The organism is Mycobacterium ostraviense (assembly GCF_002705925.1).
Lineage (GTDB): Bacteria > Actinomycetota > Actinomycetes > Mycobacteriales > Mycobacteriaceae > Mycobacterium > Mycobacterium ostraviense.
In genome coordinates, this window is record NZ_NKRE01000001.1 from 880,429 (window position 1) to 938,099 (window position 57,671).

Sequence of the window (57,671 nt, forward strand, 5' to 3'; positions counted from 1 at the left end):
GTCCGGCGCCCCCGAGCACCGGGCCGCCGCGATCGTCAAGGCCACCACCTTCTACGACGACCCCGACGTGCTGGCCAAGGTGTCGCGCGGGCTGGGCGAAGCGATGGTGGGCATCAACGTCGAACAGATCGCCCAGCCGCACCGGCTCGCCGAGCGCGGCTGGTAAAAACCTTCGCCGCGCCCCCTTGCACCGGGCTACTTTGTGAATCGACCGGCAAACCCCCGTAATGGAATGTCGGCGCTGGTGATCAGGCCGGGCGGCGCCGCGACCACCGACGTGATCGCGTTGAGCGCCGGCATTCCGGTGACCGTCATGCCGATGGAGGCGAAGTTGTCCGGGTTGGACAAATCGATGCCGGGCTTCGGGAAGATCATGTGCTTGTTATAGACACACGGATCACCCTGGATCCGAGTGATGTAGCAGCCCTTGATCTTCCATCTCGGATCGGTATGCGGAGTCATCTGCCACTCCAGGTGTGTCTCGACCCGCGCCACCCCGTCGACCATGCCCCGGTATTTGATGTAACTACCGCCCACCGAGCCTTTCGGCAGCGTGTACCAGCCCAGGTCGACGTCTTTGGTGCAAGCTCCCAGTTCGTAGCTGAACGTAACCTCGTCAAGCGGCAGGTCGAAGCAGTCGGCCATCATCAGCACGCTGTCGGCGAAGACCCTGGTGTACTTTTCCAGCTTCACCGGGATTTCCGGGTCGTCGACTGGTTGGCCATAGCCGACTTCGATCCAGGTCTCCTTGGAGTGATGGCAGGACACGTCGACGGACTCGATGGTGGTGATGTTCTCGATCTCGGCGACGTCGGCCGAACACACCACCCCGAGGATCTGGTTCAGGCCAGGGTTCATGCCGGTGCCGTAGAACGTCGCACCACCCTTCTCGCAGGCCTCTACCAACAGCTGGGTAACCGGCTTGCCGGACGGATGCGGATGGTTATGGTCGCGGTGCCACCCGGTGATCCAGTCGGCGGTGGTGACGACATTGATCCCAGCCGCAAGCACTTTCACGTACAGGTCCTCGTCGGGAAACACCCCGTGGAAGGTCAGCACGTCCGGCTTGGCGGCGATGATGTCCTCGACGTTGCCGGTTGCCGTGACGCCGATGGGCCCGATACCGGCGAGTTCTCCGGCGTCGGTGCCGACCTTGCCGGACGAATAACAGTGCACTCCAATCAGTTCCAGGTCCGGCCGCGTCTGCAGTCGCCTGATCATCTCGCGGCCGACGTTGCCGGTGGCGACCTGAAAGACGCGGATGGGGCGAGCCGGGGCATTCATTGGCGTCCCCCTGTCGGCGATGTTGCGCGCCCGTCGGTAGTGCTGCCGCCGCGACCGTCCGGATAGAACTGCTTGGCCCAGCTGCGGATTGCGGTGAAACCCTGGAGTTCGTCGGGGGTCAGCGCGGGCCGGTCGGAGTAGCGCTGGTGAGCCCAGATGCCGATGTCCTGCTCGAACTGCCGGATCACTTCCTGCCCGAACTGCCGCGCCTTGAGCTCGGCGCGGACCGGATCCGTGCCCGCCGTCCGGCCGATGTAGACCATGAACCGGACATCGGAGGTGGATTCGTCCACCGGCGTGATCGCGGAGATGGTGCGGTTGTCGACCATGCCCCAGCTCTTGGTCACCGCAACTCCCAAGCCGCCGTTGACAGCCTGCACGCCGCTGTTGACGTCCTCGATCTGCTGACCGTCGTCACCCTCGAAGGTGATGGTGAAGTCGACGAAGGACACCGGTTCGGCGAAGTCGTGGCGGGTGAAGACCGGCACAATCGGGGTGTGGTGCACGTATTTGAAATGCGCGAAATCCACCCCGTTTTCGAGCACGTACTGCGGATGGAGCTCCAGCCCTGGCCGGTACAGCCGCTGCTGCGGGTAGTAGTCCGCGGCACTACCGCCGTCGAAGCTGGCGAACACATCCGGTGCGTCGAAGAACGGTTCGCGGCCCGCGACGTCGTGCCAGATGTACACCGACTCGTTGCGCTCAACCGCCGGATAGGTGGTAATGCGCCGCCCCCGGTTGGGCCGGTCCTGATACGGGATACACACGTTGCGGCCCTGCTGACTCCACTGCCAGCCGTGGAAGGGACACTGCAGCACCTCGCCAACGACTTTGCCGCCGTAACCCAGGTGGGCGCCGAGGTGTTCGCAGTAGGCGTTCATCACGGTGAGCCGGCCGGACTCGGCGCGCCAGGCGACCATCTCCTGATCGAAGTACTTCATCCGGAGGACTTCACCGACACCGATTTCGTCGCACCAGGCGACCTGAAACCATCCGGTCGGCTTCATCGACAGCGGCGACTTGGCCATCTGTGCGGTCCTCCTTGGGTACGAATGATAGGCGGCCCCCCAGGAAAAGCACAGTCCCCTCTACGAAAACTTGACGCGCCGCGCGCCGGGCGTACCCGTCAGACGTCGATGACCACCCGGCGGCTCTTCGCCCGGGACACGCACACCAGCATCTCGTCGTCGGCTTCACCTGCGCGGCCGCGGTGATCCACTTGTCCGGCAAGGACTTTGACCTTGCACGTGCCGCAGAAACCCTGCTGGCACGAGTACGCGGTGGTCGGATCGCTGTCGCGCATGACGTCCAGCGCCGTCCGGTTCGCCGGAACGCTCAGCACCCTCCCCGACCGCCCGAGTTCCAGCTCGAATGGAATTCCGTCGACAACCGGCGGCGGGCTGAACCGCTCATAGTGCAGCGGTGCGTGGGCGTGCCGGGCGCGGGCCGCTCGCACCGCCTCCAGCATGGGGGTCGGCCCGCACACGTAAACGGCCGTCGTCGGCCCGGCGCCGTCCAGGAGGCCATCGACGGAGGGCAAGCGGCCGCGCTCGTCGTCGGCCCACACCGTCACCCGCTCCGGTGCCACCGACACGACCTCGCCGAGCAGCGGCATGTGATCTCGGCTTCGGCCGGCATAGACGGCCCGCCAATCGGTTCCGCGCTGCTGAGCGGCCTGGATCATCGGCAGAATCGGCGTCACTCCGATGCCGCCGATCACGAAAAGCAGGTCGGGCTCGGCCGTTCCGAGATAGAACGCGTTGTGAGGCCCTTCGAAAACAAGCGGGTCATCGACGGCGTAGGCCTCGTGCATCTCCACCGAACCGCCGCCCCCGTCGGCGATGCGCCGGATGGCGATGCGGTAGTCCGTGCGGCGCCCGGGCCGCCCGCACAGCGAGTACTGCCGGCGCCGGCCCGAGGGCAGGTGCACGTCGATGTGGCCGCCGGGTGTCCAGGACGGCAGCAATCCGCCGTCCGGGTCGGCCAGGGTCAGCGCCACCACGTCGGGTGCCACGAGTTCACGTCCGACGACCGTCGCCAGATGCGTCCGTCGCACCGGGCTGACCCGCGACGGGTCCCATCGCGAGGCCGACGCGAATCCGCCGAACAGCGTGCGGACAGTCCACAACGCAGTGGCAAAGCGATCCCGCCGGCTACTGTCGTACAAATCGGCGGGTCTACTCGCCCAAATACTTTCGAGCACATCGCGATTCGACTGTGCGTGGAGCCGAGTCACCGCCGGGTCCACCATCCGATCAGTGCGACGCCCGGGCAGCAGGTGAGACGGCCAGGTAATCGACCGCCCGCTCCAGCCCGCCCAGCTGCGACGGGTGAAAACCCGACCGATAGTAGTGGCCGACGACCCGCAGCAATCGCCACGGGCCCGGCAGCAAACCCCGGCGCGCCGAATCGAGGTAGTCGCGCCAACGCGGCTTGACGCCCGGCGGTAGATAGGGATCCACCGAGTACATGAACCGCACTCCGCGGATCCACAACAGCAACAGCACCGGGGTGACCGCCAGCTGGGCGCGCACCTGCCGCCAATATCCGGCGCGCAGATGCTTCATGGTGTCGAAGGCCACTGCTTTGTGCTCGACCTCTTCTGCGCCATGCCACCGGAGCATGTCCAGCATCACCGGATCAGCGCCGACGGCATCGAGCTGCGGGGAGTTCAAAATCCATTCGCCCAAGACAGCGGTGTAGTGCTCGATCGCCGAGATGAACGAGACCTGTTCCAGCAACCAGTTGTGCTGTTTGCGTATGCTTTTCCGGGGTTTGTCGGCCAACAGCTTCTCGAACAGCCAGCTGATCTGGTCGGTGAACGCCGTCACGTCCACGCCCCGGGCATCGAAGTGGGCCAGCACGCCGGAATGTGCTTGCGAGTGCATCGCCTCTTGCCCGATGAATCCCTGTACATCCCGTCGCAGTTGATCGTCCTTGATCAGCGGCAGCGTCTTCTTGAACACCTTGACGAAGAATTCCTCGCCGGCCGGCAGCAGCAGGTGCAGGACATTCATGAAGTGCGTGGCCAACGGCTCGTTCGGCACGTAGTGGAATGGCAAACGCGCCCAATAGAACTCGACGTCGCGTGCCTCGAGGACGAGATGCTCGTGGTCGGCGCGACCGGGCTTGCCGGAGTGCAGCCCCGCTGCCCGCTCATCGACGGTGAACATCAGGCCCCCTTGCCTAGGCGTTTACATCAGCACCGAAATGTCATCCCCGTGGACACCATGTGCCGGTAAGTATAGGTGCCGCGTCCGCTACTCGGCCTCAGCGCGTTGCTTCAGGCGCCGCAGGGTGAGCTGGATGTGCTCGGCGTTTGCCGCCGCCCGATCCCCGACCCCGGTTGCCATACCGGCGATCGTGCGGAACCAGCGCGGCCGCTGGTCCCAGGTGCTCTCGGTGACCCGGCAGCCGCCGTCGGAGGCGACGATGTCGTATTGCCACCGCGCCACTGGAATGACAGTGCTGCGTACATCGAACGCGAAGATGCGGCCCGGGTCAGCGTCGGTCACCGTGCACGTCGTGTGCCAGCGTCGGCTGCCATTTTCGTTGTGGCCGACGAACACCGTTCCCTTGCGCACCCCGTCGCCCTTGCGCAACTCCATCGACACCGCCTCCTCAGCCAGCGAGGCCAGTGTCGGCAGGTCGGTGATCAGCCCATACACCCGCTCCGGGCTGGCGTTGATCTGGACAGTGGCCGACACCGAAGGCTCAGTCATGGGCTGATCATAGCCAGCCCGGGGCGCCGGCAGTAGTGCACCTCGCAAACACGTCGAATACCAACGCGCACAACCTGTTACGCAATAGCGCTACAGCATTCGCAAGTCGGGAGCCAAGGACGCGACGATGTCGGCTGCCGGGCCCGGCCGGGCCTGCCGGTAGGCCGTTCCCGCCCAGAGGTTGGTCCCATGCGGGTCGTCCGCCGCGACCGCAGCCGCGCGTATCGGCTTGGTCATCTGGTTGACCTCGGGATAGCCCAGCGGCGCGACGCGATCGAGCAGTCGGGTGAAGTTGTTCGCCAGCCCACGGGCGTACCGGCCGGAGAATGCCCGCGTGACCAGGGTGGAGTCGAACTCCGGGTTCTTCAGCGCAACCCGGTGCGCCGGGTTGGTCCCCGCTTCGTCGGCGAGCAGCAGCGCGGTGCCGACCTGGGCGGCGACCGCTCCCCGGCGCAGGACGGCCGCGACGTCCTCCGCGGTGCCCAGACCGCCCGCGGCGATCAGCGGCACCTCGTGTGCGTTGCCGATCCGGTCGAGCAGCTGGTGCAGCGACTCCTCTCCCGGTTCCATGTCCGGTGCGAAGGTGCCGCGATGCCCGCCGGCGCCCGGGCCCTGCACCACCAGGCTGTCGGCGCCGGCCGCGATGGCCACCCCGGCTTCATAGGACGACGTCACGGTGACCGACACCAGCAATCCCAGCGCGCTCAGCCGACGAATGACATCCGGCGGCGGCGCGCCGAAAGTGAAGGACACCACTTCGGGGCGGACGTCGGCCACCACTTCGAGTTTGCGGTGCCAGTCGTCGTCGTCGCCGTGGATCGGCTGGCCGACCTCACAGCGGTAGTACTCGGCGACCTCTTCGAGCTCTTCTGCGTAGTACTCCAGCTGCAGCCAGTCGGCGACGCTGGGCTGGGGCACAAACAGGTTCGCCCCGATCGGACCCGTGGTGGCGGCGCGCGCTGCGGCGATGTCGTCGGCGAACTTGTCCGCGCTGATATAGCCGCCGGCGACGAAGCCCAGCCCGCCGGCATTCGACACCGCCGCGGCCAGGGCCGGAGTGCCCGGCCCGCCGGCCATCGGCGCACCAACGATGGGTACCGCGATGTCCCAGAAGCCCAGCACCATCGGGTTAATTTACCATCGCTCGAAGTTGTTGCGGCAGCTGTCGTTTCGAGCCGTAGGGACCCAGAACGGCAGCGCCGTAGCGTTTGCCCAGCAGCCGGCGGGCCACCATGTTGACCTCCTCGACGGTGACCCGCTCGATTTGCTGCAGGGTGTGTTCGATGCTGCGGTGCTTGCCGTAGTTCAATTCGCTGCGACCGATGCGGCTCATCCGTGAGCTGGAATCTTCCAGGCCCAGCACCAGTCCGCCGCGCAACGAGCCCTTGGCGATCCGGCATTCCGCCTTGGTGATGCCGTCGCGCGCCACCGATTCCAGCACGTCGGCGGTCACTCGCATCACCTCGGCGAAACGTTCGGGCAGGCAGGCCGCATACACCGACAGGGCGCCGCTGTCGGCGAAAATGTCCAGCGCGGAGTAGACCGAGTAGGCCAACCCGCGGGCCTCGCGGATCTCTTGGAACAGCCGCGAGCTCAGGCCACCGCCCAACGCGGTGTGCAGTACCGACAGCGCCCACCGGTGCTGCCAGCCGCGTCCGGGCGTGCGGATGCCCAGCGAGACGTGCGTCTGCTCGGCGTCGCGCTCGGCCAGCGTCAACCCGGGCATCCCGTTCACCCGGCCGGCACCCTTGCGTGGTGCGACGGGCTGGCGCCCGCGGACCAACCGCGGCCCGAAGTGTTCGCGCACCAATGCGACCACCTCGCCGTGATCGACGTTGCCGGCCACCGCGAGGACCATTCGCTCCGGTGTGTAGCGCCGCACGTGAAACGACTGCAGTTGGGCTCTGGTCATCGCCGATACGGATTGGGCGGTGCCGATCACCGGCCGGCCAACCGGGTGGTCGCCGAACAACGCCGAGAGGAACAGGTCGGCCAGCGCGTCCTCGGGATCGTCGTCGCGCATCGCGATCTCTTCGAGGACGACGTCGCGTTCCAGCTCGACATCGTCGGCGGCGCAGCGCCCGTTGAGCACCACATCCGAGACCAGATCCATGGCCAGCGACAGGTCAGCGTCGAGCACATGGGCGTAGTAGCAGGTGTGCTCCTTGGCGGTGAACGCGTTCAGCTCGCCACCGACGGCATCCATTGCCTGCGCGATGTCCACGGCGGTGCGGGTGGGCGTCGACTTGAACAGCAGGTGTTCGAGGAAGTGCGCGGCGCCGGCAACCGTGGCGCCCTCGTCGCGCGATCCCACGCCGATCCAGAGCCCGACCGAAGCCGAACGCACCGACGGCAAGTATTCGGTAACGACGCGCAGACCGCCCGGCAGTGTCGTGCGGCGCACTGCCTGGGCCGCCGCTGGCTCAGCTGCTGGCCGTCGCGGCATCGGCTGGCGCTGCAGGGGCTCCGGCGGCCGCGTTGGCGGAGTCTTCCTCGGCCACCAAGATGAGCGAGATCTTGCCGCGCTTGTCGATATCGGCGATCTCCACCCGCAGCTTGTCGCCGACGTTGACCACGTCCTCGACCTTCGCGATGCGCTTGCCCTTGCCGAGCTTGGAGATGTGCACCAGACCGTCGCGCCCGGGCAGCAGTGAGACGAAGGCACCGAAATCGGTTGTCTTGACCACTGTTCCGAGGAACCGCTCCCCTACCGTCGGCAACTGTGGATTGGCGATGGCGTTGATCTTGTCGATGGCGGCCTGCGCCGAGGGGCCGTCGGTGGCACCGACGAACACCGTTCCGTCGTCCTCGATGGAGATCTGCGCACCGGTCTCCTCGGTGATGGCGTTGATGACCTTGCCTTTGGGACCGATGACCTCGCCGATCTTGTCCACCGGAACCTTGATGGTGGTGACCCGAGGCGCGTACGGGCTCATCTCGTCGGGCCGGTCGATGGCCTCGGCCATGACCTCCAAGATGGTCAGCCGGGCGTCTTTGGCTTGGGCGAGAGCACCTGCCAGCACCTGGGAGGGAATACCGTCGAGCTTGGTGTCCAACTGCAGCGCAGTAACGAAGTCCTTGGTCCCGGCGACCTTGAAGTCCATGTCGCCGAAGGCGTCTTCGGCGCCCAGGATGTCGGTCAGGGTGACGAAGCGCCGCTCGGTGCCCCCACCGTCTACCTCGATGTCGTCGGAGACCAGGCCCATCGCGATGCCGGCCACCGGTGCCTTGAGCGGCACCCCGGCGTTGAGCAGCGCCAGGGTGGACGCACACACCGACCCCATCGACGTCGAGCCGTTGGACCCCAGCGCCTCCGACACCTGGCGGATGGCGTAGGGAAACTCCTCGACACCGGGCAGCACCGGCACCAGGGCCCGCTCGGCCAGCGCGCCGTGGCCGATCTCGCGCCGCTTGGGCGAGCCGACCCGACCCGTCTCGCCGGTGGAGAACGGCGGGAAGTTGTAGTGATGCATGTAGCGCTTGGTCGTCTCCGGGCCCAGCGAGTCGATCTGCTGGGCCATCTTGACCATGTCGAGCGTCGTCACACCGAGGATCTGGGTCTCACCGCGCTCGAACAGCGCGCTGCCGTGTGCCCGCGGAACCACGGCGACCTCGGCCGACAAGGCGCGGATGTCGGTGATGCCGCGGCCGTCGATGCGGAAGTGGTCGGTGACGATGCGCTGCCGGACCAGCTTCTTGGTCAGCGCGCGGAACGCCGCCCCGATCTCCTTCTCCCGGCCCGCGTAGGTGTCGGCGAGCCGCTCGAGCACCTGGCTCTTGACTTCGTCGGTGCGCTGATTGCGTTCCGCCTTGCCGGCGATGGTCAGCGCGGCGGCCAACTCGTCGGTGGCCACCGAGGACACCGCGTAGTACACGTCGTCGCCGAAGTCCGGGAACACCGGGAATTCACCGGTCGCCCTGACCGAAGCTCCACACGCGTCGGCAAGTTCCTGCTGCGCGGTGCACAGCGCGGCGATGAACGGCTTGGCTGCCTCCAGGCCCTGGGCCACCACGCTTTCCGTCGGCGCCGCGGCGCCGCCGTCGATGAGCTCGATGACGTTTTCGGTGGCCTCGGCTTCGACCATCATGATCGCGACGTCATTTTTTTCGGGGCTGCCGCCCCCGTCACCGACGATGCGGCCGGCGACCACCATGTCGAACACCGCACGCCCGAGCTGTTCGACGGTCGGAAACGCAACCCAGGTGCCGTCGATCAGCGCCACCCGCACCGCGCCGATAGGCCCGGAGAACGGCAGCCCACCCAGCTGGGTGGAGGCCGACGCGGCGTTGATCGCCAGCACGTCGTACAGATCGTTGGGGTCCAGGCTCAGGATCGTCACCACGATCTGGATCTCGTTGCGCAGACCGTCGACGAACGACGGGCGCAGTGGCCGGTCGATGAGCCGGCAGGTCAGGATGGCGTCGGTGGAGGGTCGCCCCTCACGACGGAAAAACGAACCGGGGATGCGGCCGGCCGCATACATCCGCTCCTCGACATCGACGGTCAGCGGGAAGAAGTCGAAATGTTCTTTGGGGTTCTTGCTGGCGCTGGTCGCCGACAGGAGCATGTTCTCCTCGTCGAGGTAGGCGACGACCGCGCCGGCCGCCTGCAAGGCCAGCCGGCCGGTCTCGAACCGGATGGTGCGGGTGCCGAAGCTCCCGTTGTCGATGGTGGCGGTCGCTTCGAACACGCCTTCTTCAATTTCAGCTACAGACATGACGTCCGCGCGCCCTCTCTGGATTGTTCAACTTGTTTCGCGTTGTCACGTACAACCCCGAGGATTCACAGGGCTGACCCGCGGGCCCGGACGGACCTGCGAGCCGCCCTGAGAGAGCGTCCCTTATGAAAGAGAGCCTGAATGCGGCTACGGCCATCGATCGAAGCGGCCGACCTCCCCAGATCCGGGGAGCCCGGCAGCCACTACCGAAGACCGCCCGATCAGGCCAGGTTGCTCCCTCGGACATACATAGTGACTCGCTGGAGCGGACACGCGGATCTACGTGGACCGCACCATGTGCCCGGGCCGAACCGGCCCAGAACGTCATTACTGTACACCGGCTAACTCCGGATACCGGGAAGACCCGGATGCCCGATATGTCCGACCACTATGTCCGCGGTCCGTTGGTGACGTCCTCGACGCACACGGCGAACCGCCGCTGGGTGTAGGTGTAGCCCACGCCGCTGGCACATTGGTCGGCGGTGACGGGTGGGTCCAAGTTTTCCAGGATCTGCGTGGCCCGCTGCCGATGCGGCGCCGACGCATCGTTGCAGTCCACCCGGAACGGGTCGGTTTTGTGGGCCGGGTCGACACTCATGCAGCCGCCGACCACCCAATCGACGTCCAGGCATAACGTGCTGTTCTCACCGCTTAACGAGTTGTGCATGGAATACCAGGAGTCGACGTCGGCTGGGCATTGCGCGCGCTCGGCCCCGGGCCTCACCACGGCGACGACCTTGAAATTGGAGTCCGGGCTGCCGCACGCCGCCTTGGTGGCCTGCGGTCGGTCCGGTGTGCCACCGAGCTTGAGACAATCCCCCACCTTGAAGTCGGCGAGGTTGGTCGCTGATGAACACCCCATCAGCACTGCGCACGCCGCCACCACGACGGCCGGGAAAACGGCCAGGATGAGGGCGCGCATCGCGCGAGAGGTCAGCGACGCAGACCCAGCCGCTCGATCAGCGAGCGGTAACGCTCGACATCGATCTGGGAGATGTACTTGATCAGCCGTCGCCGGCGGCCCACCAGCAGCAACAGCCCCCGGCGCGAGTGGTGGTCATGCTTGTGCACCTTCAGGTGCTCGGTCAGGTCGGCGATCCGCTTGGTCAGCAGCGCGATCTGCGCTTCGGGGGATCCGGTATCGGTCTCATGCAGACCGTAGGTTTTGAGAATTTCCTTTTTCTGCTCGGCAGTCAGCGCCACGAAACTTCTCCATCAATTGGTCCGCGATCAAGGAATTTTGCGGGCACGGCCGCCGCGAACCGCAGCACGCGCCGATTAACGACGGGCAGTCTAGCAGCGGTTCAGCCCGACGGCATAACCGTCAGCCCCCGGCCAGCAACGCGCGGGTGCGATCGGTGTCGGCGGCAATCTCGGCGACGAGGTCACGCACCGATTCGAACTTCTTCTGGCCACGGATCCGAGCGACGAAGTCCAGGGCCACATGTTGGCCGTACAGGTCTGCGGTGGTGTCGAGCACGAACGCCTCGACGGTGCGGGTACGCCCAGAGAATGTCGGATTGGTGCCGATGGACACCGCAGCCTGGTAGCGCTCACCGGGAATCACCGCCCCGGCCGCCGGACCATGGCCCAAAACCGTGAACCACGCGGCGTACACACCGTCGGCCGGGATAGCCGAATACATCGGGGGTGCGATGTTGGCGGTGGGAAAACCGAGCTCGGCCCCCCGCCCGTAGCCTCGGACCACCACACCTTCGACGCGGTGCGGGCGGCCCAGTGCTTCGGTGGCCGCCATCACGTCACCCGCGTCCACGCAGGAGCGGATATAGGTGGAGGAGAACGTCACGGTCTCGTGGCTGTGGTGCTCGGACACCAGCGACATCGCCTCCACCGCGAACCCGAACCGCTCGCCGGCCCGTCGCAGGGTATGCACATTGCCGGCCGCCTTCTTACCGAAGGTGAAGTTCTCACCCACCACGACCTCAACCACGTGCAGGTGCTCGACCAGCAACTCGTGGATGTAGCGGTCCGGGGTGAGCTTCATGAAGTCGGTGGTGAACGGCATCACCAGGAACACGTCGATGCCCAGCTCCTCGACCAGCTCGGCGCGGCGGGTCAGTGTCGTCAGCTGCGCCGGGTGACTGCCGGGATACACCACTTCCATGGGGTGCGGATCGAATGTCATCAGCACGGTCGGAACGCCGCGGGTACGGCCAGCCTTCACCGCGTGCGCGATCAACTCGGCGTGCCCGCGATGCACGCCGTCGAACACCCCGACGGTCAGTACGCATCTACCCCAGTCCGTGGGGATCTCGTCTTGGCCGCGCCACCGCTGCACAAAGGCAAGCCTACGGTGCCGGTCGGGCTGTGGCGGGCAAGATCGGCGCGATATGGCTGGCTTGCGCAGCTCTCGCCGAGACTGCGCTGCTCGCGCCGAGACTGCGTCCACAGCGTCGATCGCGGTCGGCTAGACGCGCTCACCGCAGACTCGACGGCGGGACCGGCCATCCGAGGTGATTGCAGCCCCGGTTTCCGGTCAGATCCGCCTAAACTCTCAGGTTGTGAGGGCTGATGAAGAGCCTGGCGGTCTTACCGCGGTTGCCCAGGACTACCTGAAGGTGATTTGGAAGGCCCAGGAGTGGTCGTTGGAAAGGGTCAGTACCAAGATGCTGGCCGAGAAGATCGGGGTCTCGGCCAGCACGGCCTCGGAGTCGATCCGCAGACTCGCCGAGCAGGGTCTGGTCGACCACGAAAAGTACGGCGCGGTGACGTTGACCGAAGCCGGCCGCCGCGCGGCGCTGGCGATGGTGCGCCGACACCGGCTTCTGGAAACGTTCCTGGTCAATGAACTCGGCTACGGCTGGGACGAAGTGCACGACGAGGCCGAGGTGCTCGAACACGCCGTATCGGATCGGCTGGTGGCCCGGATCGACGCCAAGCTGGGCTTTCCGCAGCGCGATCCGCACGGCGACCCGATTCCGGCCTCCGACGGACAAGTCCCCGCGCCGCCGGCCCGGCAATTGTGGGAGTGTCACGACGGCGACACCGGCACCGTGGCCCGCATTTCCGATGCCGACCCGGAAATGCTGCGGTACTTCGACAGCGTCGGAATCAACCTGGACTCGCGACTGCGGGTCGTGACGCGGCGCGAATTCGCCGGCATGATCTCGGTGGCGATCGAGTCGGGCGACGGCGCATCGACGCCTGTCGAGTTGGGCAGTCCGGCGGCACGAGCGATCTGGGTGGTGGCCTAGCGTCAGGCCAGCAGGCCCTTGGCGATATGAGTCACCTGAACCTCGTTGCTGCCGGCATAGATCATCAGTGACTTTGCGTCGCGGGCAAGCTGTTCCACTCGAAACTCGGCCATATAGCCGTTGCCGCCGAACAACTGCACGGCTTCCATCGCGACGTCGGTGGCGGCCTCAGACGAATAGAGCTTGACCGCCGACGCCTCGGCCAGTGACGGTAGCTTCCCGACCTTAAGCCGTTCCAGAATGTGGAACACCATGTTCTGCACGTTGATTCGAGCAATTTCCATCTTGGCAAGCTTGAGCTGGATCAGCTGGAACTGCCCGATGTTCTTGCCCCAGAGGGTGCGGGTCTTCGCGTACGCCACACACAGCCGGTGACATTCGTTGATGATCCCCAGCGACATCAGCGCAACCCCAATCCGTTCCGCGGCGAAATTGGCCCGGGCGCTGTCGCGTCCGTCGCCGTCGGTGTGCTGTTCCTTCTCCCCCAGCAGACGGTCCGGAGTCAGTCGCACGTTGTCGAAGAAAAGTTCGCCGGTCGGCGACGACATCATGCCCATCTTCTTGAACGGCTTGCCCTGCGTCAGGCCCGGCATTCCGGCATCCAAAACGAAGGTGAGCACCGGCCGATTGCGCCGGTCCGAATCGGAGCCGCCAGCGGTGCCGTCGTCAAGTTTGGCGTAGACCACCAGCACGTCCGCGTCTGGACCGTTGGTGATGAATGTCTTCTGCCCGTTGAGAATGTAGTCCGCACCGTCGCGTTTGACGTGAGTTTTCATGCCGCCGAACGCATCCGAGCCCGAGTCGGGCTCGGTGATTGCCCACGCCGCGATCTTTTCCAGCGTCATCAGCTCGGGCAGCCAGCGCTCCTTCTGGGCCAGCGTGCCGCGGCTCATGATGGTCGCCGCGCCCAGCCCGATGCTGACCGCGACCGTGCTGATCAATCCAATGCTCACCCCGGCGAGTTCGGACACCATGACCGCGGCCATCGATGCCTGAGCGCCGAAACCACCTGAACCGCTGGAGCTTTCGCCCTTCGCGTGTTGCCCAGCCCGTTCCCGGTCCAGCATCGACTTGACCGATTCGGCGGCCAGCACGTCGAGACCGAACTGGCTGAACAGCTTGCGCACGATCGGATATGGCGACAGCGCACCGGTTTCCAGTTCGTCCAGATTCGGACGGATCTCTTTGTCGATGAATTGGCGAACCGCGTCGCGAATCATCAGATCGGTCTCGGACCACTCGATCACGGCGTGCTCAGTTTCAGCGGTCGGCACGCTGGTAGGCGGTGACGACGGCGGCGCCGCCCAGCCCGATGTTGTGTTGCAGCGCCGCGGTCACATTGTCGACCTGCCGCTTGTCTGCGGTGCCGCGCAGCTGCCAGGTCAGTTCGGAGCACTGAGCCAATCCGGTCGCGCCCAGCGGATGGCCCTTGGAGATGAGGCCGCCGGACGGGTTGACCACCCAGCGTCCGCCATAGGTGGTGTCGCCGTTGTCGATCAGCTTGGGCGCCTCGCCGGGGCCGCACAGGCCCAGCGCCTCGTACAGCAAGAGCTCGTTGGCCGAGAAGCAGTCGTGCAGCTCGATCACTTGGAAGTCCTCCGGTCCGAGTCCCGATTGCTGGTAAACACGTTGCGCCGCTTGGACGTTCATGTCATAACCGATGAGGTTCTTGGCGCTGCCGTCGAAGGTCGACGTGAAGTCGGTCGTCATGGCCTGGCCGACGATCTCCACTGCCTGGCCGGCCAGCCCGTGGCTGTCGACGAACGACTCCGACGCCAGGATGGCCGCCGCCGAACCATCGGAGGTCGGCGAACACTGCAGCTTGGTCAGCGGGTCGGAGATCATCCGCGACGCCAGGATGTCATCGAGGGTGTAGGACTCCTGGAACTGCGCATACGGGTTGTTCACCGAATGCTTGTGATTCTTGTAGCCGATCTTGGCGAAATGCTCAGCCGTGGTGCCGTACTGCTTCATGTGCTCGCGGCCGGCCGCCCCGAACATCCACGGTGCGACGGGCATGGCGAACTCATCGATCTCGGCCAGCGCCTTGACGTGTCTGGCCATCGGGGATTCGCGGTCTTGCACGCCACCGCTGAGCGAGCCGGGCTGCATCTTCTCGAAGCCGAGGGCGATCGTGCAGTCGGCGATCCCGCCGCGGATCGCCTGTGCGGCCAGGAACAGCGCGGTCGAGCCGGTTGCGCAGTTGTTGTTGACGTTGACGATCGGGATGCCGGTCATGCCAAGCTCGTAGAGCGCTCGCTGCCCGGACGTCGAATCGCCGGCAACATAGCCGACGTAGCCCTGCTGCACCTCGCTGTAGTCGATGCCGGCGTCGGCCAGCGCGTTGGTTCCCGATTCCCTGGCCATGTCGGGATAGTCCCAGCCTTCGCGGCGGCCCGGCTTTTCGAACTTCGTCATGCCAATACCGACGACAAACACCTTGTTAAGCATCTTGGGAGACATGCACGCCCCTTCCCACCTTGAGCGGCGGCCGATGGACTTTCGCCACGGTCGTGTCTCCCAGTGTGCAACCTCGCTGCCGATGGATAACCGCCCGGGTACCCCTACAACGTTGCGGGGCGGATCACCACCACCGACTTGGTCCGTGAAGCTTCGTCGCGAAGCAGCGCGATCACCCGGCCGTCAACGTCGGCGGCGGCGTATGTGCCGTCGATGCCGGCCGGCGCAAGGGGCCGGCCGTTGGCGGTGGCCTCGGCCTCCTCGGCGGTGAGGTCGCGGCGCGGATACATCAGCAGACACGCTTCGTCGAGGCTTAGGCTCAACCGTGGGCGCTGCGCCAGCTCGTCGAGCGAATACGCCTGGTCGAGCCCGAAGCGACCCACCCGGGTGCGCCGCAACGACGTCAGGTGGCCGCCCACGCCAAGGGCGGCACCGAGATCACGGGCCAATGCGCGGATGTAGGTTCCCGACGAGCAGTCGACCTCCACGTCGAGGTCGACCACGCCGTCAACGGTGCGCCGCGCGGTCACGTCGAACCGGTCAACACGTACCGGGCGTGCCTCGAGCTCAACCGAATGGCCCTGGCGAGCGAGCTGGTAGGCACGACGGCCACCGATCTTGATCGCGCTGATCGTCGACGGCACCTGTGCGATGTCGCCGCACAACGCACAGATCGCGGCGGCGATCGCCTCATCCGTGAGATCTGCGGCCGGAACAGATTGCAGCAGTTCACCTTCGGCGTCATCGGTGGACGTCGACTGACCCAGCCGGATGGTGGCGGCATACGACTTCGAGGCTGCGGTCAGCAGGCCGAGGATCTTGGTGGCGCGGTCGATTCCGATCACCAGCACGCCGGTGGCCATCGGGTCCAACGTCCCCGCATGCCCGACCCTGCGGGTGGCGAAGATGCGGCGGCACCGCCCCACCACATCGTGACTGGTCATTCCGGCTGGCTTGTCGACAATCACCAGACCCGAGCCGGTGGGGCTCTGGCTCATAGCACGATGGCGGTCAGCACCAGACCACGCTCGACCGACCATCGCCCGTGCAGCGTCGTCAGCGGCGGACCCGACAGAACCGACGGGTCGATCAGGATGCGGGACGTGAAGCGGCCGGTCAAGCCGGAGGCGTCGGCGTCGAAGGTGATGTGCGCGTCCTCGAAACCCAACCATCTCTCGGTCAGCGGAAACCACGCCTTGTACGTGGCCTCCTTGGCGCAGAACAGGATTCGATCCCAATGCAGCCCAGCCGGCATGCTGCGCGGTAGCTCGGCGCACTCGGCGGGCAAGCTGATCGCGTCCAGCACGCCATTGGGCAACACGTCGTGCGGCTCGGCGTCGATGCCCACCGAACGCACCGCGCCGCTGCGCCCCACCACCGCGCCCCGATAGCCGGTGCAGTGGGTCAGACTGCCGACGACGCCGTCGGGCCAGCAGGGTTGTCCCTTGTCTCCCTTGAGGATCGGTACCGGTGGCACACCGAGCTCCCGCAGCGCGACGCGGGCGCAGTGGCGGGCGGTGATGAACTCGTTGCGCCGCTTGTCCACCGACTTGGCGATCAACGGCTCCTCGTCCGGCAGCGGCGCCAACCCGGGCGGGTCGGAGTACATCTCGGCGTACGCCAGGTCCTCGATCACCGCGTCGGGCAACACCGACAACACCAGCATGCTTGTCGTCACCGCCGTAATTGCCGCTGTCGCAATCTTTCCCGGAACTGAGCGGCTTGGGCACGCATCTCGGGAGTGATGACAAAGTGGCCGCCGAAGTCGTTGAGATAACCCGGCGCGTACTGCGGATCGGGCAGAACTTGGCGCAGCCAGGTGTATGGCTTGCGACGGCGCCACTCCCGCGGGTAGCCCACCGACACCTCTTCGAAGCGCACCTCGTCATGCCAAGTGGTGCGGGGAATGTGGAGATGGCCGTAGACCGAGCACACGGCGTTGTAGCGAGTGTGCCAGTCGGCGGTCTTGGTGGTTCCGCACCACAACGAGAATTCCGGGTAGAACAGCGCCTCGCAGGGCTCGCGCAGCAGCGGGAAGTGATTCACCAACACGGTCGGTTGCATCCAGTCCAGCTGTTCCAGACGCGCGCGGGTGCTGGCGACCCGTTCGTGGCACCAGGCAGTTCGGGTGGAGTACGGCTCGGGTGAGAGCAGGAATTCGTCGGTGGCCACCACGTTGCGTTGCTTGGCGATGGCCATGCCCTCGGCTTTGCTGGTCGCTCCCGGCGGCAGGAAGGAGTAGTCGTACAGCAGGAACATCGGCACGATGGTGGCGGGGCCGCCGCGTTCGGTCCACACCGGAAAGGGGTGCTCGGGGGTCACGACACCCAGTTCGTCGCACATATTGATCAAGTAGTCGTAGCGCGGTTTGCCGAAAATCTGCATGGGGTCGCGGTTGGTGGTCCACAGCTCGTGGTTGCCGGGCACCCAGATGACCTTGGCGAATCGGCGCCGCAGCAGGTCCAGCGTCCAGCGAATCTCGTCGGTTCGTTCGGCAACATCACCGGCGACGATCAGCCAATCGTCCGGCGACGACGGGTACAGCGACTCGGCGACGGGCTTGTTGCCCAGATGACCGGTGTGCAGGTCAGAAACAGCCCACAGCGTCGGCTGTGCGCCGCCGGTCTGCTCGTGCCGTGTCACGGTTAACCACCCTAACGATTTGGCGACGTGGAGACGAATTGTTCCTCGTCACACGCTTTGCTGGCTATGGGGTGGGCAAGGGTGTCGGGGTGTCGGTTTCGCTGATCCGGCAGTCCGATTGTGCGGTGAGGGATGAAGCGACCTGGGTTCCCAGCTTGAATATGCCGCCAGCACCGGAAATGTATATGTCGTGGTCACCCGGCTTGTCTTTCATGACACCAAAGTTGTTGGCGCCGAACTTATTTGTCCCATCCTTGACAATCTGGACGACCTGCGGCCACTTGTCGTCGGGGATTGGTCCACTGAATCCGACCATGAAATACGCCGCTTTGGCCCTGGTCCACTCGTAGTCGCCACCACACCCCGTCCAGCTGTCCTCATCCATCGACCAAGTCAATCCCGGCACCGCGGCCGTTATCGCGTTGGCCATCTGAGTGACCGCGGCCCGGTACTCTTTCTTGGCGGCCTCCAGCGAAGGCTTGGCGCGCAGCGGGTTCTCCAATTCGGCCACCTTTTCCGGGCTCAACGGGCCGTCCGCTCCACGACCGGTTCCATGACCGATGCGACCGCAGCCTAGGCCCACCACACAAACCACGGCCAGCAGCCAGGTCATCGGCCAGCGCAAGTTCCGAGCCTCCGTCACTAGTCTTCGCCACAGCACCAGGACGGTCCGAACTGCTACTGGCTCGGAGACGGTTTCGGCGTATCGGTTTCGCTGATTCGGCAGTCCGATTGTGCGGTGAGGGATGAAGCGACCTGGGTTCCCAGCTTGAATTCGACACCCCCGACTCCGGAAATGTACACATCGTGGTCGCCCGGCTTATCTTTCATGACACCAAAGTTGTTTGCGCCGAACTGTTTTGCCCCGTCCTTGACGATCTGGACGGCCTGCGCCCACTTGTCGTCGGGTATCGGTCCGCTGAATCCGACCATGAAATACGCCATCTTGGCGTGAGTCCATACATACTCGCCGTCACAGTGGTTCCAGCTCTCCTCATCCATCGACCAAGTCAATCCCGGCACCAGGGCCGTTATCGCGCTGGCCATCTGGATGACCGCGGCCCGGTACTCCTCCTTAGCGGCCTCCAGCGAAGGCTTGGCCCGCAGCGGGTTCTCCAATTCGGCAACTCTTTCCGGGCTCAACGGTCCCTCCTCTCCACTACCGGTCCCATGACCGCTGCGACCGCAGCCGAGCACAACCACGCAAACCATGGCAAACAGCCACGCGATAGGCCAGCGCATCAATGCCCCCCTCCGGGTGCGGGACCCGGTGCCCCAGGCATGCCACCACCCAGAATGGGTGGCAGCAGCGGAGCCTCCACCTTGTTTTCCGGCAGCCCAGCGGCAATTGCCGCCAGGTTATAGCCGGACATCCGCAGCTGCGGCTGGCCGGCGGCATCTTGGAAGACCCGGGGATAGTCGCCATGGGCATAAACTCCGTCACGCCAAATGCCGCCCGGATCAAAACCCGCCTGTGACGACAGCTCCGTCAACCCAGGGGTCAGATAGGGGTCCGGGCCCCAGCCATGCAGCGGCGCGACCGGGGCCACCAGACTGGTAATGAGGTCGTGCGGAGCCTGCATGACATAGGCCTTCCCGTGATCCAGCCCGAGTTGCGTCGGACTGTATAGCTCGAGGCCGGGTGAGCCGTAGAACACCACATCGTTGACGGGATGGGCACCATGAGCATTGAGGTCCTGCAACGCCAGCGACGCCGTTAACGACCCGTACGAGTGTCCCAAGACCGTCAGGTGGCCACCGGGATTATTGGCCCGAACCTGCTGTAAGTACCTTGACAAGTCTGCCGCGCCCGCACGTGCCCGCTCGTCGGTCATGGTCTGCCACAGGTCGCCCGCACTCCCGGTGTCGAGCGGGTTAGGGGGCGGGGTGTATCCCATCCATGCGATCGTGGCAACAGAGTTCGGTTTGCCGGCATTCTTCAATTGCCGAACTTCTTCTCTCTGCAAGTTGCGGGCCTCGGTCACCATCCCAGGCAAAGTTCCCTTGAGAGTGGAGCCTACACCGGGCACGGTCACCGACACGTTGGCGGCGGTGTCCGGGTTGCCGACGGCCACGGCCGCCAGCACCTGCTGGTGTGGATCGTCGGGAAGCTGCAGCTGGGCGAGGTAGGTTTCCGGAGCGTTGCTCAGTGCCTGGTCGACGGCGTCAAGGTCGCCCAGCCGTCCTTTGGCGGCGGTCAACTGATCGTTGAGGGCTGCAAGTTGGCCCAATACATCGCTGTTCAAGATGCCGTTGTTGTAGTCCCTGGCCGCTTGGCCCGCAAGTTCGTCGTACCGTCCCTGCAACTGCCCGATGCGGGCCTGCAGCTTAGCGCGCTCCTCGCGCAGCCGCTCCTCGTTTGCATCGCTGGCGAGCTGCGTCGGTGTCAGCCCTTCGGGGCCGACCGGCGGGCCGGAATCAGCCGGGATGGGCACATCACCGTCGGCCATGTTGACCGCTGAGGCCAATTCCTCATCGAGGACATTGGCCTCAACCACAATCGCATCCAGATCAGCCTGCAGCTCCGCCTGCTTGGCGAGCATCCGTGCCCACTCGGCCTCGGTGTATCGCAGCCCGGGGACCGGCACCACCTTGTTGGTGAGCGCATCGACCGTCAGCTCGGCGGCGGCGGCGGCTTGGCGTAGTGCGGCCAAGTCCGATTGGACCTTCACAATGCCGTTAGCGGCCCTATCGGCCGCCCGGGCAACTGCCAACGCCTCATAACCGTGGGCGTCAAGATCTCGGCGAAGCCCCGCGTTTTGGTGTGCCGCCGCCTCAGCGGTCTTGCCGCCGGAACTCGCGAAAATCGACAGCGTCGCTAACTGCCGCGACGTTTCGAAGGTCACCTCGGCTCGGGCCTTGGCCGCGTGAAACACTTCCCGGACCGCTTGCGCATTCCAGCGATCGATATCGGCCACCGTCAACGACACTGATCACGCCTGACGCACAGTGGCCTTGCCGCAGGCGGAAACACCAATTTGGGCCAGCGCCCGTGCCCGCTCCTCTTCCGCCGCCGCATGATAACCGCGGCCTCGTGCAGACCGCGTGCGTGATCACCGATCCTGGTCAGCAGTGCCCTCGACGCTTCCCACCAGTCGCCCTTCTTGGCATTGAGCGCCGTCGCTGAGGCGCCCTGCCAACCGACCTGCGCAGCCTGGAGCCGGTAGTCGGACGTCAGATGTCCGGCTGCCAGGCCCTCGCCATGCGCGGTCACCTGCGCCGCCGAGCACATCCACTGCTCCGGACTGATCTGAAACACGACTACCTCCTCGCGTTTTCGACGGGCCCCGCCAAACGTCAGCGGCTCTGAGACCACCCGCCCACTGTTGGGCAGACAAGCATGACAAGTAGGCCGCATGACAACAAGTCGACGAACCCCTGTGACGGCGCGGAGGCGACTTGTACACTCCCGGCAAAAGGACCACCAAGGGCAGGGGGTGTCGTGTTCGCCAAGGTGCGTCTGGCTTCAGCGGTCGGTGCGCTGGTCGCAGCGGCCATCGGGGGCACGGTGGGCTGGCAGGGCGCCTCGCCGACGCCGGCCGACGGCAAGGTCGAGTTGCGGTCAACCGCAGAACCGATGTCGACGACGATGAAGAGCCCCATCGTGGCAACCACCGACCCGAGCCCGTTCGACCCGTGCAACGACATTCCCTTCGATGCAGTCCAGCGCCTCGGCTTGGCCTACACACCGCCGGAGGCCGAGGAGGGGTTGCGGTGTCACTACGACGCGGGCAACTACCAGCTGGCCGTCGAGCCCATCACCTGGCGCAGCTACGCCCAGACCCTGCCGGCGGACGCCATCGAGACCACGATCGCCGGCCACCGGGCCGCGCAGTACTGGGTGCTGAAGCCGACCTACCACAACAGCTTCTGGTACTCCTCCTGCATGGTGACCTTCAAGACCAGCTATGGAGTGATTCAGCAGTCGCTGTTCTACTCCACGGTCTACTCCGAGCCCGACGTCGACTGCCCGTCAACCAACCTGCAGCGGGCCAACGATCTGGCCCCGTATTACAAGTTCTAAGCCGCGCAACGTGAGCACAACCTCGCCCCGGTCCGAGCAGCGCAGGCGAGGCGGCCGCGCTGTCCCGGGAGCGGTTGGCGCGCTGCTGCGTCTGCCCCGCGCAACCACGCGCTACACCGTGAGCCGGGTGCACGTCCCCATGCGCGACGGGATTCACCTGATCGCCGACCACTATGCGCCGACCACGTCCGAGCCCGTCGGCACGTTGCTGGTCCGCGGCCCCTACGGGCGGGGATTTCCGTTTTCTTTGGTGTTCGCCGGGCTCTACGCCGCGCGCGGCTATCACGTCGTATTGCAAAGCGTGCGCGGAACTTTCGGCTCGGCCGGTGACTTCGAACCGATGGCCAACGAAGCGGCCGACGGTGCCGACACCGTCGAGTGGTTGCGGCGCCAACCGTGGTTCACCGGCCGGTTCGGCACCGTCGGGCTGTCCTACCTGGGCTTTACCCAGTGGGCGCTGCTGCACGATCCGCCGCCGGAACTGGCAGCGGCCGTCATCACCGTGGGGCCGCACGATTTCCGGGCCTCGGTGTGGAGCACCGGATCGTTTGCCGTCAACGACTTCTTGGGCTGGAGCTATCTGGTTTCGCGTCAAGAGGAATCGGGGCCGCTGCGGGGCGCGATCCGCCAGCTGCGGGCGCCGCGCAAGGTGAAACGCGCCATCTCTGGGTTGCCGATGAACTCGGCGGCCAGGACACTGCTCGGCGAGGGCGCACCCTGGTTCGAAGCCTGGGTGGAAAACCCCGACCACGATCACCCGTTCTGGGAATCACGGCGCTACCCCGCCGCGCTGGACCGTGTTGAGGTTCCGGTCCTGCTGCTGAGCGGCTGGCAGGACATCTTCCTGGACCAGACGCTGCACCAGTATCGGCAGCTGCGTGACCGCGGGGTCGACGTGGCGCTGACAGTCGGTCCGTGGACCCATACCCAGACCATGAGCAAGGGGCTGTCCACTTGCGCTCGGGAGTCGTTGGACTGGTTGGACGCCCACCTGGGCGACGCCCCAGCCCCGCGCCGCCCAGCTGCCGTCCGGGTCTTCGTGAACCAGCACGGCTGGCGCTCCCTGCCGCAATGGCCGCCGGCCACCACCGAACGGGTGCTGTACCTGCATCCGAATGGCCGGCTGGACGAGACGGCGCCGACGGCCGATGCACCGCCGGCGACTTTCCGCTTCGATCCCGCGGACCCGACCCCCATTATTGGCGGTCCGCTGTTGTCGAAAGGCGGCTACCGCAACGACAGCCGACTCGCGCGCCGCGACGACGTGCTCTGCTTCACCGGCGCCGCTCTTGCCCACGATCTGTACGCCTACGGCAGCCCCGTCGTCGAATTCACGCACTCCTCGGACAACCCCAATGTCGACGTGTTCATCCGGGTCAGTGAGGTCGACGCCAAAGGCCGATCCCGCAATGTCAGCGACGGCTACCGTCGGCTGGGGGACGCGCCGGAGACGGTCCGCATCGAACTCGACGCCGTCGCCCACCGATTCAAAGCGGGCTCGCGCATCCGCGTCCTGATCGCCGGCAGCTGGTTTCCCCGCTACGCACCCAACCTCGGCACCGGAGAACCGACGCTGACCGGCCAGCAAACCAAGCCGGTGACGCATTCGGTGCATTTCGGCAATTCCCGGCTGCTGCTACCCGTCGGCCCGTCAGCCGACCGCGTCGCGAACTCTGGCGGCGACCTCGGCTAGCACCGCGTCGTCATGCACCGGCGTCGCCAGGCTTGGCGCGTCAGCGTCGATTGTGTCCGGTCACAATAACCCGGATAACCGGGTTCATCATGGTGATGTACGCATCGGTTCCTCGCGCCTCAATAGTGTCCGGCAGAAATGACCAGAATAACATGTGTAGCACTGCTGGGGTATCGCACACCATGACGGCCTCAATGGTGTCCGGCCAAAATGACCGGAATAACCATCAGCCCCCGACTGAACGAGTGGCGGCTACTCGCGCCTCAATGGTGTCCGGCCAAAATGACCGGAATAACCGCTGCGTAAAACTAAGGGGCAAGCTGACGAATTAGAGCCTCAATGGTGTCCGGCCAAAATGACCGGAATAACGTGGGCTGTCTCAATGACTTTCGCTGTCTTATAGTGCCTCAATGGTGTCCGGCCAAAATGACCGGAATAACCGTTCCGAGCGTGCCGGGAGAAGATCAGGCTTTCCGGCCTCAATGGTGTCCGGCCAAAATGACCGGAATAACACAGTTTGGGCAGATACGGCCGGCGAATGTGATCGAGGCCTCAATGGTGTCCGGCCAAAATGACCGGAATAACGGGCTACCAGCGTGTCGAACTCTTCGCCGAGTGAACGGCCTCAATGGTGTCCGGCCAAAATGACCGGAATAACCCGGTAAGGGCCCATCAATCTGTGATTGATCAGATCGCCTCAATGGTGTCCGGCCAAAATGACCGGAATAACGGGCTGGGTTCGGCCGGCGCCAAAGGTGTTAAGACCCGCCTCAATGGTGTCCGGCCAAAATGACCGGAATAACACGGTCGCGGCGATCTTCTGCTTGCCGCCGAAGTATGCGCCTCAATGGTGTCCGGCCAAAATGACCGGAATAACCCCTCATGCCGGTCTTAGATCGTGCTGCCACAACGGGCCTCAATGGTGTCCGGCCAAAATGACCGGAATAACGTGCCGCGAAGCTTCCCTCCGTTATCCCTTCTGGCAGCCTCAATGGTGTCCGGCCAAAATGACCGGAATAAGTTGCCTGTCAGTCAGGGCTTCGGGGATGTGTTGGCGCCTCAATGGTGTCCGGCCAAAATGACCGGAATAACCGGATTTTGCGGGCGATAAAGTCGCCAGCGGGGCGGTTGCCTCAATGGTGTCCGGCCAAAATGACCGGAATAAGGCGGTACAAGGCGCGAATTGGCAGCGATCCGGCGGGCCTCAATGGTGTCCGGCCAAAATGACCGGAATAACGCCGTACATCACGCTCGAACTCCTCGACAGTGCCCGGCCTCAATGGTGTCCGGCCAAAATGACCGGAATAACTTGACCGACAACAGCGCAACTAGCACAGACAGTGTCAGCCTCAATGGTGTCCGGCCAAAATGACCGGAATAACGCGACGCAAGCAACTTTATTGCCCGCAAAATCCGCCCGCCTCAATGGTGTCCGGCCAAAATGACCGGAATAACTTCATGCGCCTCGGCAGTTTTAGCCACCACATCTTGGCCTCAATGGTGTCCGGCCAAAATGACCGGAATAACGCTGCTCGTACACCTCAATGGCCGCCGAGGAGAACAGGCCTCAATGGTGTCCGGCCAAAATGACCGGAATAACCCCTGAAACGGCCAAAATCCCCCCGGCTGGCTTCGGAGGCCTCAATGGTGTCCGGCCAAAATGACCGGAATAACTATTTCGGCGACGACACTGGTCCAGGACGCCATCCAGCCTCAATGGTGTCCGGCCAAAATGACCGGAATAACCGTGACCGTCAACCCATAGTAATCGACCAGCTCAAAGCCTCAATGGTGTCCGGCCAAAATGACCGGAATAACGTGTGGAAAGACCCGCAGGCGCAGGCGATCCGCACGCCTCAATGGTGTCCGGCCAAAATGACCGGAATAACGTCCTGGCATGAGAACCCGGCCCGCTCCCGCGCTGCCCGCCTCAATGGTGTCCGGCCAAAATGACCGGAATAACAGGTGATGTGCTGACCGCACGTGCAGCCGTTGGTCGTCGCCTCAATGGTGTCCGGCCAAAATGACCGGAATAACCGCGATCCGCGTCTCACCGCCGCCGCGGACGGACTTGCCTCAATGGTGTCCGGCCAAAATGACCGGAATAACGACAGGATTTACGACGCCCCAGTACGGACTACCTAGCCTCAATGGTGTCCGGCCAAAATGACCGGAATAACGTTGATGGGGCGTTCATCCGCGGTTTCGGCAACATCGCCTCAATGGTGTCCGGCCAAAATGACCGGAATAACGCCAAAAACGATGACGAGATCATCCGCAAGTTGCGGTGCCTCAATGGTGTCCGGCCAAAATGACCGGAATAACGTGTCGAGTTGGCAGGGTGTCATGACAGCGGCTAGTCTCGCCTCAATGGTGTCCGGCCAAAATGACCGGAATAACCTTGCGGATTTGGCGGGGTTCCCGCCGGATCCCGAGCCTCAATGGTGTCCGGCCAAAATGACCGGAATAACATGTCGGCGGTGTTGACAGTCGCGGCGCCGCGCCGGCCTCAATGGTGTCCGGCCAAAATGACCGGAATAACGGTGCGTCCTGAGTCATGATGCAGCCGCCGGCGCTCGCCTCAATGGTGTCCGGCCAAAATGACCGGAATAACGTGTTTCGCCATTTCAAGATCATATGAATTTTCTCGAGCCTCAATGGTGTCCGGCCAAAATGACCGGAATAACGCGTGGGTGGTCACAGACCAAATTAACGCAAAAATTGCCTCAATGGTGTCCGGCCAAAATGACCGGAATAACGTGGATATCCCAACGATGGTGTCGCGCTGGGCGGCGCCTCAATGGTGTCCGGCCAAAATGACCGGAATAACACGAGGCAAAAGCCCAAGCACGGCGACGAGGAGTACCGCCTCAATGGTGTCCGGCCAAAATGACCGGAATAACCCTATCAGGCGGCGGCGAACAACACCGCCTCGCTGGCCTCAATGGTGTCCGGCCAAAATGACCGGAATAACCCGGGCTGGAAGTACTCATAGAGCCGCGACCATCCAGCCTCAATGGTGTCCGGCCAAAATGACCGGAATAACGAGTGCTTGGGCGAGATGATGTTTGAGCCAGGCGCGGCCTCAATGGTGTCCGGCCAAAATGACCGGAATAACATATCGCAGTGGCATCGGTGCAAGATGTGGTGACGAGCCTCAATGGTGTCCGGCCAAAATGACCGGAATAACCACCACCGGTTTGCGGCCCTTCACAGGGACGGGGATGGCCTCAATGGTGTCCGGCCAAAATGACCGGAATAACCCGAAAGCGCTCTACGACGGACTGATGTCGGACAAGAGCCTCAATGGTGTCCGGCCAAAATGACCGGAATAACCCGGAAGCCGCCTACTCGACATCGGCGCAGGCTGGGGGCCTCAATGGTGTCCGGCCAAAATGACCGGAATAACTTGAACCGGGACGAATATTCCCGGCCGGGGTTGAAGGCCTCAATGGTGTCCGGCCAAAATGACCGGAATAACCCTGTACCCCGACGTATAGACCTAAACAGCCCACGACTGCCTCAATGGTGTCCGGCCAAAATGACCGGAATAACGTGATTGGAAAGCTCGAAACGCTGCTGCCCAACAGGCGGCCTCAATGGTGTCCGGCCAAAATGACCGGAATAACATCCTCAGTTTTCTCAAACTCGCTGACGCCTTATGCGCCTCAATGGTGTCCGGCCAAAATGACCGGAATAACTTGATCCAGTCCCAGTAGGCTGAGTACTCCGTAGGTTGCCTCAATGGTGTCCGGCCAAAATGACCGGAATAACCTCGCCCCATAGGGCGACGAGAGAATCCGGCTGCCCGGCCTCAATGGTGTCCGGCCAAAATGACCGGAATAACTAGTCCGGCGAACGGCGGTGAGCAGACCGAGAGGTGCCTCAATGGTGTCCGGCCAAAATGACCGGAATAACCTTATATGAGGACGCCGTACTAGCATGGTGGTCTGTAGCCTCAATGGTGTCCGGCCAAAATGACCGGAATAACTTTGGACAGGCGTTTGAGGGTGCGCTAGCCGGATGGGTGCCTCAATGGTGTCCGGCCAAAATGACCGGAATAACGTGTGCGGCTTGGCTGCCAGAACGTTCTCGTTGATGACGCCTCAATGGTGTCCGGCCAAAATGACCGGAATAACGTGGAGATAGCCGGGCTGGCGTCTGACGTGAACGCTTTCGGCCTCAATGGTGTCCGGCCAAAATGACCGGAATAACCTGACGCAATCTTCGACGCCATCGAAGCCCGCTTGACGCCTCAATGGTGTCCGGCCAAAATGACCGGAATAACACTCCGAGCGGCCGACCCGTCGCCCGGCGACCTGGTGCCTCAATGGTGTCCGGCCAAAATGACCGGAATAACATGAACGCCCGGGGAAATTGGAACCACGCCGGCAGGCCTCAATGGTGTCCGGCCAAAATGACCGGAATAACCGGCTCGACGCCAAGGGCCTTAGCCCATGCTGTGAGTGCCTCAATGGTGTCCGGCCAAAATGACCGGAATAACATGTGTTTACCGGAACTGAATGAACGACAGAACCAGGGCCTCAATGGTGTCCGGCCAAAATGACCGGAATAACCCGACCCACGCAAGATCCTCGTCGCAACAGTCGCTTGCCTCAATGGTGTCCGGCCAAAATGACCGGAATAACTCGATATCGGCGTAGATCGCATCGACCAGCACGGACTGCCTCAATGGTGTCCGGCCAAAATGACCGGAATAACAGCAGTGGTACAACGATAGAAGTGAACGCGACGACAGTGCCTCAATGGTGTCCGGCCAAAATGACCGGAATAACTTGGGGGATGGCCGCGGTGATCGCCTGGGTTGCGGGCCTCAATGGTGTCCGGCCAAAATGACCGGAATAACGTATTGATCAGTTCTACCAAATCCCGTTGGACGACCCAGCCTCAATGGTGTCCGGCCAAAATGACCGGAATAACCTAGTGATTGCCGGATGACCCGAACTGCACCGCGGCCGCCTCAATGGTGTCCGGCCAAAATGACCGGAATAACCTCATCCCTGATTGACCCGCAGCCGTGGGTGGACAAGCCTCAATGGTGTCCGGCCAAAATGACCGGAATAACCGATGAGCATCGCGCCCAGATGGCGCCTCATGTACAGCCTCAATGGTGTCCGGCCAAAATGACCGGAATAACGCGCAGGGGTTGGCGCATGGAGGTGGCCGCTTCTATTCGCCTCAATGGTGTCCGGCCAAAATGACCGGAATAACCTGATTGTGGCCCCCCTCCAAACCACGTAATGCCTGCCTCAATGGTGTCCGGCCAAAATGACCGGAATAACCTAGGTCCGATGATTGGGATCTGCGAGATGAACGTGATGCCTCAATGGTGTCCGGCCAAAATGACCGGAATAACCGACTACGAGCATTTGAAATGGCGCACCGTATGGAGGCCTCAATGGTGTCCGGCCAAAATGACCGGAATAACGAGGTGAGTGGTGGCGCGTAGGCGGGCGCGGTCGCCGCCTCAATGGTGTCCGGCCAAAATGACCGGAATAACGTCCGGGGGACTACCGGGATTCTATCCAGATTTTGGCCTCAATGGTGTCCGGCCAAAATGACCGGAATAACGTACGCGTGGCTGTTGTTGATTGTCACCAGCGACGAAGCCTCAATGGTGTCCGGCCAAAATGACCGGAATAACCAGTGCCCGAGGAGCGCACCCGCCAGCCGAGCACCCGCCTCAATGGTGTCCGGCCAAAATGACCGGAATAACCTCGCACACGTCGATTCCTCCGCCGTACGCGCATGGGTGCCTCAATGGTGTCCGGCCAAAATGACCGGAATAACAACGTCGGCGGCGTCGCACCAGCAATCCCCTTCGCAGCCTCAATGGTGTCCGGCCAAAATGACCGGAATAACGCTGTCGTGCGCCTTATCAACCCGGCCCGACCAACGGCCTCAATGGTGTCCGGCCAAAATGACCGGAATAACCTGCAAATCCTTCGTAGGCGCCGACATCGACGCAGCCTCAATGGTGTCCGGCCAAAATGACCGGAATAACCGCTGGCCCCGTCGCTTTTGCCGCCGCGTTGGCGCGCCTCAATGGTGTCCGGCCAAAATGACCGGAATAACACGCGGACGATCCACCGTTCTGAACTCGGGCAAAGGCCTCAATGGTGTCCGGCCAAAATGACCGGAATAACGCATCTCCCAGGGGTCGTAACGCACCCGCACAAGCGGGCCTCAATGGTGTCCGGCCAAAATGACCGGAATAACGACGGATCGCCGTGCAGTTGGCCACCATGCGGCAAGCGCCTCAATGGTGTCCGGCCAAAATGACCGGAATAACCCCGTCGCGGTACCACGCGGCTTGCTGGAAGTAACCGGCCTCAATGGTGTCCGGCCAAAATGACCGGAATAACTTGAGCCTGGTTGGCATTATCACCTGATCGATATCGGCCTCAATGGTGTCCGGCCAAAATGACCGGAATAACATTTGCAAGCGGAGATGTACCCGCTGGTGCGACACATGCCTCAATGGTGTCCGGCCAAAATGACCGGAATAACCTGCGAACGCGAGAAAGGCTGATCCGTGGCCGCTCGCCTCAATGGTGTCCGGCCAAAATGACCGGAATAACCAGTGCAGCACCCACCGGCCGCCGCGGGTGCGGAAGCCTCAATGGTGTCCGGCCAAAATGACCGGAATAACCTTGTAGCGCTCGATCTGCTCGGCCCAGGATTCGACGCCTCAATGGTGTCCGGCCAAAATGACCGGAATAACCGGCGCGGATATCGGTAGGGCCACATGGGTTGAAGGCGCCTCAATGGTGTCCGGCCAAAATGACCGGAATAACGGGTTCCATGTCAAAGAAACCGTTAGCAATAGCTACGCCTCAATGGTGTCCGGCCAAAATGACCGGAATAACTTGCCGTCCGCGTAGATGTAACCGCCGCCGGTACCCGCCTCAATGGTGTCCGGCCAAAATGACCGGAATAACGTGGCTTCTTGCCCGGACCCCTGTCGCAGTGCTTGATCGCCTCAATGGTGTCCGGCCAAAATGACCGGAATAACCTTCGTCGCCACAACCCAACCCGCCATCGCCCCATCCAGCCTCAATGGTGTCCGGCCAAAATGACCGGAATAACGGTCAAACCACGCCCACCAGCGTGCGTACGGGCCTTGCCTCAATGGTGTCCGGCCAAAATGACCGGAATAACCTGCACGGCCGCGTAAACCTCAGAACCGACACCCATGCCTCAATGGTGTCCGGCCAAAATGACCGGAATAACCGTCGGCTTCCAGCTGTGCGGCGAACGCGGCGAACGCCTCAATGGTGTCCGGCCAAAATGACCGGAATAACCAGGTGAATCAACCGCCGGTATCGGGTGTCGGTCCGGCCTCAATGGTGTCCGGCCAAAATGACCGGAATAACGTAAAAGCGGCCAAGGCTTCTTCTTTCGCCTCAACGGCCTCAATGGTGTCCGGCCAAAATGACCGGAATAACGCCAACCGCAAACCCATGAGGTTGTCGTGTGGGTCGCCTCAATGGTGTCCGGCCAAAATGACCGGAATAACGTTCATATTGCCCGACTTCTCCGCCGCTGACGGTAAGCCTCAATGGTGTCCGGCCAAAATGACCGGAATAACGAGCGGGCCATGGCGGCTTTGGCACAAGGCGGGGGGGCCTCAATGGTGTCCGGCCAAAATGACCGGAATAACCCCCACCGGCCCGCAAAAACTCTTCACCGACTACCTGCCTCAATGGTGTCCGGCCAAAATGACCGGAATAACCCACCGGCTGGCGAGTGCTTGGCTGCTGAGTTATCGCCTCAATGGTGTCCGGCCAAAATGACCGGAATAACGGGTGTCCTCGGCGAAGCTCTCGGCCGAGTCGTCGTCGCCTCAATGGTGTCCGGCCAAAATGACCGGAATAACAGGATGTTGCGGGCCAGCCGGATCAGCGTGGTGCCGGCCTCAATGGTGTCCGGCCAAAATGACCGGAATAACCTCATTCCTGTCCTTTCGTTAGTGAAATAACCTCGCGCCTCAATGGTGTCCGGCCAAAATGACCGGAATAACCGGATTGGTCGCCTACGCATCAGGGCACGTCACTAAGCCTCAATGGTGTCCGGCCAAAATGACCGGAATAACTAGAGCTGGCCCTGTGGGGCCTGACACGAGAGATGATGCCTCAATGGTGTCCGGCCAAAATGACCGGAATAACGGGGTGAGCAACTGGTGGTCACGCGCCAAGACAGCGCTGGCCTCAATGGTGTCCGGCCAAAATGACCGGAATAACCTTACTGAACGGTGCGAGGCCGCCGCGGCCGCGCTGGCCTCAATGGTGTCCGGCCAAAATGACCGGAATAACGGCCCGTGCTCCATATCACTGCGGCCGCATTGGACACGCCTCAATGGTGTCCGGCCAAAATGACCGGAATAACCCGAGAGCTTCGCCGAGGACACCCGATGGGATGGCAAGCCTCAATGGTGTCCGGCCAAAATGACCGGAATAACCAGGGTGCCGATCATGTTTTGCATACTCTTTATTCGCCTCAATGGTGTCCGGCCAAAATGACCGGAATAACAGCCGCGGCCGATTCATAGCCGGCCATCGCCGAGGTGCCTCAATGGTGTCCGGCCAAAATGACCGGAATAACCTCCTTCGACAACGCCGCTAACCCCGCACTTGTGTCGCCTCAATGGTGTCCGGCCAAAATGACCGGAATAACCTGCATGATCGCCGCTCTGCCTGCGCGCCTGTCCGTGCCTCAATGGTGTCCGGCCAAAATGACCGGAATAACGTTGACGTCGAACAGGGATTCTTCGTCGCTGGTGACGCCTCAATGGTGTCCGGCCAAAATGACCGGAATAACTCGTCCCACCCGAGGTGACACCCGAAGAGGTGATCTTGCCTCAATGGTGTCCGGCCAAAATGACCGGAATAACGTTAACGTCACGGCACACGCCTTACTCAAGGCATGACAGCCTCAATGGTGTCCGGCCAAAATGACCGGAATAACCCGCAGAAGCGGCAAGCAACCGTCAAAGCGTGCTGCTGCCTCAATGGTGTCCGGCCAAAATGACCGGAATAACACGAGATCGTCAAGGCGACATAAGAAGGGCTACTCAGCCTCAATGGTGTCCGGCCAAAATGACCGGAATAACGAATCCGCCGGCGTTGGCCAACTGGGCTTTGCGTGCGCCTCAATGGTGTCCGGCCAAAATGACCGGAATAACTGTGTCATTGGCGTCTGCGGCCATTGGGGCGGTGCTCGCCTCAATGGTGTCCGGCCAAAATGACCGGAATAACAAGCGCAGGCATGCGCTGATGCACAGAGCAATTCTGGCCTCAATGGTGTCCGGCCAAAATGACCGGAATAACCGCTCGGCTAATCTGAGCCCCCTGACCTGGCGTGATACACGGCACCGCGAGCAGTCAAGTTTCAAGGAGCTGCTATCCGCTTGCCGATGATGTGCGGCGTTCACCGTAACGCCTCCTACCTGCGAACGAGCGCCTCCAAGGATCCCACCTGTCATATGACCGCTCGCAGTTCATACGATCTGCGGCCCGTCTGCGGGGATGCAGCGGCCACGGCCGATCTGGCGTATCGCCGCGGCTGCGTATGTTGGACCGAGATCGATCCGGACGACACTATCTTCAACCAAATGCATCGCAGCAGTAACGGCTGCTTCGAGTTCCGCTAGCTCTGCGACGCTGAGATCGCACAGGAACACCGAATATTGCAGTCGCTCACCATGGTCTTCCATCAGGGTGCACACACGGCGTAGCCGCTTAGGATCGGCGATGTCGTATGCCATCAGGTAGCGACGCCGTGTCATCTCGTCACCATGGGCACATACTCAGGAAGCTCACCAACAAGCACGGCCGCCAAGATCCGCGCTTGAACATCGAGCACTCGTCTATAGCTGACCTGATAACCGAATACCGGATGTCTGATCTTCGTCTCGAGGCGACGCTCATAAGCTTTCAGCACCGTCTTTCTTCCTTGGCTGGTCAACGCAACGGCCCCAGCCCGTCTGATAAAGTCACGCGGTCCTATCTCGCCGTTGTTCAGCACACCAATGACAACCGAGTCAGCGATCAGGGGTCGAAATTCTTCAGCTAGATCGAGCGCAAGCGCAGGCCGTCCATATCTCGACCGATGGAACACGCCCAGATATGGATCCAGACCGACACCCACGATGACCGCGACCAGGTCCTTGGTCAGCATCGAGTAGCAAAATGACAGCAGCGCATTCAGGGGATCTGGTGGCGGCCGGCGGTTTCGCCCGAGCACCGAGAACTGGGCAGCGACCTCGCCACAAGAATTCGATAGCATCTTGGCAAACTCAGAGAAATAGAGCCGGGCGGCGGCTCCCTCAATGCCGAGAAGGGCTGCGAAATCGTCACATTCGCCCGCACTGGCAGAGAGCTGTTTGAGCGCCGCCACCGTCGCCGCGACATCGGCACGGGTGTTGCGACGCAACAGCGTACGGCAATTCGCGATCTTGCCAGCAATCATGCGCTGCGCCAGGCCGTTTCCACCCTGCGCATGGGCGGCGGTTTGTCGCCGCCGGACCTCGACGTATCTGGAAATCTGGCCCACTGCGAACCCCTGCAACCAGCCGCCCGTGCTCATCCACAGCACTGGGATATCGCGGGCGAAGCATTCGTGAAGGGCCTGGGTGCTGACTTGGACCCGACCGAACACCACCAGCTGCTGGACATCGATGAGCCGAAACGAGGCGATCTTTTCCTTGTCTCGTGTGACCTCGAGCCGTGCGCTACGAACGCCGACAAAGGAGCCCGGCTCAGTGATGTACACCGGTCGCTGGTCGGGATCTCGAGGCACCAGCCGACGCGGTGGTTGTTCCTGACGGGCGAGCAGCGCATTCGTCTCGTCAGGCAGGCACAGGCCCACCAGCGAACACCGTACGCACTTTGGACTGTTCACCAGGGGCAACGGTGCTGAAGACTGCTGTGCGACCTTTCGCGCAGCCGCAACGACGTCGGTCACTCGTGCAAGCCGTTCGGAGGTCAATTCGACGCTCACACGGCGTCGCGGCGTCGCATAATAGAGTTCGGCGCGATCGCTACGATACCCGTTGTCGCGCAAGACCATTCCCTGGATGCATGCCTGCACTTCGTCACTCGGCCACGGTGTACCGTCTGCCTGTGGCTCGCCCTTCTTGTAGTCGATCGGGACCACGCTGCCATCGATACCCTCGATCACGTCGATCTTGGCGATAACACCGAGTTCCTGCGAACTGAGCGTCACAGATCGCGCCGCAGTCAACTCGCCCTCCTCAGGCAACGGGGCGGCGCCAGTCTCAGTGTCAACACGCCGGTGCACCTGCTGGCCGACCCGGGTGTCGTCGCTGTCGGCGAATCTCCCCTCGACCCATTCGAGATAGAAGAGCCTGGGGCAGTAGACGAATTCGTTGATCATCCGCGCGGGCAGCAGGTCTTCGTCCATCGTTCAGCCCTCGGGCAGAAAGAGGCCGAGACCGAAGTGGCTCAGCCAGCCTAATGCGAGCGGTCCCTGAGTTGGGTGTGCGAAGCGGAGCCGGAGGAACTCAGCTGGGAGGTGCGCCTGACCCTGCCGTTTGTCCCCTCGCATACGCGCGCTGGGGCGGTGTCTGACGAACGCCGTCCATGGTCCGCCGACGAACTGGACATCGTCAGCTCGCTCATGACCGCGCAGCTCAAGTTCGCGCTGAACCTCGTGCACCACAAATTCGCGCCAATCGTCGCGGTTCTTCTTGGGGTACCGTGCGGGCGTGAAAGGCGTGACCGCACACCATGTTCTGGCCGGCCCGATGAACTCCGGGGCGGTTTGCTCAACCCTTCCCACACCGGAAACGCGAACCTGGACGCGACGTTTGTAGTCGTAGAGCGCCCGAATGTCACACAAGGCGCTCAGTTCCTTTTCCGGAATTATGCCGGGAACCCAAACCACCAGCGCGGTCAAGCGTCGGTCGCGAAAAAGCGGCAGGTAGTGCGCGTGTAACCCGCCTTGCATCGGCGTGTTATCCGAGGTCTTTCCGCCGAGCATGGTGCCTTCTTTGTTCTCACCGAGCTGCTTGATCGCTGCCTGACGCAGCAGGTCGGTATAGATGACAGCGTCGGTGTCCGGCGGGAGAGCGGCATGCAGGACATCAAATCTGACCGCGGTTACCGTCGGAGCCCGCCGACGTCCGGCAACAGTTCGCTCGACCTCAGCAGGTTGCTCAAGACCGTACGCAACAAGCCGCGAGCCCACCGGAAACCTCAAGCCGCGACGACGCACCTCGGCAGGACGTGCAAGAAGAGTGTCTACAACCAGGGGGATCGAGGACGAGAGAACCGACGTGGTGTCTCGATAGTCGTCTACGCGTTCAGTGACGTCCAATGGCTTCCAGACCGCGTGTCTCCTAGGCTCCCAATCCGTTTCGATAGCACCAGTGCAGATGCTATCCGCACGGCCGAAGTATGGGATCGACTTAGCTATGCGGCGCAACGCATTCTGCTGGTCGACCTCAAGTTCGATTGCCCACCGAGCGGCCAGTTGATCCTCCGTGCCAAACACCGCAAACGCGTCGAGCGTACGGTCCGTCCCATCCCTGGCATCCGGATAGTAGTGCCTGCTATGCGAAATGTTATGGGCGGGAACATAAAATGTGGGCGGTACGGCAAGCTGGGAAAGCAGCTGGTGCACCACCGACTCTGGTATCTCGGGGCAGCGAGTCTGCCAGACGGCATATAGCATCCGCAGCAATCGCCACGGCGACGGTGGTAGTTCCACCGCGCCCTCGTTCACATGCCGATCCCAGGGCGTCGCATGGTACCGCCCAAGCGGGAACCTCAGCACCAAGGTGGTCGGCATGGTCAGCCCTTCTTCCCCGACCATAAGACGGTGATCGCGTCACCGTCACCGAATACCCCGTCTGACCTTGTGATGAGATCCTGCAGGGCGCCTGTAAGCTCGTCGGCTGCTGGCAACTCGGGTCCGCGGCGGGCTGTCACCGGCGACACCAACTCAAGGTCACATGCTGTGCGCAGCCTCAGACCGCCTTCGAGTAGATTGCGAATCTCCCAGAGCGCCAAGGTTTCCAAGGCCGCAGTAGCTGACGGGGGCAACCCATAGGATCGGAGCAGCTCGATATCGATGACGAATGAACCAATGATTCGCTTTGCTGTCCATTCCGTCCTGGAGAACGGCACAGACCCGTACCCCTCTGCGGTTCCACCCTCGCCATCTTTGTCAAGCTGATGGCGGACACGGTCGGATTTGCGACCGCCGCTAACGGCGCGTTGTACGTCATGGGCTTCGATCACACCGGAGATCGCGCGCATGAATTTCGGCTGACCAAGCCAATTCTTGTGTGAGAAGAACACGCCGTGCATCAGGCAGAACGGATCTAATTGTGCGACCGCCGCAGCCATTGCGCGATAGTCAAGCGGCGTATCGGCCTTGAGGCCCAGACGATTGCCGATGACGTCGAACATGGGTTGACCGTCCAAGATTGACGTATGCACGAATGGTGATGCCAATCGATGCGCTTCGAGCCGGCTCGAAGTAAGGAATTCGCCGGTCTTCGCTCGAACCACGCGGACCCACGGCATTCCGGCCACCGCATCGACCGGACGGTTCTCCGCGTGGTTCCAGGCGGTCTCCTCAAGCCTGTTCGCCATCGATTGCACCGATTCGACCAGAAGTGCATCGACTTCGTGGCCACCCTCGTATCTGGTGAAGGTAGCCGTGCCAATATCAGGAAACCCGGTGGGCTGAAACGTGCTTCCAGATATGGGCGTGAGTTCGGCATCATAGATGTAGCGCCCGCTCATGTTGTTACCTCCTGTACTAACTCGGTTTGGTGGGATCCGACTACGGCTACGCGGTTCAGGGCCGCACGTCGATCGGATGTCTTGATAGTGAGCAGCAACGCGGCCGCAAACCGCCTGCCGTCGAAGGCGCTGCCGCGCACGCTCACGACGTGCCGCACACCGGCAACGCGCAGCCTGCGTGACGCGTCCTGCAGGACGGCCCCCACCTGTCCGGCGATCAAGCGTGATGGCCAGTCATGGCCTGGCCGGACGACAAGCGATCGCGATTCGCCGTCTGTGTTCACATAGTCGAGGGGTGCCGCGCCAGTGAACAGCAGGACCAAGTCAAGGGCAGGGGCAGACGCTGATGTCGTCCCGGGCAGGTTCTCGCCGCCCGTATACCGCCAGTCAACGCACGATAGGCCAAGAGTCAATGCTGCCGTCCGCTCGTCATCGATAGCGCCCTCAACGAATGCCTGAATATCGCCCGAACGCAGGCTCATGCCGCGCTCGAACGCGATGCGCGCACCGCGCACCGACGGCGTGCGGTCTGTGCGCACCTCGTCAGTCGCGAGCGGAAAGCTTCGGCGCCGCGCGATGTCGGCGAGTCCTGGAACCAAGCCGCCGGCAAGGAGCGGATCTGTCAACCACGTGCCGAATGTGCTTGCACCGTCACGGGACGTTGTGAGCGCCAGTGCGATTCGTAATTCACGATCATGGTGAATCACGTCCCGAAGCTGATCGAGCAGCTTGGCGCCGTGCGGAAAACTCAACACCGGCAACTTGGAGTCGCGAACTTTTCCCGATCGGGATGCCGCGGATCGACATCTACCAAGCGCGGCAAATACTTCCACGAGCGCGGCATCCTGACCGGTGCAAGCATGGTCAAAGATCGCCTGGTCAAGTGCACGCAGCCGCGCAAAGATGTGCGAGGGCGGGTCGGACCGACGAAGCGCCTCGCGCCAACGGTCCAGTGGAGCCAGCAGATCTACCCCACCGCGAACGCCTACGTCGATGCGGCCGGCAGGCACCGCGATCGGGTTCTGCCCGAGCCGGTCGACGAAAACATGCCGATGAAATGCTCCGATACCTCGATCGACAGCGAAAGTGGCTGCTGCACGCGCCATGTCGAGGCCCGACCGCGCAGCATGAGAGTTCCAATCCGCGCGACCTTCGCCGAGCAGGTGCGCCGCTTCTGGGATGCACAAGGGTTCGGGCCATTCCGGTGCCCATAGTTCCGCAAGGGGATGCTCTCCTGATGCCGACGACGCGAAGCCCGCCGTCGAACCCGGCACCTGGAACGGCAACGCCGCTCCAGAGTAGGCGGCACCGTGCCGACGTACAACGGCGGTGGCGAACAGTAACGTGCCCTCTATGACAAACAGAAATGTCCACGGATTACCAACCGAGTTGGGCTCGTCAGACGCGCCGACGCCGCCTGCGTCGAACTGACCGGGCGAGTCCTTTGGCAGCGGGGCACGAGGGCGCCCGTCGAGCGCAGAAGCCAGCCATGCCACGCTGTCACGGTGCTCAAGTACGGTCCGAGCCTGTTGAAGGTATGTCGCCGAAAGGTCTTGACGACCCAGGTTGCCGCCGGTGCCGAGCAGTCGGGAGTACGACGGGTCGTCATCTTGTCCCAGCGCGATCGCGGCGTCCAGCCACGCGACCGCCGCGTCGGGAAGTTCGTTTCGGCAAAGTCGCAACACCTCCGGTTTCCGCTTCTTGTCCCACAGGTCCGCGATACCCAGCCGGAGCCCGTCGCTGACGACTCGGTCAGCCCCGGCCACGGCAAGCCGTAACGGCAAAAGCCGTTCGTCGGTACTTTCGCGTATCCACTGCAGGATTCGCTCGGCCGCAGGACTCTTACCATTGGCGGCAAATCCCGAGCCCGAATTCCACGGCGAGACAATTGATTCCGGCTCGAAGCTGGCGTGCAGCGCAACGGTCAGCTCATCGATGGTGTCGAATCGGCAGCGAAGAACGTATACACCTTGGCTCCAGCGACCTTGCGCTTCAGGGTCCAGGAGGCGATGCACGGCCCGATGCACGCCGAGAGCGGACAAGTACCCCGCCAGCGGTGTCACCCGACAGCCGTCCAGGACAAGTTCAGCCATCACATTCCTCCGTTCGCGCTGGCCTGCCAGTCGGCGGCTCGAACGACCGCCTCACAGAACGCAAGACGGAAGGGGCCAAGGTCAGCTCGATCGCGTAGCGCAAGCGCCCGGCTGGTCAAGGAACCAGAGCCGTGTGTCGTCGGCTGCAACGACAGGTTGACGGCCGGGATCTGGTGACCACTCAGCGTGAAACCGATTGTGCTGCTTCCCTCTTTAACGCCCAGCGTGACCCCTGGTCGCTCGTCGGGTTTGCCGCGAATCGTCACTCGGACTTTTCCGTGATGAGCGGCAACGAGGTACACGATCAAGTCGCGTTCCTGATGGTCGTCCAGCAGCCCGGTCGATGCGTCCAGCAACCAAAGCGCGCTCGCCAGCTCATGGCGAAAGTGGGGCGGATCGTGCCGCAACGGCCGATGACCGGGTGATTTGGCCCACAGCGCGAGTGAAGCCGGAGGTGGCGCCTCGGGGTTCGCTTTCGCCAGCGATGCGGCGAAGGTCGGATGCGCCTTGCCGAGGTCATGAAGCAGTGCGGCGCGGACGATCGCATCGCGCTGGCGATCCGTCAGGTCGACGCCGGGCCCGAAGCGCGGTAACAGCTCTCGCGCGACAGCTTCGGTCTCAACGAGGTGTTCATCCAGAGCTATCCAGTTTGCGAACCCAACGGAAAGCGGGTCGCGGTCAAACGCGTCGGGTGTCGTCGACGGCACAGTGACCGGTTCGACTGCCTGCCTGCTGCCTGGGTCGAAACCGCGTTCGGGTAGGTAACCGCCATGCAGCGCGTCCAGTACGATGACTGCCCCTGGGCGGACATCGTCGCGCCGAGCGAGCCGCCACGTGCCGTCTACCTGATCCCAGATGCGGGCACATTGTGGTTCCGACTTGAGCATGTCCCGGACGTCGGCGATCGGTGCCTGGCAGAGCTCGCTTCGGTGGACGGTGGGCATGTCAGGAGTTTTGAGGTCGCGCCAGGCGACCGATACGGTTCGATCAGCAGCATCGCGGATGAATGGGCTGACGTCGATGTCGTTGCCCGCAAGGTCAGGTGCCGTGTCGAACAGATCCAGAAGGTCGCGCCGGCGCAATACGGGATGGATCGGCCGCGTGGTGGAGACTTGCTGCTCTGCTAGCTCCCGGCCGGTCATTGCACGATCCTCGAGGGCCGCGAGTGCCGTAGCCGCGGATTCGAGATCTTCCGCCGCGTAGGGCAAGTGCGCCTTGGCGCCGACTGGCACCGTCCACACGAGTCGCGCGTCGGCGGCGCGGCCGTCGCGGTTGCAGCGGCCCGCGCGCTGCACGATCGACGGCCACGGTGCAACCTCGGTGATCAGGGTCTCCGAGGTCACATCGACGCCCGCCTCCAGAACTTGGGTTGCGACAACGATCGTGCCCTGTGGGCCAGGTTCAGCCAGGGCCGCGGCCGTCTGGGATGCGCGGTCGGTAGGTCGGAAGCGTGAATGCAGCAACACGACATCAACGCGCTGTTTAAGACGCTCCAACTCAGCCTGGACGCTCATCGCGCGCTCGACCGTGTTGAGAACGACCAGAGTTCGAGTACCGGGCCGGTGCAGGGCCACCACGCTTGCCGCCAAAGCGGCCGAGTACTTTTTCGAATCGGCATCAAGGTGGAGTTGTCGAATTGTGCGGGTTGCGGCCATCCGCCGGGCGAGCTCGCCGCTCTCGTCAGTCACGTCGACCACGGACAGCGGTCTACGCAAGTCCGCGGTGGATAGCTCTGCCACGTCGATCGTCGCTGACATCCACATCGACCGGCAGGGCAGTGCGGTGCCAAAAACCTCCCGCAGGCCCTGCAATTGCAGCGACGTGGGCAGCCCCGGACCCATCAGCTGTACCTCGTCAAATACGAACTGGGTCCCGGCGTGCAGCAGACCGAAGCTCATCGGCCAAGCGGCACGGGTTTCTGCGAAGCCCCGCATCAGGAGCCGCGACAGCGCCATGTCTTGGGTGCCGATGAAGATTCGCTCGGTGTCCGGGTGGGTCTTCCACTCGCGGTCGCGCCTATCCTCACCGCCCATCAACACATGCACCCCGACCGCAGCGCCCAACGCGCCGACCCATCGACGCGCTGCGTCGACAGTTTGTTCGACAAGCGTGCGCTGCGGCAACACGACAACCAGCCAGTGAGGCGTCCCCGCGCGCACGGCCGGATCGGGATGGGCGATCCGGCGGTACAGCCACGGCAACAGTGCCGCCAGCGTCTTTCCGGACCCAGTCGGCGCGCGAAGTACATCCGGCAGCCCCGATTGCGCCAGTTCCGTTTGGTACGGGTATGGCCGGGCCAAACCGTGTGTCGCCGCCGCGACAAACTCTTCGAACGTCATAGCTTCATCTCCGTCATCTAGCTCAGGGCGATGTGTGACAAAAGCTACGGCGAGGGTCCGACAAGTAGTGGCAAAACTTCAGAAACTTCGTAAGGTGGCGTGCCGCCGGCGGGATCACCGGAGGCTGCTGCTTCCCGCCGGCCCGTCAGCCGACCGCGTCGCGGACCCGGGCGGCGACCTCGGCTAGCACCGCGTCGTCATGCACCGGCGTCGCCAGGCTTGGCGCTATCGGCAGCTGCACCCAGCTGGTGCAACCGGCGTATTCGGGGATACGGGTGACCTGAACCGGCTCGGCGAGCGGGATCGCGGACACCACCAGGACGGCCAGCTTGTGCTTGGGCCGGAAGTCGAGCCGGTCCGCGCGGATCGACTCGGCGGTCCAGATATGCAGATCCTGAATGTCGTCCAGCCCCTCTGGCCGGTTAACCTGCAGTGCTGCAACAACTTTCGCCGCAGCCCGCACCACCAGTCGCTCGTCGGTGCTGTCGGCGGCCGCCTCGGCCAGCAAGTCGCGGTGCTCGGGCCGGACCCGCTGCGCGTGGCTGTGCGCGACCGTCGGGAACAACAAGAACTCTCCGGCCGCCACCTCGAACCGCTTCTCCCCGATGCCGCCCTTGCGCAACAGCACGGTTTGACGACCGTCCAGCAGCGCGTGCACGGCCGCACTCCATTCCTTCAGCGCAGGTGTCACTGGGATCTCGCCAGACGGGCCAACACCTCGGGACGGCGCAGCGGCGGGACACTCTTGGGTGGCTGACGCCGCGCCGGCAGCGCGGCCAGCAACCGCGTCGTCGTCGCCGTCACTTCAGCAACCGCGGCCTCGAATGCCTCGGCGTTGGCCGTTGACGGGCGGGTGATGCCGCTGACCTTGCGCACATACTGGCGGGCGGCGGCCGCAATCTCGACAGCCGTGGCCGGGGGTTCCAGGCCGCGCAGTTCGGTGATGTTCCGGCACATCCCTCAACGATAGGACGCGGTATCCGCACTACCCGGCAGACGGTGAGCGCTGCATCACTCGATACCGGAATCCGTATCGCTGATCAGCCGCGGCGTGCTTGCCGGCCGCTGTCATCGGCATGCCCTGCAGGTAGGCGTTCGCCTTCGCGTTCGCCAGAGAGCCGATGATGTCGAACTCCTGATCCCAGGGGGCAGCGTGCAGCGCCCGAACGCTGGCGTCCCAACTGCTCGGCGTCGACAAGGACCCGATCGAGCCAGCCTTGCCCATCACCGCCGACACCGGCCTGGCCAGACTGTCGAGGCGTTCCCAATACTGTTCGGGCACCGCTGTGGCCCCACCCGCCCCGGCACCCGGGGGCGCCCCGAAGCGCAGTTTCGGGCCCCAGCTGTCAACAACCGAGGACCCTGAGTCGCCGGCGCCGCCCGGGCTGCCCGGTATGGTTTGCTGCGCGATCGACGCAATGAATTGCGCTATTCCCATCCCGAAATAGCTCAACCCGGCCAGCCGAACCAGCGTTGTCCGTTCCGCGGGAGTGATGTCGGGCAGCAGCGCCTCAAGCCATTGTGCGAATGCCGCGTATCCCGGGAACCACGTGTTCGACGACAGTCGTGCCAGCGCGTGCCATATCGCCGGACTGGAGGCGAGCCCCCCAAACTTTGCCGATAGTGCCGTCCCCGCAAATGTCGCGGCGACTTCGGCCACCGCTGCTGTTTGCTGAAGTGGTCCGCTCAGTCCGGTAGTCGTCGGCGGCGGGTTAAACGGAGCCAGCACGGTGGCGGTTGCCGACGAGCCGGCATAGCCGTACATCGCGGCAGCATCCTGGGCCCACATCTCGGCGTATTCGGACTCGGTGGCCGCGATCGCCGGGGTGTTCTGCCCGAAGAAGTTGGTGGCGACGAGCGTCATCAGCAAGACGCGGTTGGCGGTAACCGCCGGCGGGGGCACCGTCATCGCGAAGGCCGTCTCGTAGGCGGCGGCGGCCACCCGGGCCTGGCTGGCGGTGTGTTCGGCCTGGATTGCGGTGGCGCTGAGCCATGTCACATACGGGGCGGCAGCGGCCATCATCGAAGCCGCCGCCGGACCGATCCATGCCGCGCCGGTCAGCTCGGAAATCACTGACGAGTAGCCCGACGCCGTCGCGCCCAGCTCACCTGCCAGCGCATCCCAAGCCGCGGCTGCTGCCAGCATGGATCCCGAACCCGGACCGGCATACATCCGCGCGGAATTGATCTCCGGGGGCAGCGCCCCGTAATCGCCGCACATCATCGGCGTCTCCGTGACTGCGGATCGTCACCCGCGTACAAGACCCGCAGCCGCAGAATCGCCACGGCGCAGGCGTTGACCCGCGGGCCAGGTTTTCGGCCGCTCGGTGCCGTATCGGTAGCCATCAGTTGTTATCCGGCGAACGGCGGACGCGCCATCACGGTGGGCCGAACACCGTATCGCGGACCGGAACCAGTCGCGCCGTGCCCCGCCGGCCCGGTGAGCGGCATGCCGCCCAACAGGTTTCCGGCACCGGCGCCGTCGGGCGCGAATTTGAACGTTTCGACCGGCATACGCGCCGGGATGGACTCGACGTCCGGCAGGGCCTGCGCCCACGAGGGTGGAACCGACAACCGGCCGATCGACCCGGCATGGCCCAAACCGGCCGATACCTGCCCGCCGCCGCCCACCAGGCTCCCCAAACCCGCTAAACCGCCCTGCGCCGCGCCGCCGGCGGCGGCCGCGGCCTGGGTGGCGCCGCCGAGCAACCCCAAAGTCTTGCTCGACTGAACAAAGTTGTTCGCCATGCCGATGCTGAAATAGGGCAAGCCCTCGGTGTTGTAAAGAAAGCTGGCGTATGGCTGCAAGTCGGTCAGCAACGCCGCAATCGACGTGGGAAATGTGGACGTTCCGAACAGGATCTGCCACAGCCACGCCAGCGGTGAACTCGACACCGCCGAAGCAACCGGCGTAGCGAGCCCTTGCAACATCGTGGGAATCCCCGAAATGAGACGGGCAAGGGCTGACTGGCTGGCGCCGGCCGAAGTGGCAGCGGCGTGAGTGACCGCAGCGGTTTGGCCGGATGCGCCGGCGGGGTTGACGATGTGCGGCGGCTGCTTGAACGGGGTCAAGGTGGTGGCGGACCCGGTAGCGGCGGCGTACTCGTACATGGCGGTGGCGTCCTGGGCCCACATCTGGCCGTACTGGGCTTCCAAAGCCGCGATCGCTGAGGTGTTTTGGCCGTAGACGTTCGACTGCATCAACTCGGCCAACTGCAGACGGTTGGCCAGGATCGCCGGCGGTGGCACTATCGCGGCAAAGGCGTTCTCGTAGGCGGCTGCGGAGGCTCTCGCCTGCATGGCCGTCTGCTCGGCTTGCGCGGCGGTGGCCCGCATCCAGACAACATAGGGAGCGACGGCGGCGGCCATCGCCGTCGACGCCGGGCCCAACCACCCTTCCCCGGCCAGCTGGTTGACCAGCGTTTCATAACCGGCTGCCGCGGAATCCAATTCGGCTGCCAGCGCACTCCAGGCCGATGCCGCGGCTGTCATCGACATCGACCCCGGGCCGGTATACATTCGCGCAGAGTTGACTTCCGGTGGTAAGCCGCCATAATCCATTCGCGTCGTCTCCTTAGCGAGGACGTGGCGGCATCGGTGTTGGTGCTTGATCCACCGCCCATCCCACACAGTGAGCAAAGTCACACTGTTGCGTACACAACAGTTGTTACTTGCACTTGTTAACCAGTTGAAGCGAAGCGTAGCTTTCTTCGGACCGAACGTCCAAGCCGGTTGACAATTGTTCATCGGACGTACATTGCCCAGCCATTCCCGGCCGTTCCCGGCTGCGGCGGCACAGCCCGTCGGCGCCGTCCGCAACTGGCTACGGTTGCCCTATGACCGACGACATCCTGCTGATCCACACCGACGAGCGGATCCGCACCTTGACCCTTAACCGCCCCCCGTCCCGCAATGCGCTGTCGGCGGCGCTGCGGGACCGCTTCTTCGGGGCACTGTCCGAAGCCGACGCCGACGACGACGTCGACGTGATCATCCTCACCGGCGCCGATCCGGCGTTCTGCGCGGGACTGGACCTCAAAGAGCTGGGCGGCCAATCGGCATTGCCGGACATCTCACCGCGCTGGCCGGCCATGGCCAAGCCGGTGATCGGCGCCATCAACGGCGCGGCGGTGACCGGCGGGCTCGAACTGGCGCTGTACTGCGACATCCTGATCGCCTCGGAGCACGCCCGCTTCGCGGACACGCATGCCCGGGTGGGTCTGCTGCCGACCTGGGGACTCAGCGTGCGGTTGCCGCAGAAGGTGGGCGTGGGTATGGCCCGCCGGATGAGCCTTACCGGCGACTACCTTTCCGCCGCCGACGCGCTGCGGGCCGGCCTGGTTACCGAGGTCGTGCCGCACGACGAACTGCTGCCCACCGCCCGCCGCGTTGCGGCGTCCGTCGTCGGCAACAACCAGAACGCGGTGCGCGCGCTGCTGGCGTCCTACCACCGCATCGACGACGCCCACACCAGTGCCGGGCTGTGGCTGGAAGCCATGGCCGCCAGGCAATTTCGCACCAGCGGCGACGACATCGCCGCGAATCGGGAGGCCGTGCTGCAACGCGGACGCTCCCAGCTGCGCTAGGACCCGGCTCGGCTCGTATCGGGGGTACTGCTGGGATTGCGTTCATCGAGACTGAAACCACGGCGACTGCCATCGGCGTGTCGTCTGCATGGCTACAGTGTCGCGGCTACCAGCGGCAGTCGATCCTCAGCGGATACGAGTCCCGGTCCGGCTGTCGAAGAAGCACACCTCTTGCGGATGCGGCCGGATCCCCAGGCTGTCGTCTACCCCGACCGCGGTGTGGCGGTCGGTGCGGACCACGATCCGCGGCACACGTAACGCCCAGCCCTGCTGCTCGAGAGGGCTTGCATACACAAACGATTCGAACCCCAACTCCTCCACCAACTCGGCCCGAACACGCAACGATCCCGCAGTCCCGGCCGGCACTACATCCCAGGACTCCGGCCGGATGCCGACCAGCACCTGCCCGACCGCCCCGCGTGGAACCGGAATCGCCAGCCCCGGCGACGTCAGCGCACCATTGCTCACGGTGGCCTCGATGAGGTTCATTGCCGGGGCCCCGATGAACGTTGCCACGAACGTGTTGACCGGGTCGTCATACAGCGTGCGGGGACCGTCGACCTGTTGCAGCACACCGTCTTTGAGCACGGCAACCCGATCACCCATGGTCATCGCCTCCACCTGGTCGTGGGTGACGTAGACGGTGGTGGTGCCCAGCTGACGCTGCAGCCCGGAGATCTGCGACCTGGTACTCACCCGCAGCTTGGCATCCAGATTCGACAGCGGTTCGTCCATGCAGAACACCCGCGGCCGCCGCACGATCGCCCGTCCCATCGCCACCCGTTGACGCTGCCCACCGGAGAGCTTCGACGGCTTACGATCAAGCAGCTCAGTCAATTCCAACATGTCGGCGACCTCGAGCACGCGCTGCCGAGTGGCTGCGCGCGACATCCCGCCGTTTCGCAGGGCAAACCCCATGTTGGCGGCCACGGTCATGTTCGGGTACAGCGCATAGTTCTGGAAAACCATCGCTACGTCGCGTTCCCGTGGCGGCAGATGCGTCACGTCCACACCACCGATAGTGATCTGGCCGCTTTCGACCGATTCCAGCCCGGCCAGTAGCCGAAGGACCGTGGACTTGCCGCAACCGGAGGGGCCGACGAGAACCAGAAATTCGCCGTCGGCGATATCGAGGTCCAGGTTGACGACGGCTGGCACGTCGGCGCCGGGATAGCGATGGGTCACTGCGGAATACCGGATGTCAGCCATGACCGGGTAGCTTTCGCTTGATTTGCCGGTCGAGGATGATTTTCAGTTGCTGGTTGATGTCGGCGAAGGTTGACGTGACGTCGGCTCCTTTCAGCCCAATGGATTCCAGGCCGGTCGAGATGATGCGGTTACCGCCGGGCAGGAAAACGCGTGCGTAATCTTGCGGGCGGGTGTGTGGCAGCTGGTCCAGCGCCACTCGGGCGCGGGGGTTTGCCGCCAGGTATTGCTGCTCGCTCGGGTCGTCGACGGCGGACTTGCGCACCGGCAGATAGCCGGTGCGCTGACTGAAATACGCGGTGTTGGCCGCATTGGTGATGAATGCGATGAACTTGAGTGCGTTGACTTTTCGTTCGTGGGATAGCTTGGTGGGAATCGCCAACCCCGCCCCGCCGGTCGGGCAGCCGGGCGCTCCGCCCGGGCCGGTGGGCAGTGGCGACACTGCGAAATCGAAGCGGGCAGCTGCGGTGATGCCGGCCAGGGCGCCGGTCGATGCCAGGGCCGAGGCCACGATGCCGGTGGCGAACTCATTGTTGATATCGTTGGCGATCGCCGCATACCCCTTGCGATGGATGGAATCCCGGTAAAAGTTGCCGGCCGCGATGGTGGCCGGGTCGGTGAACTTCAGCGTCCACTCGTCAGAGTAGGCGCCGCCGAAGGTCCAGTTCGGCCCCTGGAACGTCCAGGAGATGAGCGTGTCGTTGGCCCAGCCGTGTGCCCAGTTGCCGACGGTGACGGCACGCTGCAGGTGGGGACCCCACTCGTCGAATTCTTGCCAGGTTTGCGGCCCGCGGTCCGGCAGGCCGACGCGGTCCCATACCGCCTTGTTGTAGTAGAACAGCGGTGTCGAGCGGGCATACGGCAAGGCATAGTGCCGGCCGTTGAACTCGTAGTCGGCCAACAGTGAGTCGACGTAATCGCTTGTGTCCACCCCGACTTCGTCGAACAGGTCTTCCAGCGGGGTGATGACACCGCTGAGGGCGAAATGGAACCACCAGATGTCGTCCAACAACACGACATCGGGCACATCGGTTCCAATCAGCGCCGCGTTGAACTTCTGCACGACTTCCTCGTAGTCCTTGCCGGCGTCGATCAGCTTGGCCGGCAAGTCCGGAAAGCGGCTCTGGAATCGATTGATCAATTCCCTCTCCACCGCGGTGGATGTGCCGGGATGAGAGGACCAGAAGGTGATTGGGCCGGAGCCCGACTTCACCGCGCCGCTGCCGCCCATCCCCGCACACCCGGCCGTCGTTCCCGCGGCAGCGGCACTTGCCAACGCGAAAAACCGTCGGCGGCTTACCGGATTCATGGCACCCTAACCCTTGACCGCACCTGACGTCAGACCCTTGATCATTTGGCGTTGCAGGACAATGAAAATCAGCAAGATCGGCAACATCGCCAGCAGCGTCACCGCCATCACCGGACCCCAGTTGGTGATGCCCTCGGCCTGCTGCAGGAAGGTCAGCCCCACCGGCAGCGGCGCCACCGATTCGTCGTCAGACATCAGGAACGGCCACAGGTACTCGTTCCATTCGTTTACCACGGTAATGATGCCGAAGGCCACCATGGTGGGCCCCGACATCGGCAGCACCACCCGCAACAGAAGTTGCCACCAGCGCGCGCCATCCATTCTGGCCGCTTCGATGATCTCGGGAGGCAGCGACAGAAAGTGGTTGCGCATCAGGAATGTTCCGAAAGCGACACCGGCCAGCGGCAAGATGATGCCGGGAAAAGTGTTGCGCAGACCCAGTTGTGAGATCAGCGCATAATTGGAAATCACGGTGATCTGGTTGGGCACCATCAGCGCGGCGATGATCAGCAGGAACACCACATTCTTGCCCGGAAACCGCACGAACACCAAGCCGAACGCGCTGAGCACGCCGAGCATGAACTTCACCACCGCCAACACCGACGTGATGACGATCGAGTTGCGCAGGAAGGTCCAGAACGGAATTTGCTCGGTCGCGGTCCGGTAATTCTGCGGATGCCAGCGCGGCGGCCACCAGGTCGTGGGCTGCGAATAGATGTCGGGCTGGTCCTTGAACGAGGTGAAGAACACGAACACCAGTGGCCCGGCAATCAATACGACGACCAACGACATCGCGGCATAACCGAGCAAGCGTGCGGTCGCGCGACGGCCTGGCGACGTCACTGCCGCTGCCCCCGATCCATGACTCGCACCTGGTAATAGGTGATGGCCAGCAGCACCAGGAACATGATGGTGGCGACGGTGGCGCCGTAACCGGCCCGGAAGTTGCGGAACGTCTCCAGATACACCTGGTAGACCATGGTTGTGGTGCCGGTGCCCTGCGGACCGCCACGGGTCATGACGTTGATCACGTCGAACACCTGCAACGAGTTGATCAGAACGGTGATCGACAAGAAGAAGGTGGTGGGACGCAGCTGGGGCAACAGCACCCGGCGAAACGTGGTCCACCGGCTGGCTCCATCGATTTCGGCCGCCTCCAACAGATCTCGGCGTACCCCCTGCAACGCCGCCAGATAGATGACGAAGGTGTATCCGAGGTTTTTCCAGACATAGGTGACGGTCACCATGAACATCGCCCAGTGCGCATCCTGGTAAAAGTTGGGCACGCCGACTCCGATGCGCCGCAACAGGTCTTGTACCAGACCGAAGTGCGGATCGAAGACGAACTGGGCCGCCAGGCCGACGGCCGCGCCCGAGATCACAAAGGGCGCGAAAACCGTCGAGCGCACCAGATTTCGGCCACGCAACGGTTGATCGAGCAGCAGGGCCAGCACCAGCCCCAGCACCATCGAGCCCACCACCGCAGCGGTGGTGAACACGGCCGTGTTGAGCACGATCTGGCGGGTGTCGTCGCGCGCGAACCACTCCGCGTAGTTGGAGAACCCGACATAGTCGGCTTTGGGGTCGGAGACGTTCCAGTCGAAGAACGACAACCTGATGTTGTCGGCCAGTGGGCGGTAGATGAAGAGCAGCAGCAGCCCCACATTCGGGCCCACCAGGACGACGAACAGCGCGTAGTCCGGCCACGGCCGGTGCCGCGCTCGGCGCGCGTCCGGGAGGCGGGGGGTCACCGGCGCAGTGTATCGGCCAGTTGAATCCAGGGACCCGACGACAGCCATGACGGCAATTTCCGCGCGTCAGGCCGTCCCCGTCAGTGCCCACCGGCCGCTGATCGTCCGCCATCCGACGAAGAGCAGCCGCAGCGCGACGAATGTGGCCAGGCCCGACCAGATGCCCGCCAGCCCCCACCCGTACACCAACGACAACCAGGTCAGCGGCAGAAAGCCGATCAGTGCGCTGACGACGGTGGCGGTGCGCATGAAGGCAGCGTCACCCGCCCCCAGCAACACCCCGTCGAGCGCGAAAACAATTCCGGCGAAGGGTAATTGGGCCACCAGGAACCACCACGGCACCGCGATCGCGGCAAGCACCGATCGGTCATGGGTGAACAGCGCGGGCAGCAGCGGGGCCCCTGCCCCTAATGCGGCGGCGAGCACGCCCGCCGCCAGCAGCGAAAACACCGTCACCCGCCAGGCCACCGACTTCGCGTGCGCCACGTCACCGGCACCCAGGGCAGCGCCGACCAGCGCCTGCGCCGCGATGGCCAGCGAATCGAGAACCAGGGCAAGGAAACCCCACAGTTGCAGCACCACCTGGTGTGCCGCCAGCGCGGCGGCGCCGAACCTCGCTGCCACCGCTGCAGCCGAGATGAAACACGCCTGGAAGGCCAGAGTCCGCACGATCAGGTCACGCGCCATCACCAGTTGCGCGCGCAGCACCGGCCAATCGACCCGCAGCGGCACCCGCTCGGCCAGCAACGCACCCCCGAACAACAACGCTGCCAGCCACTGACCAACCAGATTGGCCACCGCGGAACCGGACAACCCCAGCCGCGGCATGCCCAGCCAGCCGTAGACCAGCAGCGGGCACAGCAGTGCCGACAGGCCGAAACCCGCGACCACGTAGCGCAGCGGCCGCATGGTGTCCTGCACCCCGCGCATCCAGCCGTTACCGGCGAGCGAAACCAGAATCGCCGGTACCCCCAGGATCGCGATCCGCAGCCATGGCAGCGCCGTCACCGAAATGCCGGTGCCGCTGGGCCCGGCGATCACCGACACCACTGGCACCGCCGCGGCTTCGACCACGACGACCGTCAACCCGCCCAGACCCACCGCCAGCCAGGTCGCCTGCACGCCCTCGGTGACGGCCGCCTCCCGATCGGCGGTCCCGAAGTGGCGCGCCGAGCGCGCGGTCGTGCCGTAAGACAGAAACGTCGCCTGCGAACCGACCAGGCCGAGCACCAGGCTGCCGATCGCCAGACCCGCGAGCGACAACGCCCCGAGCCGACCCACCACGGCGGTATCGAAGAGCAGGTACAACGGCTCGGCGGCCAGCACACCCAGTGCGGGTAGGGCCAGCGCCGCGATTCGCCGGCCGGGCACGCGTGACCGTCCGGCGTCGCTCAACAATTGTTAGCCCGCGGTTAGCCCAGAGCCGCCAGCAGGGACGTCACAACATCGTCGATCGAGCCATTGGTCGAATAGCCGGCTGCCAGCTGGTGACCACCGCCTCCGAACCGCGCGGCGACGGACGTCAAGTCAATGTCCTTCTTGGCCCGCATCGAGACCGACCACTGTCGTGGTTCGACCTCCTTCAACACCGCCGCCACTTCGGCCTGCTCGGTGGTGCGCACGATGTCGACAACGCTCTCCACTTCTTCCTGACGCGCTCGGAGGAATTCCCGGTTGTCGACCACCACGTAGACCAAACCCCGGCCATTGACCGCCTCGGGCACCAATTGTGCTGAGGTCAGCACCCGCGACAGCATCGGCAGCCACTCGAACGGGTGGGTGTCCATCAAGGTCCGGCTGACGGCCGAATTGTCGACGCCAATCTCGACCAGCCGCGCCGCCAGTCGATAGCCGCGGGCACTGGCCCACCGGAACGACCCGGTGTCCGTCGTCAACCCGGCGTAGATGCAATGGGCAACGTCCACGTCGATCGGCTTGCCCCAAGCGTCGAGAAGGTCGGCGATCATCATCGTGGTGGAGTCTGCCGACAAGTCGATGAAGTTCGCGGTGCCGAACGCATCGTTGGAAGCGTGGTGGTCAATCACCAGCACATCCCGGCCGGGACCGGCCAGGTCACTCAGCCCGCCGAGCCGCCGGACACTCGGTACGTCCACGGTCACGGCCAAAGCGACATCGCGACGCATCGCATCCGGGCTCACCAGCAAGTGGCACCCGGGCAAGGACGCCAGCGACTCCGGCAGTGTCGCCGGCGCGCCGAAGCTCACCTCGACCTGCTTTCCGCACTTGTCCAACACCAAGGCCAGCGCCAATCCGGCGCCGATGGCGTCCGCGTCGGGATGAACGTGGGCAATCACCGCAACGCTGGCGGCGGCCGACAGCAACTCGACGGCGCCGAGGGCATCGACACGCGCCCCCGGGCAGCTCGGCACCTCGGCCAGCTCAGTCCCTCGATCGGTCGTGGTCACCGGTGTCCCCAGCCTCGATCCGATCGCTAAGTCCCCCGGAAGCCCCGCCATCACGGTACGGGTCGGCGTCGCCGGCCGGCTTGGCGCCCTGCCGGACCCGCGCCAAGTCGGCGTCGGCGGCGCGGGCGCGCGCCAACAACTCCTCCATCCGATGCACCGTGTCGGAGGTGGTGTCCCGGGTGAACGTCAGGGTCGGCGTGAAACGCACCCCGGTGCCGGCTCCGACCTTGGTGCGCAGCACACCCTTGGCCCGTTCCAGCGCTGCGGCCGCGGCGGCGTGGTCCGGCTCGTCGTCCAGCGTGGGGCCCATCACCGTGTAGTAGACGGTCGCGTCGTGCAGGTCGGCGGTCACCTTGGCGTCGGTGATGGTCACCCCGACAAGTCCCGGATCCTTGATCTCGTACTCGATCGCCGACGCGATGATGGTGGTGATCCGTTTGGCCAGTCGGCGTGCCCGTGCCGGGTCAGCCATCCGCGCGTCCCCTCACGAGCGTTCCTTTTGAACCAGCTCGTAGGACTCGATGACGTCGCCCTCCTTGATGTCGGAGTAGCCCAGCGTCAAACCGCACTCGAAGCCCTCGCGGACCTCGGTCACGTCGTCCTTTTCCCGCCGCAGCGAGTGGATCGAGAGGTTCTCGGCGACCACGATGTTGTCCCGCAACAGTCGGGCCTTGGCGTTGCGGCGCACCACACCCGAAGTGATCATGCAGCCGGCGATCAGGCCGACCTTCGAGGACCGGAACAACGCCCGGATCTCGGCACGACCCAGCTCGACCTCTTCGTAGATCGGCTTGAGCATGCCGCGCAGCGCCTGCTCGATCTCGTCGATCGCCTGGTAGATGACCGAGTAGTAGCGGATCTCGACACCTTCGCGGTTGGCCAGCTCGGTGGCCTTGCCCTCGGCGCGCACATTGAACCCGATGATGATCGCGTCCGAGGCCGACGCCAGGTTGACGTTGGTCTCGGTGATACCGCCGACGCCGCGATCGATGACGCGCAGCGCCACCTCGTCGTCGACCTGGATACCCATCAGGGCCTCTTCCAGCGCCTCGACGGTACCGGCGTTGTCGCCCTTGAGGATCAGGTTGAGCTGGCTGGTTTCCTTCAGTGCCGAGTCCAGGTCCTCCAGGCTGATCCGCTTACGGCTGCGCGCGGCCATGGCGTTGCGCTTGCGGGCGCTGCGCCGGTCGGCGATCTGGCGCGCGATCCGGTCCTCGTCGACGACCAGGAAGTTGTCGCCGGCCCCGGGCACCGAGGTGAAGCCGATGACCTGGACGGGACGCGACGGCAATGCCGCTTCGATGTCGTCGCCGTGTTCGTCGACCATCCGGCGGACCCGGCCGTAGGCGTCGCCGGCGACCACCGAGTCGCCGACCCGCAGCGTGCCGCGCTGCACCAGCACCGTGGCGACCGGCCCGCGGCCGCGGTCCAGGTGCGCCTCGATGGCCACACCCTGAGCCTCCATGTCGGGGTTGGCCCGCAGGTCCAGTGCAGCGTCGGCGGTCAGCAGCACCGCTTCCAACAGCTGTTCGATGTTGGTGCCGTTCTTGGCCGAGATGTCGACGAACATGGTGTCGCCGCCGAAGTCCTCGGCAACCAGGCCGTACTCGGTGAGCTGGGCCCGGATCTTGGCCGGGTCGGCGCCCTCCTTGTCGATCTTGTTGACCGCGACCACGATCGGCACGTCGGCGGCCTGCGCGTGGTTGATGGCCTCAACCGTCTGCGGCATCACGCCGTCGTCGGCCGCGACCACCAGAATGGCGATGTCGGTGGCTTTGGCACCGCGGGCACGCATGGCGGTGAACGCCTCGTGACCAGGGGTGTCGATGAAGGTGATCAGCCGCTCACTGCCGTCGAGGTCGACACCCACCTGGTAGGCCCCGATGTGCTGGGTGATGCCGCCGGCCTCGCCCTCACGGACGTTGGCCTTACGGATGGTGTCCAGCAGCCGAGTCTTACCGTGGTCGACGTGGCCCATCACGGTCACAACCGGCGGACGGGTCTGCAGATCGGTCTCGTCTCCGGTGTCCTCGCCGTAGGAGAGGTCAAACGACTCCAGCAGCTCGCGGTCCTCGTCCTCGGGGCTGACCACCTGAACGTTGTAGTTCATCTCGCTGCCCAGCAGCTCGAGGGTCTCATCGCCGACCGACTGGGTGGCGGTCACCATCTCGCCGAGGTTGAACAGCGCCTGAACCAGCGCTGCCGGGTTGGCGTCGATCTTCTCGGCAAAGTCGGACAGTGACGCACCGCGGGCCAGCCGGATCGTCTCGCCGTTGCCGTGCGGCAACCGCACGCCGCCGACGACCGGGGCCTGCATCGAGTCATATTCCTGGCGCTTCTGCCGCTTGGACTTGCGGCCACGCCGGGGTGCGCCGCCCGGACGGCCGAACGCGCCGGCCGCGCCGCCGCGCTGGCCGGGACGCCCACCGCCGCCGGGACCGCCGCCACCACCGCCGGGACGGCCGCGGAATCCGGTCCCGGGCGCGGCACCCACGCCACCGCCGCCGCCGCGGTAATTACCGCCGCCGCCGCCATCCGAACGGCCACCGGGGCCGCCGGGCCGGCCGCCGCCGGGTCGCGGCGCGCCGGCACGTGGCGGGCGTGGCCCACCGGCCGCGCCGCCGGGACGTGGCGGCATGCTGCCGGGCGAGGCGCCCGGACGCGGTGCCCCAGGACGCGGCGCTCCGGGGCGCGGAGCCGGCGGACGCGGAATGGGCCGGTCGGCCGGTTGCGCCGAGGAGAACGGGTTGTTGCCGACGCGCGGCGTCCGGACACCGGGCTTGGGCGCCGGTCCGGGACGCGCCCCGGGAGCCATGCCGGGGTGGGGTGCCGGTGAGCTGGGCGGCTGGCCCAGTGGCGGCGTCGCCGGTTGTCCGGGTTGCGGCGCCTTCGGAGGCGCGGGAGTCGCGGTGGCAGCCGACGGGCGGGGTGTGGCTCGGGTGGGCGACGTTGCCGTCTTGCCCGAGTCGGCGGCCCTATCGGGTGCGACGGCCGTCGGTGCGCCGTTGCCGGCCGCCTTGGCAATCGCCTTGTCGAGGGCTTGGTCAAGGGACTGGTCTGCGGCTTTGCCACCATCCGTGCCAGGCACGGCCACCGGGGCCTTGGCGGCAGCTCGATCGGGGCCTTTCTCCGGACCCTTGGCGGGGGCCTTGTCGGGGGCTGGTTTGGCGCCACCGAACGATTCACGCAGCCGGCGGGCGACGGGCGCCTCTACCGTAGACGATGCCGATTTGACGAATTCGCCCTGTTCACTCAGTCGGGCGAGCACTTCCTTGCTGGTAACACCGAGTTCCTTGGCCAACTCGTGTACGCGGGCCTTACCTGCCACTACATCTCCTGTCTATGAGGCGACGACAGTTGTAGGCCGCGCCTCGGGTTTAGCTATGACACATTGTCATCGGGACTTCACGGTGTGCTCATGTTCGTTGCTGCCTGTTCTGTTGCTCAGCGGGAAACCCACTGATGTGTTCGACCACCGCTGACGTATCCGGTGAACCGGTGATGCGCAGCGCTCGGGTGAAAGCCCTCCGCCGAACTGCTTGTTGTAGGCACCGCGGTTCGGGATGCAGCCATGCACCCCGCCCCGGCAGCCTTCTGTTTGGGTCAACGATCACGACGTAGTTGCCGTTCCCGGTCGACTCAGCCACCACTCGAAGCAGTTCGTCGGCCAACTCTCGCTTCCGGCACCCGACGCACGTCCGCACCGGTCCACAGGGACTGTCGGAACATCTGTGCGCCGCCACCGAAGGCTCGCGCTGGATCACGGCTCAGTCTAGCGTCACCGAACCGGCCGCCAGAACCACCCGGGGATGGCGTTATGGTTCCGACGCCGACCGCTAGCGCTCGTGTGCCATTCCGCGGCTGGCGCCCTGCTCAGGATGACCCGCCGGGTGCGCCGGTGAATCGCCGCGGATGTCAATGCGCCATCCGGTGAGCCGAGCGGCCAGCCGCGCGTTCTGCCCCTCCTTACCGATGGCCAGCGACAACTGGAAGTCGGGCACCACCACGCGGGCGGCCCGGGCATTCTGGTCGATCACCGACACCGAGACCACCTTCGCGGGCGACAACGCGTTGGCCACGAAGCGCGCGGGATCCTCGTCGTAGTCGATGATGTCGATCTTCTCGCCGGACAGTTCGCTCATCACGTTGCGCACCCGCTGGCCCATCGGCCCGATGCAGGCACCTTTGGCGTTGAGGCCCGGGACGTTCGAACGCACCGCGATCTTGGACCGATGGCCGGCCTCACGGGCCACCGCGACGATCTCCACCGACCCGTCGGCTATCTCGGGAACCTCCAGCGAGAACAGCTTGCGCACCAGGTTTGGGTGGGTGCGCGACAACGTGATCAGCGGCTCGCGGGCACCACGGCTCACGCCAACCACGTAACAACGCAGCCGGTTGCCGTG

At 64.1% G+C, this 57,671-nt stretch carries 43 protein-coding genes, 2 pseudogenes and 1 CRISPR repeat array (1 of these 46 running past the window's edge); of the genes and pseudogenes, 5 read left to right on the forward strand and 40 right to left on the reverse strand.

Annotated features, from left to right (window positions below; translation table 11 throughout):
• Positions 1-166, forward strand: a pseudogene (locus CDN38_RS03980) (pyridoxal 5'-phosphate synthase lyase subunit PdxS); the annotation flags it as partial.
• 29 nt (positions 167-195) lie between these two features.
• Here CDN38_RS03980 and CDN38_RS03985 read toward each other — a convergent pair.
• The 11 genes from CDN38_RS03985 to CDN38_RS04035 all read right to left on the reverse strand — a co-directional run bounded on the left by CDN38_RS03985 (position 196) and on the right by CDN38_RS04035 (position 12,023).
• The gene (locus tag CDN38_RS03985; RefSeq protein ID WP_075511257.1) at positions 196-1,284 is read right to left on the reverse strand and encodes an NAD(P)H-dependent amine dehydrogenase family protein; all 1,089 of its coding nucleotides are present in this window, start codon (positions 1,282-1,284) and stop codon (positions 196-198) included.
• Positions 1,281-2,312, reverse strand: coding sequence for an aromatic ring-hydroxylating dioxygenase subunit alpha (locus tag CDN38_RS03990; RefSeq protein ID WP_075511258.1), 1,032 nt, complete (start codon positions 2,310-2,312; stop codon positions 1,281-1,283). Before CDN38_RS03990 ends, CDN38_RS03985 begins: the two co-directional genes overlap by 4 nt.
• Positions 2,313-2,410: 98 nt before the next feature.
• Entirely contained in the window at positions 2,411-3,535 is a 1,125-nt protein-coding gene (locus CDN38_RS03995; protein WP_075511259.1) for a PDR/VanB family oxidoreductase, read from the reverse strand.
• A gap of 4 nt (positions 3,536-3,539) precedes the next feature.
• Positions 3,540-4,457: a metal-dependent hydrolase gene (locus CDN38_RS04000; protein WP_075511260.1), complete on the reverse strand. Its 918-nt coding sequence runs from the start codon at positions 4,455-4,457 to the stop codon at positions 3,540-3,542.
• Positions 4,458-4,544: 87 nt separating this feature from the next.
• Positions 4,545-5,006: an SRPBCC family protein gene (locus CDN38_RS04005; RefSeq protein WP_075511261.1), complete on the reverse strand. Its 462-nt coding sequence runs from the start codon at positions 5,004-5,006 to the stop codon at positions 4,545-4,547.
• Positions 5,007-5,096: 90 nt separating this feature from the next.
• Complete coding sequence (locus CDN38_RS04010; RefSeq protein ID WP_075511262.1) at positions 5,097-6,131, reverse strand: nitronate monooxygenase; 1,035 nt, start codon at positions 6,129-6,131, stop codon at positions 5,097-5,099.
• A gap of 4 nt (positions 6,132-6,135) precedes the next feature.
• Positions 6,136-7,452 carry a M16 family metallopeptidase gene (locus CDN38_RS04015; RefSeq protein WP_075511263.1) on the reverse strand — a complete coding sequence of 439 codons (1,317 nt, stop codon included), beginning with the start codon at positions 7,450-7,452 and terminating at the stop codon, positions 6,136-6,138.
• Complete coding sequence (locus tag CDN38_RS04020; RefSeq protein ID WP_075511264.1) at positions 7,430-9,724, reverse strand: polyribonucleotide nucleotidyltransferase; 2,295 nt, start codon at positions 9,722-9,724, stop codon at positions 7,430-7,432. The genes CDN38_RS04015 and CDN38_RS04020 overlap by 23 nt, the downstream gene beginning before the upstream one ends.
• Positions 9,725-10,112: 388 nt before the next feature.
• Positions 10,113-10,646, reverse strand: a complete 534-nt coding sequence (gene lppU, locus CDN38_RS04025) for an LppU family putative lipoprotein (protein ID WP_075511265.1) — start codon at positions 10,644-10,646, stop codon at positions 10,113-10,115.
• 11 nt (positions 10,647-10,657) lie between these two features.
• Entirely contained in the window at positions 10,658-10,927 is a 270-nt protein-coding gene (gene rpsO / locus CDN38_RS04030) for a 30S ribosomal protein S15 (RefSeq protein ID WP_023372450.1), read from the reverse strand.
• 121 nt (positions 10,928-11,048) lie between these two features.
• On the reverse strand, positions 11,049-12,023 hold the full coding sequence (locus tag CDN38_RS04035) for a bifunctional riboflavin kinase/FAD synthetase (RefSeq protein WP_075511266.1): 975 nt from the start codon (positions 12,021-12,023) through the stop codon (positions 11,049-11,051).
• 223 nt (positions 12,024-12,246) lie between these two features.
• On the opposite strand from CDN38_RS04035, the gene mntR reads away from it, so the two are divergent.
• Positions 12,247-12,939 (forward strand): manganese-binding transcriptional regulator MntR, encoded by a 693-nt coding sequence (gene mntR / locus CDN38_RS04040; RefSeq protein ID WP_075511267.1) that lies wholly within the window; start codon positions 12,247-12,249, stop codon positions 12,937-12,939.
• Between the two features lie 2 nt (positions 12,940-12,941).
• On the opposite strand, the gene CDN38_RS04045 is transcribed toward mntR, so the two are convergent.
• From CDN38_RS04045 to CDN38_RS04085, 9 genes and pseudogenes are all read right to left on the reverse strand, one after another.
• Complete coding sequence (locus tag CDN38_RS04045) at positions 12,942-14,186, reverse strand: acyl-CoA dehydrogenase family protein (RefSeq protein WP_099319319.1); 1,245 nt, start codon at positions 14,184-14,186, stop codon at positions 12,942-12,944.
• Between the two features lie 13 nt (positions 14,187-14,199).
• The gene (locus tag CDN38_RS04050; protein WP_075511298.1) at positions 14,200-15,390 is read right to left on the reverse strand and encodes a lipid-transfer protein; all 1,191 of its coding nucleotides are present in this window, start codon (positions 15,388-15,390) and stop codon (positions 14,200-14,202) included.
• A 113-nt stretch (positions 15,391-15,503) separates the two neighbouring features.
• Positions 15,504-16,397, reverse strand: coding sequence for a tRNA pseudouridine(55) synthase TruB (gene truB / locus CDN38_RS04055; protein ID WP_075511268.1), 894 nt, complete (start codon positions 16,395-16,397; stop codon positions 15,504-15,506).
• On the reverse strand, positions 16,394-17,077 hold the full coding sequence (pptT, locus tag CDN38_RS04060) for a 4'-phosphopantetheinyl transferase PptT (RefSeq protein WP_099318784.1): 684 nt from the start codon (positions 17,075-17,077) through the stop codon (positions 16,394-16,396). Before pptT ends, truB begins: the two co-directional genes overlap by 4 nt.
• On the reverse strand, positions 17,074-18,042 hold the full coding sequence (gene pptH / locus CDN38_RS04065; RefSeq protein WP_075511270.1) for an ACP phosphodiesterase PptH: 969 nt from the start codon (positions 18,040-18,042) through the stop codon (positions 17,074-17,076). The genes pptT and pptH overlap by 4 nt, the downstream gene beginning before the upstream one ends.
• A gap of 64 nt (positions 18,043-18,106) precedes the next feature.
• The gene (locus tag CDN38_RS04070; protein WP_075511299.1) at positions 18,107-18,667 is read right to left on the reverse strand and encodes an LppA family lipoprotein; all 561 of its coding nucleotides are present in this window, start codon (positions 18,665-18,667) and stop codon (positions 18,107-18,109) included.
• A gap of 53 nt (positions 18,668-18,720) precedes the next feature.
• Positions 18,721-19,284, reverse strand: coding sequence for an LppA family lipoprotein (locus CDN38_RS04075; protein WP_075511271.1), 564 nt, complete (start codon positions 19,282-19,284; stop codon positions 18,721-18,723).
• The gene (locus CDN38_RS04080; protein WP_099318785.1) at positions 19,284-20,972 is read right to left on the reverse strand and encodes an alpha/beta hydrolase family protein; all 1,689 of its coding nucleotides are present in this window, start codon (positions 20,970-20,972) and stop codon (positions 19,284-19,286) included. Before CDN38_RS04080 ends, CDN38_RS04075 begins: the two co-directional genes overlap by 1 nt.
• Before the next feature lie 3 nt (positions 20,973-20,975).
• Positions 20,976-21,301 (reverse strand): annotated as a pseudogene (locus CDN38_RS04085) (hypothetical protein).
• Between the two features lie 183 nt (positions 21,302-21,484).
• On the opposite strand from CDN38_RS04085, the gene CDN38_RS04090 reads away from it, so the two are divergent.
• Positions 21,485-22,066 carry a DUF3558 domain-containing protein gene (locus CDN38_RS04090; protein ID WP_075511273.1) on the forward strand — a complete coding sequence of 194 codons (582 nt, stop codon included), beginning with the start codon at positions 21,485-21,487 and terminating at the stop codon, positions 22,064-22,066.
• Between the two features lie 10 nt (positions 22,067-22,076).
• Entirely contained in the window at positions 22,077-23,759 is a 1,683-nt protein-coding gene (locus tag CDN38_RS04095) for a CocE/NonD family hydrolase (protein WP_075511274.1), read from the forward strand.
• Between the two features lie 116 nt (positions 23,760-23,875).
• A CRISPR array of direct repeats spans positions 23,876-33,109; the repeat unit is 36 nt; unit sequence GCCTCAATGGTGTCCGGCCAAAATGACCGGAATAAC.
• A gap of 170 nt (positions 33,110-33,279) precedes the next feature.
• Here CDN38_RS04095 and cas2 read toward each other — a convergent pair.
• From cas2 to CDN38_RS04145, 10 genes are all read right to left on the reverse strand, one after another.
• Entirely contained in the window at positions 33,280-33,567 is a 288-nt protein-coding gene (cas2, locus tag CDN38_RS04100; protein ID WP_075511275.1) for a CRISPR-associated endonuclease Cas2, read from the reverse strand.
• On the reverse strand, positions 33,564-35,204 hold the full coding sequence (locus tag CDN38_RS04105; protein WP_075511276.1) for a CRISPR-associated endonuclease Cas4/Cas1: 1,641 nt from the start codon (positions 35,202-35,204) through the stop codon (positions 33,564-33,566). The genes cas2 and CDN38_RS04105 overlap by 4 nt, the downstream gene beginning before the upstream one ends.
• 3 nt (positions 35,205-35,207) lie before the next feature.
• A complete protein-coding gene (gene csb2, locus CDN38_RS04110) occupies positions 35,208-36,593 on the reverse strand; it encodes a type I-G CRISPR-associated protein Csb2 (RefSeq protein WP_075511300.1) in 1,386 nt (461 codons plus the stop codon).
• Positions 36,594-36,595: 2 nt separating this feature from the next.
• Complete coding sequence (gene cas7g, locus CDN38_RS04115; RefSeq protein WP_075511277.1) at positions 36,596-37,555, reverse strand: type I-G CRISPR-associated RAMP protein Csb1/Cas7g; 960 nt, start codon at positions 37,553-37,555, stop codon at positions 36,596-36,598.
• Entirely contained in the window at positions 37,552-39,648 is a 2,097-nt protein-coding gene (gene cas8g1, locus CDN38_RS04120) for a type I-G CRISPR-associated protein Cas8g1/Csx17 (protein ID WP_075511278.1), read from the reverse strand. The genes cas7g and cas8g1 overlap by 4 nt, the downstream gene beginning before the upstream one ends.
• A complete protein-coding gene (locus tag CDN38_RS04125) occupies positions 39,648-41,987 on the reverse strand; it encodes a CRISPR-associated helicase/endonuclease Cas3 (protein WP_099318787.1) in 2,340 nt (779 codons plus the stop codon). The genes cas8g1 and CDN38_RS04125 overlap by 1 nt, the downstream gene beginning before the upstream one ends.
• A gap of 145 nt (positions 41,988-42,132) precedes the next feature.
• The gene (locus CDN38_RS04130) at positions 42,133-42,678 is read right to left on the reverse strand and encodes a DUF1802 family protein (protein ID WP_099318788.1); all 546 of its coding nucleotides are present in this window, start codon (positions 42,676-42,678) and stop codon (positions 42,133-42,135) included.
• The gene (locus CDN38_RS04135) at positions 42,675-42,944 is read right to left on the reverse strand and encodes a DUF2277 family protein (protein ID WP_099318789.1); all 270 of its coding nucleotides are present in this window, start codon (positions 42,942-42,944) and stop codon (positions 42,675-42,677) included. The genes CDN38_RS04130 and CDN38_RS04135 overlap by 4 nt, the downstream gene beginning before the upstream one ends.
• Positions 42,945-42,972: 28 nt before the next feature.
• A complete protein-coding gene (locus CDN38_RS04140) occupies positions 42,973-44,211 on the reverse strand; it encodes a PPE family protein (protein ID WP_075511282.1) in 1,239 nt (412 codons plus the stop codon).
• Positions 44,212-44,339: 128 nt separating this feature from the next.
• Positions 44,340-45,548 (reverse strand): PPE family protein, encoded by a 1,209-nt coding sequence (locus tag CDN38_RS04145; RefSeq protein ID WP_075511283.1) that lies wholly within the window; start codon positions 45,546-45,548, stop codon positions 44,340-44,342.
• A 275-nt stretch (positions 45,549-45,823) separates the two neighbouring features.
• Here CDN38_RS04145 and CDN38_RS04150 point away from each other — a divergent pair, with 275 nt between their 5' ends.
• Entirely contained in the window at positions 45,824-46,573 is a 750-nt protein-coding gene (locus CDN38_RS04150) for an enoyl-CoA hydratase (protein WP_075511284.1), read from the forward strand.
• A 126-nt stretch (positions 46,574-46,699) separates the two neighbouring features.
• On the opposite strand, the gene CDN38_RS04155 is transcribed toward CDN38_RS04150, so the two are convergent.
• The 10 genes from CDN38_RS04155 to nusA all read right to left on the reverse strand — a co-directional run.
• A complete protein-coding gene (locus CDN38_RS04155; protein ID WP_075511285.1) occupies positions 46,700-47,782 on the reverse strand; it encodes an ABC transporter ATP-binding protein in 1,083 nt (360 codons plus the stop codon).
• Positions 47,775-49,088 (reverse strand): ABC transporter substrate-binding protein, encoded by a 1,314-nt coding sequence (locus tag CDN38_RS04160; RefSeq protein WP_075511286.1) that lies wholly within the window; start codon positions 49,086-49,088, stop codon positions 47,775-47,777. The genes CDN38_RS04155 and CDN38_RS04160 overlap by 8 nt, the downstream gene beginning before the upstream one ends.
• Positions 49,089-49,094: 6 nt before the next feature.
• Positions 49,095-49,880: a carbohydrate ABC transporter permease gene (locus tag CDN38_RS04165; protein ID WP_075511301.1), complete on the reverse strand. Its 786-nt coding sequence runs from the start codon at positions 49,878-49,880 to the stop codon at positions 49,095-49,097.
• Between the two features lie 47 nt (positions 49,881-49,927).
• Positions 49,928-50,839 carry a carbohydrate ABC transporter permease gene (locus CDN38_RS04170; RefSeq protein ID WP_099319320.1) on the reverse strand — a complete coding sequence of 304 codons (912 nt, stop codon included), beginning with the start codon at positions 50,837-50,839 and terminating at the stop codon, positions 49,928-49,930.
• 66 nt (positions 50,840-50,905) lie between these two features.
• Complete coding sequence (locus CDN38_RS04175; protein WP_075511288.1) at positions 50,906-52,234, reverse strand: MATE family efflux transporter; 1,329 nt, start codon at positions 52,232-52,234, stop codon at positions 50,906-50,908.
• Between the two features lie 17 nt (positions 52,235-52,251).
• A complete protein-coding gene (locus tag CDN38_RS04180; RefSeq protein ID WP_075511289.1) occupies positions 52,252-53,265 on the reverse strand; it encodes a DHH family phosphoesterase in 1,014 nt (337 codons plus the stop codon).
• Positions 53,240-53,737 carry a 30S ribosome-binding factor RbfA gene (gene rbfA, locus CDN38_RS04185; RefSeq protein ID WP_075511290.1) on the reverse strand — a complete coding sequence of 166 codons (498 nt, stop codon included), beginning with the start codon at positions 53,735-53,737 and terminating at the stop codon, positions 53,240-53,242. Before rbfA ends, CDN38_RS04180 begins: the two co-directional genes overlap by 26 nt.
• 12 nt (positions 53,738-53,749) lie before the next feature.
• Positions 53,750-56,593 carry a translation initiation factor IF-2 gene (infB, locus tag CDN38_RS04190; RefSeq protein WP_075511291.1) on the reverse strand — a complete coding sequence of 948 codons (2,844 nt, stop codon included), beginning with the start codon at positions 56,591-56,593 and terminating at the stop codon, positions 53,750-53,752.
• An 88-nt stretch (positions 56,594-56,681) separates the two neighbouring features.
• The gene (locus CDN38_RS04195) at positions 56,682-57,029 is read right to left on the reverse strand and encodes a YlxR family protein (protein WP_082277181.1); all 348 of its coding nucleotides are present in this window, start codon (positions 57,027-57,029) and stop codon (positions 56,682-56,684) included.
• Between the two features lie 72 nt (positions 57,030-57,101).
• Positions 57,102-57,671: the 3' portion of a transcription termination factor NusA gene (gene nusA / locus CDN38_RS04200; RefSeq protein WP_075511292.1), read on the reverse strand. Its footprint extends 474 nt past the window's final position; 570 of the gene's 1,044 nt are visible here — the last part of the coding sequence; its start codon lies beyond the right edge, outside the window; the stop codon is at positions 57,102-57,104.

Coding starts and splice junctions, on each gene's coding strand:
- rbfA (WP_075511290.1), bottom strand. CDS start 53,737: ATGGCTGACCCGGCACGGGCACGCCGACTGGCCAAACGGATCACCACC.
- lppU (WP_075511265.1), bottom strand. CDS start 10,646: ATGCGCGCCCTCATCCTGGCCGTTTTCCCGGCCGTCGTGGTGGCGGCG.
- CDN38_RS04140 (WP_075511282.1), bottom strand. CDS start 44,211: ATGATGTGCGGCGATTACGGGGCGCTGCCCCCGGAGATCAATTCCGCG.
- truB (WP_075511268.1), bottom strand. CDS start 16,397: ATGAGCCAGAGCCCCACCGGCTCGGGTCTGGTGATTGTCGACAAGCCA.
- CDN38_RS04050 (WP_075511298.1), bottom strand. CDS start 15,390: ATGCTTAACAAGGTGTTTGTCGTCGGTATTGGCATGACGAAGTTCGAA.
- CDN38_RS04020 (WP_075511264.1), bottom strand. CDS start 9,724: ATGTCTGTAGCTGAAATTGAAGAAGGCGTGTTCGAAGCGACCGCCACC.
- CDN38_RS04000 (WP_075511260.1), bottom strand. CDS start 4,457: ATGTTCACCGTCGATGAGCGGGCAGCGGGGCTGCACTCCGGCAAGCCC.
- CDN38_RS04150 (WP_075511284.1), top strand. CDS start 45,824: ATGACCGACGACATCCTGCTGATCCACACCGACGAGCGGATCCGCACC.
- CDN38_RS04125 (WP_099318787.1), bottom strand. CDS start 41,987: ATGACGTTCGAAGAGTTTGTCGCGGCGGCGACACACGGTTTGGCCCGG.
- CDN38_RS04105 (WP_075511276.1), bottom strand. CDS start 35,204: ATGGACGAAGACCTGCTGCCCGCGCGGATGATCAACGAATTCGTCTAC.
- CDN38_RS03985 (WP_075511257.1), bottom strand. CDS start 1,284: ATGAATGCCCCGGCTCGCCCCATCCGCGTCTTTCAGGTCGCCACCGGC.
- CDN38_RS04075 (WP_075511271.1), bottom strand. CDS start 19,284: ATGCGCTGGCCTATCGCGTGGCTGTTTGCCATGGTTTGCGTGGTTGTG.
- CDN38_RS04005 (WP_075511261.1), bottom strand. CDS start 5,006: ATGACTGAGCCTTCGGTGTCGGCCACTGTCCAGATCAACGCCAGCCCG.
- cas8g1 (WP_075511278.1), bottom strand. CDS start 39,648: ATGGCTGAACTTGTCCTGGACGGCTGTCGGGTGACACCGCTGGCGGGG.
- CDN38_RS04160 (WP_075511286.1), bottom strand. CDS start 49,088: ATGAATCCGGTAAGCCGCCGACGGTTTTTCGCGTTGGCAAGTGCCGCT.
- cas2 (WP_075511275.1), bottom strand. CDS start 33,567: ATGACACGGCGTCGCTACCTGATGGCATACGACATCGCCGATCCTAAG.
- csb2 (WP_075511300.1), bottom strand. CDS start 36,593: ATGCCGACCACCTTGGTGCTGAGGTTCCCGCTTGGGCGGTACCATGCG.
- CDN38_RS03990 (WP_075511258.1), bottom strand. CDS start 2,312: ATGGCCAAGTCGCCGCTGTCGATGAAGCCGACCGGATGGTTTCAGGTC.
- CDN38_RS04010 (WP_075511262.1), bottom strand. CDS start 6,131: ATGGTGCTGGGCTTCTGGGACATCGCGGTACCCATCGTTGGTGCGCCG.
- CDN38_RS04155 (WP_075511285.1), bottom strand. CDS start 47,782: ATGGCTGACATCCGGTATTCCGCAGTGACCCATCGCTATCCCGGCGCC.
- CDN38_RS03995 (WP_075511259.1), bottom strand. CDS start 3,535: ATGGTGGACCCGGCGGTGACTCGGCTCCACGCACAGTCGAATCGCGAT.
- CDN38_RS04165 (WP_075511301.1), bottom strand. CDS start 49,880: ATGTCGTTGGTCGTCGTATTGATTGCCGGGCCACTGGTGTTCGTGTTC.
- cas7g (WP_075511277.1), bottom strand. CDS start 37,555: ATGAGCGGGCGCTACATCTATGATGCCGAACTCACGCCCATATCTGGA.
- CDN38_RS04145 (WP_075511283.1), bottom strand. CDS start 45,548: ATGGATTATGGCGGCTTACCACCGGAAGTCAACTCTGCGCGAATGTAT.
- CDN38_RS04015 (WP_075511263.1), bottom strand. CDS start 7,452: ATGCCGCGACGGCCAGCAGCTGAGCCAGCGGCGGCCCAGGCAGTGCGC.
- CDN38_RS04135 (WP_099318789.1), bottom strand. CDS start 42,944: ATGTGCCGGAACATCACCGAACTGCGCGGCCTGGAACCCCCGGCCACG.